We start from the raw sequence: 55,811 nt of genomic DNA, 5'->3' as shown, positions 1-55,811 counted from the left end.
ATGAAGAAACTCTGCGCAATAGACACGAAGGCAACTATCGAAGACAAGGATGGAAACCCAAAGATCTCACGGTAGTAAGTTAGCGCGCTCAGCTAGCACTGAGCGCTTACAGTGAAGGAGTGGTACGACGGCTATCACTTCGGAAATGCAGATGTTTACTGTCCGTGGGATGTTGTAAACTTTGTGGACCGCGCGAAGGATGATCGAGAGGCAAGGCCGGAAGCGTACTGGATCAATACGAGCGGAAACGACCTCGTGAAGCGCTTTATCGATAAAGCGAATAAAACAACGAAGAGTGAGATCGAACGTCTGATCAACGGGGAAGCCATCGAAAAGGAGCTTCGCCTGGAACTCACGTATGAAGAGATCGATCAGAGCATCGAGAACCTTTGGAGCGTACTTTTTACGACGGGGTACTTAACACAAACTGGAAGACCGAAGGACGGCGCTTATCGCCTGATTATTCCGAATCGGGAAGTGCGCGAAGTCTTCAGACTTCAAATCAACGAATGGTTTAAGAAATCCATCTTCAGTAACACAGAGCGCCTGACTGCATTCTGGAAAGCTTTTGAAGAAGGAGATACCGAAGGTGTCGAGCAGTACCTGAACCGGATACTCAGTAATTCCATCAGTGTTTTCGATACGAAAGCAAGAAAGGAAGAAAAGGAAAGCTCCTATCATAACCTTCTCGTCGGGATCCTTACCGGAAATGCAGACTGGCTTGTGAAGTCAAACGTCGAAACTGGAGAAGGATTTGCAGATATCATCGTGGAAACGGATGATCCGGATGCGGGGATCGTCGTGGAACTAAAGTATACGAAGAACTTTGACGAGTTGAAGGCGGCGTCTCAGAAGGCCCTTGACCAGATTCGGGACCGTCGTTATCAGGAGTATCTTCTGAATGATGATCGGAAGAGTATCCGGCTGTATGGGATCGCCTTCTGTAAGAAACGGTGCTGTGCAATCAGTGAAAAACTGTGAGATGATGAGACGAAAGGATGGGACGGACTCCCTCAATATATTTATAAGCCGGGGTGATGATCACTCCGGCTTTTTACAAAACGGGGCGGATCTCTAGATTTGCCATTCGAAAAACGGGGCATTACAAGATGAACAATTTGCAAAAAACGGGGCAATCAATTTGAAATTCTATTGTAAAAACGGGGCAGTTTCTATATTCTGAAGGAAGAGAAGATCGGGAAGATGATCGTCGATCTCGACATGAGCGGATTATAGAGCCAGAGGTGATGCGGAGCTGCCAGGTAAACGTGCAGTAAGAGAGAAGCTTCGCGAAAAGGAACTGGAACAGAAGATCCCGCGTTGCTCGAAAGCAGCAGGGCATCTGTGATAGAAAGGATTTGACATGAATCAGAGTGATCAGCGGAATATTTCCATGATGATGGATCTCTATGAGATGACGATGGCGAATGGTTATTTCCAGGATCCGGGGGCAGAGGACCTGGTGACCTTCGACGTGTTCTACCGGAAGAATCCGGATGGTGCGGGTTTCGCAATCTTCGCGGGGCTTGAGCAGGTGCTGGACTACCTCGAGGGGATGCACTTCGATGATGCGGACATCGCGTACCTTCGCTCGCTTCATATCTATGCGGAGGATTTCCTCGACTGGCTGCGGGATTTTCGCTTCCGTGGCACCGTGCGGGCGCTGCCGGAGGGCAGCATCATGTATCCGAATGAGCCGATCCTCACGGTGGAGGCGCCGCTCATCGACGCGCAGCTGGTGGAGACAGCGATTCTCGCGCAGGTGAATCACCAGTCCCTCATCGCGACGAAGACGAACCGGATCGTCCGCTCGGCAGAGGGCCGGCTGGTGGCGGACTTCGGCGCGCGTCGGGCGCACAATGTTGACGCCGCGGTGTATGGTGCCCGGGCCGCCTACATTGGCGGTGCCGCAAGTACGGCGACGATGCTGGCCGGGGAGATGTTCGGCATCCCGGTGAGCGGGACGATGGCGCACAGCTGGGTGATGTACCACGATGACGAGTACACGGCGTTTAAGCACTTCGCGGAGATCTATCCGGATAATTCGGTGCTGCTCGTCGACACCTACGATGTGCTGGCGTCCGGTGTGCCGAATGCGATTCGCGTGGCGAAGGAGGTGCTGATGCCGATGGGGAAGCGGCTGAAGGGCATCCGGCTCGATTCCGGTGACCTCGCGTATCTGTCGAAGAAGGCGCGGAAGATGCTCGACGCAGCGGGGCTCGAGGACTGCATCATCGTGGCGTCGAACAGCCTCGATGAGTTTACGATCCACTCGCTGCTCGAGCAGGGCGCGTGCATCGATTCCTTCGGTGTCGGCGAGCGGCTGATCACAGCGAAGAGCGATCCGGTGTTCGGCGCGGTGTATAAGCTGGTGGCGGTGAACAGGGATAAGGTCTGCTTACCGAAGATCAAGGTGTCCGAGACCTTCGAGAAGATCACGAATCCGGGGCAGAAGCGCGTATGGCGTGTCTATAATCCAGATGGCTACGCGGTCGCGGACCTGATCACGATGGCGGACGAGGTGCCGGATCCATCGCAGCCGATCCCGTATGTGGATCCGGAGAAGCCGTGGAAGTCGATGGCCTTCACGGACTGCACGGTGCGTGAGCTGCAGGAGACCGTCATGGTCGACGGACGGCGGACGAAGCCGTCTCCATCCATCGAGCAGGTGCGGAGCTACGTGAAGCAGCAGCTCGAGCGGGAGATCTGGCCGGAGGAGCAGCGACTCGAGAATCCGCACACGCACTACCTCGACATGAGCCCGGCGTACTACCAGATGAAGATGGAGCTGCTGAAGGCAGCGCAGGCGACGAAGTGAGCTGAGTTTATAAAAATTTAATGGGGTCTGACCCCATTAAGAAATCATTACGAAAGTCTTAAGGCGATCGTAAGGGGGTCAGACCCCATAAAGTTCAGGGCCGGAGGGAACGCCGGTCCTCATTTTTTTCTTGACATGTGTAGCTTCGTTTTATATCATCTCACTATGGCACTTTACCATGCTACTATAATAAAGCATAGTAACAACTCCTATCATCAATTGTTATATCGGGATTTTGGGCCATGTTGTATACTTATAGAAAACCATCGGGAGGTTCGAGATGTCCAGATTTTTAAGCAGTGCATACCGTACGCTGACGCCGTACACGCCGGGCGAGCAGCCACAGGATAAGAAGTACATCAAGTTAAACACGAACGAGTCGCCGTTTCCGCCGGCGCCGGGGGTGATCGCGGCGGTCAATGCCTCCGAGGCGATGGACCTCCGGCTCTACTCGGACCCGGAGCTGAAGCCGCTGAAGGCACAGCTCAGCGAAAGCTTCCAGGTGGACGTGTCTGATGTATTCATTGGCAACGGCTCGGATGAGTGTCTGAACTACGCGTTCATGGCCTTCGGCGAGGACGGCTTCGCATTTCCGGACATCACCTACAGCTTCTATAAGGTGATCGCGCAGCTGAATCAGGTGACGACGGAGGTGAAGCCGCTGCGGGCGGATTTCAAGATCGACCTCGCGGATTATCTCGGGCCGGAGACGCCGGACGGGGGTCATGCAGGCATCGGGAAAAACATCGTGATCCCGAACCCGAACGCACCGACCGGGATTCCGATTTCGCTCGACGCGATCGCAGAGCTCTGTGAGGCCAATGCAGACCACGTCGTGATGATCGACGAGGCCTATGTGGATTTCGCGGACCAGGCGATCAGTGCGGTACCGCTCACAAAGAAGTATAAGAACCTGCTCGTGACGCAGACCTTTTCGAAGTCCCGCAGCATGGCGGGGGCTCGAGTCGGCTTCGCGATCGGTGATGCGGCACTGATTCAGGACATGGAGACGCTCCGGAACTCGAACAACCCGTACAACGTGAACCGCATCTCGATGAAGTGTGCGGTGGAGGCGCTCCGGGATACGGCCTACTTCGAGGCGAACTGTGCGAAGATCCGTGCGAATCGTGCATGGACGCGGACAGAGCTGGAGAAGCTTGGCTTCCATGTGCTGGACAGCCAGACGAATTTCCTCTTCGCAGAGAGCCCGGCGATCTCCGGTAAGGAGCTCTATCTCCGCCTGAAGGATAACGGCGTGCTGGTGCGCCACTTCGATGATCCGAAGATCACGAATTTCAACCGCATCAGCATCGGCTCCGAGGAGGAGATGGCGCAGTTTATCGAGACCGTGCGGGACATCCTCACGTTCTGAGTTTATAAAAATTTAATGGGGTCTGACCCTATTAAGAAAATTTAATGAGGTCTGACCCCATTACGAAATTCTTAAGATGAGATTCAGGGAGTAGATATGAGAGTAGCAGAGATCAATCGGGTGACGAATGAGACGGATGTGCAGCTGTGGCTGGACCTCGATGGGGATGGCAAGGAGTCGGAGATCAAGACGGGGATCGGTTTCTTCGATCATATGATGACGCTGTTCAGCCGGCACTCGGGGATTCAGATGAATCTCACCTGCGAGGGGGATACCTGGGTCGACGATCATCATAGTGTGGAGGATATCGGCATCACGCTCGGGCAGGCGATGTCGGAGGCGCTCGGTGACCGGAAGGGGATTCGGCGCTATGCGAGCATGACGCTGCCGATGGATGAGGCGCTCATCCTCGTGGCGGTGGACATCAGCGGCCGTGGCGGCTTCTATGGTGAAATTCCGTTTAAGACGGAGAAGATCGGCAGCTTCGATACGGAGCTCGTGGTGGAGTTCTTCCAGGCCTTCGCGCTGAACGCCGGTATCACACTGCATATTCGAGAGCTCGCGGGCGAGAACAGCCATCACATCGCGGAGGGCTGCTTCAAGGGACTCGCGCATGTGCTGCGGGAGGCGGTCGAGATCGACACGCGCTTCGCAAACGATATCCCGAGTACGAAGGGCGTACTCGCGAGCCCGACCGGGGAGTGATGTGTGTTGGCGGACAGCCCGCATTGGGCGATGACTACGCAGCGGGCGAGGCATTGGCCACACGATACAACTGCACAGGGGATGCATGGGTGCGGTGCAGGAAGGATGAACATGATGACGGAACAGAAACTGAATGAGCTTTACGAGCGCTTCGGCTACCGGAAGTTCAAGATGACGAAATTTGAGCCTTATGATCTCTACGCGGACAACCGGGATTTTCTGAAGTCCAGTCAGCTGATCACCTTCACGGACCTCGATGGTTCGTTGCTGGCGCTGAAGCCGGATGTGACGCTCAGCATCATCAAGTCGAACCTCGGCGGGGAGGAAAAGGTCTACTACAACGAGACGGTCTACCGTCCGAAGGACAGTCACTACCGCGAGATCCTGCAGTCGGGCATCGAGTGCATCGGACGGATCGACGCGTATTCGGAGGCCGAGGTGATCGCGCTCGCGGCGGAGTCGCTGAAGCTGATCGGGGAGCGCTTCGTGATCCGCGTGTCGGATGCGGCCTTCCTGCAGGAGATGTTCGCGACGATGGGCCTCACGGACAGCACCATCGCGGAGGCGCTGCGTCTCTTCTCGATGAAGAACACGGCGGGCTTCGATGCGCTGGTGCGCGAGGGGAAGCTCACGGAGGCGAGTGCGCGGACGCTGAAGTCGCTCGCGGATCTGTACCGGCCGTTCCGGGAGGGGGCTGCCGAGCTTCACTCCTTTGCGATTTCCAATGCTTCTGCCCAGATGGCAGATCACCTCGCGAAGCTCTGTGATATCCTCGAGGCCTTCGGTGTGCTCCAGTACGTCTATCTCGATTTCTCCCTGGTGAACTCCATGGATTATTACAACGGACTGATCTTCCAGGGTGCGGTCGAGGAGATCCCATTCACCGTGCTGTCGGGTGGACGCTATGATCGTCTCCCGGAGAAGATGGGGAAGAAGGTCGGCGCGATCGGCTTCGCCCTCGACCTTGATACCGTCGCAAACTATAGTCCAAAGCGCCGGGATGCCGACGTCGATGTGCTCGTGCTCTATGCGGCGGGCGACGAAGCGACGCGGGTGGCGGCGGTCATGCGGGCGCTCAGTGCGCGCGGCCTCCGGGTGCGGAGTCTCCGGATAGAGGAGCAGGCGCGCGTCGAGCATAAGATCACCGCGCGGCAGACACTGCGCCTCAGTGACGCGGAGGCGCTGGCGACGCGCGAGGATACAGTTTCGGATGGCGCGGTCTTAGGCGCAGCATGTGATGCTGTGCCGGGCGTGGAAGCATCGACCATGCGGACCGGTGAAATGAAAAACCACATCGGAGAAGGGAGCGGCTTAAAATGATCAATGTAGCACTGGCGAAAGGCCGCCTCGGCGATAAGACTTACTCGATGATGGCGAAGGCCGGCTTCGACTGTCCGGCGATCCTCGAGAAGAACCGGAAGCTCACCTTCGAGAATCCGGAGAAGGGCATCCGCTACTTCTGGGTGAAGCCGTCGGATGTCGAGATCTACGTCGAGCGTGGCGCGGCAGACATCGGCGTCTGCGGTGCGGACATCCTCCTCGAGTACGAGCCGGATGTGTACGAGCTGCTGGACCTCGGCTTCGGCAAGTGCCGCATGTGCGTGGCGGGCCCGAAGGATTTCTATGATAACGAGGAGCGGACGCTCCGGGTCGCGACGAAGTTTGCGCATGTGGCGAGCCGCTACTACGAGTCCATCGGTCGCGACATCGACATCATCAAGCTGAACGGTTCGATCGAGATCGCGCCGATCCTGGGCCTCAGCGATGTCATCTTCGATATCGTCGAGACGGGCAACACACTTCGGGAGAACGACCTCGAGGTGCTGACGGAGGTCGTGCCGATCAGTGCGCGCCTCATCTGTAATAAGGTAAGCTACCAGTTCAAGCATGACGAGATCATGCGCTTACGGGACGGTCTCGCGGAGATCGTCGCGAGCGGCGAGAAGGTAGACGCCGTGAAGCTGGAGCATTAGGAGAAGAGACATGATTAAGATTTTCGAGATGGGAAAGATCAGAGACGAGGAGATTTTCGCGCGCTTCGAGCCGACCTCCAGCGTCGAGGATAGCGTAAAGGGCATCATCGCGCGCGTGCGTGCGGAGGGGGATGCGGCGCTGCGGGCGTACAGCGCGGAGTTCGACCACGTCGACGTCGAGGATTTCCTCGTGAGTACGGCGGAGATCGAGGCGGCGCTCGCGAAGGTGGAGCCGGGCTTCATCGCGGTGCTCGAGGAGGCGGCGGCCAATATCCGTGCCTTCCACAGTAAACAGGTGCGGAACAGCTTCATCATGGCGGACAAGCCGGGCGTGATCCTCGGGCAGCGGGTGATCCCACTCGAGAAGGTCGGCCTCTATGTGCCGGGCGGCACGGCGGCGTATCCGTCGACGGTGCTGATGGATGCGATTCCGGCGAAGATCGCGGGCGTCGAGGAGATCGTCATGGTGACCCCACCGAACAAGGAGGGTTCGGTCAATCCGTACATCCTGGCGGCGGCGCATGTCGCAGGCGTGGGCCGGATCTTCAAGGTCGGTGGCGCGCAGGCGGTGGCGGCGCTTGCATATGGCACGGCGTCGATTCCACGCGTCGATAAGATCGTGGGTCCGGGCAATGCCTTCGTCGCCGAGGCGAAGAAGCAGGTGTTCGGACAGGTCGGGATCGATATGATCGCCGGTCCGTCGGAGGTGTTGGTGCTCGCGGACGGCAAGTCGGATCCGCGCTTCGTGGCGGCGGATCTGCTGAGCCAGGCAGAGCACGATAAGAATGCGTCGGCGGTGCTCATCACGGATTCCATGGCGCTCGCCGAGGCGGTGCAGCAGGAACTCGAAGTACAGCTCGCGCAGCTGAAGCGGGAGGAGATCGCGCGGGCGTCCATCGATCACAACGGAAAGATCATCGTCGCCCATGACCTCCGTGAGGGTATCGACGCGGCGAACCGCATCGCTCCGGAGCACATGGAGGTGTGCGTAGACCAGCCGTTTGACTACCTGCCGCTCATCAAGAACGCCGGCTCCGTCTTCCTCGGCCGTTACAATGCCGAGCCAACCGGTGACTACTTCGCTGGCCCGAACCACACGCTGCCGACCTCCGGGACGGCACGCTTCTACAGCCCGCTCGGTGTCGACGACTTCGTGAAGAAGATGCAGTACAGCTACTACACGAAGGACGCCCTCGAACAGGACTACGATAAGATCTCCATGTTCGCGAATAAGGAAGGGCTCACCGCCCACGCCCGTGCTGTGGACATCCGCTTCGGGAAAGAAGACCGGGATTGAGTCGGATTTTTCATAAGGCAGACCGGGATTCAGGCAGGTTCTGCTCCAATCCTGCAGATTTTTCGCAAAACAGCATTAAATAGATGAGATGACATTATCTATTTTGAAATTTGACACAATAAGGTACTTTTAAAAATTTCGACATTACCTGGTTTGACGCAATAAAGGTTCTAAAGAAATATTGACATTATATTTGACGCAATAGAGCTTGTTTAAAAATAATGACATTAGCTATATCCTTAAATATTTTGCATATGTGTAAGAATTTAACGATAGAGGTAATGTCGAATTTTTCAAAAGGCATGTATTGCGTAAAACTTGAAATTACATAATGTCATTCATTCTATAATATGCAGTATTGCGAAAAAGGAAGTACCAGAAAAACCGATTGGGAAAATCAGATTGAAAGGACGACTATGATTGCAATCATCGAATATGGCGTGGGAAATCTCTTCTCGCTGCAGAGCTCTCTCAGAGCGATCGGCGAGGAGGTGGTGGTGACGGCGGATCAGGAGGTCATCCGGCAGGCGGATCATGTGATCCTGCCGGGGGTCGGTGCGTTCGGTGACGCCGTGCAGAAGCTGCGCGACTGCGGGCTCTTCGATTTCGTGAAGGCGCAGGCGGCGACGGGGAAGCCGTTTCTCGGGATCTGTCTCGGTATGCAGCTGCTGTTCGACCGCTCCCTCGAGTATGGGGAGCATGAGGGCCTCGGGCTGATTCCGGGTGAGGTGCGTCCGATCGAGGGTGTGATCCCGGCGCATCTCGACATCCCGCACATGGGCTGGAATGCGTTGCACTTCGTGGATGACTGCCCGCTCTTCCGCGATCTCACGGAGGGCGACTGTGTGTACTTCGTGCACAGCTTCGCAGCCTTCGACTGTGACGCGCATCTGACGGCGACCGCGGAGTACGGTGTGCCGCTGACCGCCGCAGTTCAGAAGGGCAATGTCTATGGCACGCAGTTTCACCCGGAGAAGAGCGGGGCTGTCGGCCTGAAGATCCTGAAGGCGTTTGCTGCACTGTGAGGAGGAACTATGCTGCTGTTTCCAGCGATTGATTTATATGACCATAAGGTAGTACGGCTTCTGAAGGGCGACTACCAGAAGATGACAGTGTATAGCGAGGACCCGGTGGCGACAGCCCGGGGCATCGAGGCGGACGGCGGACGCTGGCTGCATCTCGTGGACCTCGAGGGCGCGAAGGACGGCACGACGCCGAACTTCGATGTGGTGGCGGCAATCTGCAATGAGACGAAGCTCCAGGTGGAGATCGGCGGTGGGATCCGCAGTCTCGAGATGATCGAGCGCTATCTGAATGCCGGTGTCGCGCGGGTCATCCTCGGCACGAAGGCCGTGACGGATGAGGATTTCCTGCGGGATGCGGTGGGGCGCTGGGGCGAGCGGATCGCCGTGGGCGTCGATGCGAAGGATGGCCGGGTGGCCGTCAAGGGCTGGGTCGAGGTCCTCGATGTCGATATGTTCGACTTCCTGTGGAAGCTGCGAAGCCTCGGTGTGAAGACCGCGATCGTCACGGATATCTCGAAGGACGGCGCGATGAAGGGCACGAATCTGCCGTTGTATGAGCGCCTGAGCCGGCTTGACGGCATCGACATCACCGCGTCCGGCGGCGTGTCGACGCTCGAGGACATCCGGGCACTCCGCGACATGGGGCTCTATGGCGCGATTCTCGGCAAGGCGATGTACAACGGCGCCATCAAGCTGAAGGATGCGCTGGACGTCGCACGCGGATGATGTGTCGGGCAGTAGGGATGCTTTGGCAGGCGACATCGGGAGATCGGTGAAGTCTTGCTGACAGAACGCAGCGGACGGTGCCTGTGAAAGTGCATTGGCCGAAGGCAGATGATGAGGTAACAGAGATGATTACGAAACGAATTATTCCGTGCCTGGATGTGCGCGACGGGCGCGTGGTGAAGGGCGTCAATTTCGAGGGACTGCGCGATGTGAGCAGCCCGGTGGAGCTCGGGAAATACTACAGTGATGCGGGCGCGGATGAGCTCGTGTTTTATGACATCACCGCGAGCTTCGAGGGGCGGAAGCTCTTCACGGACATCCTGACCGAGGTCGCGCGGCAGATTTTTATCCCGCTCACCGTCGGTGGCGGCATCAACACGGTCGATGATTTCGATCGCGTGCTGAAGTGCGGTGCCGATAAGGTGTCAGTGAATTCGGGCGCGATCAGGAATCCGGATCTCATCAACGCAGCGGCCGAGAAGTACGGCAATCAGTGCGTGGTGCTCTCGGTGGATGCGAAGCGCGTGGACGGAAGCTATCATGTCTTCCTGAACGGCGGCCGCATCGATACTGGCATGGATGCACTCGAGTGGATCCGGGATGGCGTGAAACGTGGTGCGGGTGAGGTCGTGCTGAACTCGATCGACACCGACGGGGTGAAGCAGGGCTTCGACCTCGAGATGCTCGCGGCGGTGAATCAGCTCGTGAAGGTGCCGGTCATCGCATCCGGCGGTGCCGGCTCCATCGAGGATTTCGTGACACTGTTTCACGAGATTCCGGACATCTCTGCCGGCCTCGCCGCCTCGATCTTCCACTTCGGTGAGGTGAAAATCGAAGACCTGAAGGCGAGACTCCAGGCGGAAGGCATCCCGGTCAGACGTTGATTCACAGTAAAGATGGGGGCACATTTTGAAGTGTACATTCAGAGTGTTGCTTCCATTTTTTACGTTCTATAGTACAATGTTGACAGCGTATCACAGATGAGGAGAGGGCAGGAATGGCAGTCGAAACATTTGATATTGAGAAGGTGAAGTTTGACGAGAAGGGGCTGGTGCCGTGCATCGTGCAGGATGTCGAGACAAAGCGCGTGCTGACGCTGGCGTACATGAACCGGGAGTCGCTGGGCATCACGCTGGAGAAGGGGCTTACCTGTTTCTGGTCCCGCTCGCGGCAGGAGCTCTGGCTGAAGGGCGCGACGAGCGGAAACTACCAGCACATCGTGACGATGGAAGCGGACTGTGACCGTGACGCGATTCTCGTGCAGGTCCGGAAGGATGGCCCGGCGTGCCACCGCGGGAATGACAGCTGTTTCGATGATTCTTTATATAAAGAATGGGCGGAGAACCGGTCGAAAGATAAGCCGCTCGGGAAGTGAAGAGCTGACGCCAGAGGCATTGGCCGAAGAACATGAGATGTGGGGAAGAAGAGATGGATTCAAAAGACGAGCGAATGGATATATATGACAGCGAGAAGCGCCGGACGGGCCGTGTCGTGCCGCGTAGCAGCTTCCTGCAGGCGGGCGAGTTCATGCTCTACGTGCTGGCGCTGATCGAGCGGCCGTCGGACGGGCGTTTTCTCATCACGCAGCGTGCGCGCACGAAGAAGTGGGCGGCGGGGGCCTGGGAGATTTCCGGTGGCGGGGCGCTGGCAGGCGAGGACAGCTTCACCGCGGTGACGCGCGAGGTGCGCGAGGAGACCGGACTCGATATTTCAGCGGTGCCGGCGGTGATGCGGACGCCGATCTACGGGTACCGCAACGAGGACCTGAAGCGCGGCGACAACTATTTCGTCGATATCTATCACGTGAAGCTGGAGTTCGCGGAAGCGGACGTGACGATCGAGCAGTCGGAGGCCATCGACTTCCGCATGGCGACGATGGACGAGATCCGCGCGCTGCACGAGGCGGATGAATTCCTGCATTATAAGCGGATTCAGGAAGCACTCGCGGCGGAGAAGAAGGTGACGCAGGCATGATGCCTGGTTTTTGAAGGAAACGTGCCTGCGGTTCATGATGGTGAATTTCGGGAGTGTAGGCATGTTCTGCGGTATTTTCAGGTATCATGCCTGCCAGGCGAGTACCAAGGGGCAAAATCTGTGGGAGAACGAAGAGCTGTACATGGAAGAGTTTATCAAGGAAAAGAAAACAGTTTATAAAACGCGGGACCCGCTCGGGCAGTCGATCGAGGTCTGTGAGGGGCTCTACAACGAGGAACACATGCGGCTGCTGCTCGTCGATGGGGCGATGCAGTCGGCGCAGTACCTGGATCCGCTGCGTCCGGATGAGCTCGCGTTCGAGTATATGCGCGAGTTCGAGTGGGCGTTCCGCCTGCATCCGTCGGCGCAGCGGGTACTGCTGATCGGGGGCGGCGGCTTTGCCTACCCTCGGTTTTTTCTGAAGCAGTATCCGGAGAAGTCGATCGACGTGGTGGAGCTTAGCCCGACGATCGTCGAGGTCGCGCGGGATTATTTCGGTCTGCGCGCGCTGGAGGCACAGTATTCGGACCGACTCCGCGTCATCGTCGGCGACGGCCACCGATATCTGGAAAAACTGTCCGCAACCTTTGCCGCTACGGATGCGTCTGTGAGGGTGGCCAATGCAGGCGACCGCGAGGCTCATACCGCTGCGGAGGAAGATTCACTCCGCTACGACGCCATCCTGAACGATGCATATATCGGCTATAAGTCGAGCGCATCCATGCAGGCGTCGGCGCAGCTGTTCCACCAGTGCCTCACGGATGGTGGCCTCTACGCCGCCAATATGGTGACGGCGCTTCGTGGCCTCCACTCGATTCAGATGCGCCGTGAGCGGAAGAATTTTCAGAAGGTGTTCGCATACACCTTTCTCATGCAGTGCGACGACGAGATCAGTCTATTCGTGCCGCAGAACAACATTTTCTTCGCTTCGGATACGGCATTTGAGATGTGACAGGAGTTCTCATGGGAAACTTAAAAGCAAATTATCATACGCATACCACCTTCTGTGATGGCTCCGACGCGGCGGAGGCCGTGGTGCAGGAGGCGCTTCGAAAGGGATTCACGCATCTCGGCTTCAGCGGGCATATGGACCCGGGCGTCTCGATGGACTACGCGGCCTACGCACAGGAAATCTGCCGTCTGCAGGTGGCGTACCGCGACCGAATCGATATCCTCCGAGGTGCGGAGCTGGACAATGTCTACGACCCGTCCTGTGTGACCGGTGCGGAGGTGCCCGACAGCGCGGGGGCGCTGCCCGACGCCCTGGGGACTTCTGCGGGTGAAGCTTTCGGTGCGGAATACACCATCGGCTCGACGCATTTCGTGCCGGTGCCGGGCTCTTCTGTGTGGTCGACACCGGCTGCCTTCGGGACGCACCGTGAGGGCTCCGAAAACTGGGATCTGATCGGCGTGGATGGAGACATTGGCATGCTCCATGACCAGTGCAGGCAGTACTATGGCGGCGACTTCTACGCCCTGTCCGCGGACTACTACCGCTTCGAGGCGATGGTGGCGACACGGCTGCACCCGACGTTTATCGGGCACTTCGATCTGATCACGCGCTTCAATGATCTCTCGCGCGCAGATGGTGGCCACTTCCTCGATGAGATGAGTGAGCGTTACCTTCTGCCGGCGCGGCGAGCCATGGAGGCGCTCGTGCCGTACGGGCTGCCGTTTGAAATCAACTGCGGCGCAGTGAACCGCGGGCGGAAGAGGGAACTGTATCCACGACCGGAGCTGCTTCGGCATCTCCATGCGCTCGGCGGAGAGATCCTGATCTCCGCGGATGCGCATCAGAAGGAGCTGCTCGACGGCGGCTTCGAGGAGGCGATGGAGCTCGCACGCTGGGCAGGGTTCACGCACACAAACCTCCTCGTGCGTGCGGTGGGCGCCGATGATGCTTCTCGACCTGCGAAGAATACGAAGCCGGATGCGGGAGGAACACTGTACTGGCGGACGGCAGCATTTTGTCCAAAATTCATTTAGTTTCTGCTTGATATATTTATATCAAGGATGTAGACTTGTATACAACTCAACAAGATGAATAACTTTGATAGGGTAAAAGTTGATTCAAGGAGGATGTTACATGGAACTGGTGAATCGGACAATCGCAGACTGTCTGAGAACGATGGCGGAGAAATATCCGGATCATATTGCACTCGAGCAGGCAGAATGGACCTGTACGTTTCGTGAACTCGATGAAATTACAGATGCCTATGCCGGACGCTTGATGAATCAGTATGGTGTGAAAAAGGGACAGCACATCGGTATCTGGAGTGTGAATACCCCTAGCTTCGTGTTCACGGCGCTTGCACTTGCAAAAATCGGTGCGGTGGTCTGCACATATAATACCTATTATCGTGTAGAAGAGATGAGCAGTATTCTTCACCAGTCCGATGTTGAACTCCTGTTTTATGGTAGTGGCTGTAAGGATACAGTATATGATGACCTGATCCCGGACATTAAGCGCCGTACACCGTCAGTGAAACACTTTTATCATATTGACGAAAAGGAAGGCGGCATCTGGATGTCGCTCGACAGCTTTTCGGAGAACGAGAAGAGTGCGGAGACGATCCAGCAGGTGCGGGATGCAGAAAAGCAGGTAGATACACAGGATCCTGTGTTTATCATTTTTACATCCGGAACCACCGAAATGCCGAAGGGCGTCGTGCTGACACACTATAGCGTCATCAACGATGCACTGCATACGAAGCATTATATGCGCTGGACAGAAGAAGATAAGATGTGTGTTTCGGCTCCGATGTTCCACTGCTTCGGCCTGATCACGGCACTTGTCGGCTGTGTAACCACCGGCTTTACGATGCATCTGCTTCCGTATTTCCGTACAGCGACCGTATGGAGAGCGATTACAGAGTATCACTGTACCATTATGATCGGTGTACCGAGTATGTATCTGGCACTGATTCATAAGAGTGAATATGCTGATCTGAACGGAGAGAGTCTGAAGTCTGGTGTCGTTGGAGGATCGCCGCTGCCACCGGATGAGTATGAAGAAATCAGTGCACGTTTTTCGAATATGCATTTGCAGCCTTCGTTTGGTATGACGGAGATGTCAGCTGCGGTATCGTTCGCCGGATGGGATGACCCGATTGAAAAGAAGGCGGTGACCGTCGGACGACTTATGGAGGATGTAGAAGGACGAATCGTTGATCCGGAATCCGGAAAAGTTCTGGGACCGAACCAGCGTGGCGAGATCCAGTTCCGTGGCTTCAATGTCATGAAGGAATACTATAAGCGTCCGGATAAAACCGCGGAAGCGTTTACCGCTGATGGGTGGTTCCGCTCGGGAGATATCGGCTATTTCAATGATGAAGAGGAGCTGTGTATCACCGGTCGCCTGAAAGATATGATCATTCGTGGTGGTGAAAATATTTCGCCGATGGAAATCGAAGAAGTGATTTTACGTTCCGGTATGGTAGAGAACGTAAAGGTCGTTGGTGTGCCATCGAAATTCCGTCAGGAAGAAGTGGCCGCCTGCGTGATTCCGAAAAACGGAAATATACTGAATATGGAAAGCTTTTATGCCTTCCTGAAGCCACGTATTGCGTCCTATAAAGTTCCGAAGTTTGTGCTTAGCTTTCATGAATTTCCGATGACCGCGTCTGGGAAGATCGATATCGCTGAAATCAAGCATCAGGCCATCGAACTGACGAAGACGCCGAATGAGCGGTGCTATGTCAATGCATAAGGCGAAGCATCATCACTCCGCGGGCGCGGTTTAAGATCGTCTGGCGATGATGAAAAGGCAGAAGCATTGGCCGCAGGCAGAAGATGATTCATTTTAAAACAGGCGATGTGAGGTTGATATATGAAGAAAATGGATGAAGCATTTTATAAAAAGGTGATGGATTATCGAAATTCCGAGAATAATCCTTATGGTCAGCTGCTGCAGCTGCGTGTCGTTGATATCAAAGAAGGATATGGTCGGGTAGAAATCGATCTTCATCATGAGCTCATGAATTCTGTTGGTATCGTGCATGGGGGACTTCTGTTCTCCATCGCGGATTCTGCAAGCGGTGCCGCTGCAGCTTCCAGGGGAACGAAGAGCGTGACGCTGAGTGGCGGCTTGAATATTATTCGTAAGAGCGTAGGCTTTCAAAAGCTGATTGCGGAAGCCTATGTGGTACAGAATGGCGGAACGATTTCCGTGTACGACACGAAGATTCATAACGAGAATGGTGATCTGATTGCAGAAGGCATGTATACCTACTTCGATCTGCATCGCCCACTGTTTGAAGATGAGGAAAGTACATCCGAATCTCCGGAAGGTTCTGAGAAGAAATAAAACGATAGAACCGTATGGATACATCCGAGAGGGAGGACAGACGCTTTACTTATCCTACTAATTTGGTATACTATAAAACGGGTTTACCAGCAATGAAGGATATCAAATGAATAATAAAATAAATCTGAATCAGATAGCAGCGATAAAAACCATGAATAGTGACGAGATCTATGAAGAAATCCGAAAGCAGATCATCGATCTGAGCTATGAGCCCGGGCAAATGCTGAGCGAGAACCAGATGGTAGAGCAGTATAAAGTCTCCCGTACGGTGATACGTGCTGCTTTTTCCAGACTTCAGCAGACAGGATTTCTGGAAGTATATCCGCAGCGAGGTACCTTCGTTTCACTGATTAATCTGAATTATATTGCGGATCTTCTGATGCTGCGAACGGCCATCGAAAAAGAAGTCATCTTCGAGCTGATATCCTATTTGTCAGACGAGAGACTGAATGCATTGATTGAGAAGCTTGAAGAGAATATGATGAAGCAGGAATTATGCTCTCATGAAATCGACTACCATGGTAACTTCCCGAGGTTGGACAATGAATTTCATGAGGCGATGATCCAGTCTGTACGAAGAGAGTCGCTGGTTGCACTACTTGGCCCGTACATGGGGCACATCGCGCGGTGGAGAAACTTTGACGTTTCCTTCGATAATCGTATTCCTGAACTTATAAAGGAACATCGACATATTCTGGAGGCAGTAAAAAGTAAAGATATTTTTCTGGCACAGAAAGCACTGGCAGAGCATCTGGAAACCATCACGACGATCGCAGATCGTGCGATGAAGGAGTATCCATCCTACTTTATACGACAGTAATATTTAAAGCGTACTGACATGAATCCCCAAACGGATGAATTTACGTAATGTAAACCATCTCTTTGGGATTTTTTTTATATTGAAGCGTAGAATCGTTATGAAGTTGATCAATAGTCATCATTGAAACTTGAAAAAGAAACGTTGGGTAAAAATACAAGTTTAAAAATTAACAAATTTTCGAAATATTATCAGTTAAATGCACAAAACAGGAAACACCATGCAGATTACTATTTACATAATGCACAAGCCTTGATAGAATAATAACAATGTATTTTGTCCTTTTGATATTCACTAGTATACAAGTAGACAAAAGAACAAGATTACATAAGGAGGGACAATGTTTACATTAGGCGTTGATATAGGATCAACAACTGCGAAAGCGGTTATCCTTCAGGATGGAAAAGATATCGTAGCATCTTCGATTATCGTAGCGACGGTTGGTACCAGTGGTGTCCAGCGAGCAGTAGAGGATGTTCTGAAACAGACAAATTTAACATTATCGGATATAGAAGCAACGGTTGCCACCGGATACGGACGGCAGACCTATGACGATGCGGATTATCAGGTCAGCGAGTTGAGCTGCCATGCCATCGGAGCACACTTTGTATTTCCTTCTGTTCGAACCGTGATTGACATCGGTGGTCAGGATGCGAAGGTGCTCGCACTGAATGAGCAGGGACAGCTCGATAACTTTGTTATGAACGATAAGTGCGCAGCAGGCACCGGTCGTTTCCTGGATGTCATGGCGAACATCCTGAACCTGAAGATCGATGATCTCGAGGTGGAAGCGGCGAAGGCGCAGCATCCGGCACAGATTTCCAGTACCTGTACCGTATTTGCAGAATCTGAGGTGATCTCACAGCTTGCAAACGGAACAGATATTGCGGATGTGGTGGCAGGTATCTGTAACTCCGTTGCCACCAGAGTGGCGTCTCTTGCAAGACGCGTCGGCATCCGCGAAGAGGTCTGTATGACCGGCGGCGTGGCCAATAACGGCGGCGTACGACATGCACTCGAGCATGAGCTTGGTGTCACGATCGCATATGACGAGAAAGCACAGCTTATGGGAGCTTTAGGCGCTTCTATTTATGCTTTTAAAAATCTTTAAATAAATAAAGGAGGTTTTATCTATGGGAGAGGAAATCAAGAAACAGAGACCGGCACCAGATCCAAATTCTGCGAAGGTACTGCTGAGAAACATCGCAGCAGCTGCATATGATAATGCAGTCGAAGCGAAAAAGCGTGGCGAGTTAGTCGGCTGGTGCTCGAGTAACTTCCCGGTAGAAATTCCGGAGACGTTAGGGCTTACCGTTTGCTACCCGGAGAACCAGGCAGCTGGTATAGCAGCCAGAGGCGGCGGAGAGAGAATGTGCTCCGAGGCAGAGAGCGAAGGCTACAGCAACGATATCTGCGCATATGCCCGTATCTCGCTGGCATACATGAAACTGAAGAGTGCACCTGAGCAGGATATGCCGCTTCCGGATTATGTACTCTGCGCAAACAATATCTGTAACTGTATGATCAAGTGGTATGAGAATATCGCGAAGGAACTCAATATTCCGATGATCATGATTGATATTCCGTTCAACCCGGATTATGAAGTATCCGAGGCTGAGATCGATTACATCGAGGGACAGATGTGGGATGCCATTCATCAGCTTGAGGGAATCACCGGTCATAAGTGGAGCGATGAGAAGTTCAAGCAGGTACAGGAGATTTCTGGAAAAGCAAGTAAGGCATGGCTCGATGCCACCGCAACAGCAAAGTATGTTCCATCACCATTTAATGGCTTCGATCTCTTAAATCACATGGCGGTTATGGTTACCGCAAGAGGTAAGGAAGAAGCAGCCAAGGCGATGGCAACTCTGAACAGAGAGTATGAGGAGAACCACGTAAACGGAACTTCTACTTTCCGTGCAGAAGAGAAGTACAGAATCATGTTTGAGGGTATCGCCTGCTGGCCATGGCTGAGAGCAACCTCCAGCGGTCTGAAGAACCGTGGCATCAACATGGTTACCACCATTTATGCAGATGCCTTCGGATTCATCTATAAGGACTTCAGAGATATGTGCAGAGCATACGCAGAGGTACCGAACTGCATGAATCTTGAGCATGCAAGAGATAAGAGAATCCGTCTCTGCAAGGCAGATTCAGTAGAAGGCTTACTGGTACACACCAACCGTTCATGTAAGCTCTGGTCCGGATTCATGCCGGAGATGTCACGTCAGATCGGTGAAGCATGCGGTATTCCGGTTGTTTCCTTCGATGGTGATCAGGCCGATCCGAGAAACTTCTCTGAGGCACAGTACGATACGAGAGTTCAGGGACTGATGGAAATCATGGATACAAATAAGGAGGCGAAGTAATTATGACATCAAGTGAAATTTTTGCGAAGCTTCATGAAGTGGCTTCCAATCCGAGAAAGCAGCTCGATCAGTATCTTGCAGAAGGTAAGAAGGTGGTCGCGGTTACCTACTATACACCGAATGAAATCATCCATTCGATGGGCCTCGTTCCGATGGGTGTATGGGGCGCAGACGTTCAGATCAATCAGGCGAAGAAGTACTTCCCTGCATTTATCTGCTCTATCATGCAGTCGATCCTCGAGCTTGGAATCAACGGTGAGTACAAGGGCATTTCTGCGATCGTCATTCCTTCGCTCTGCGATTCACTGAAGTGCATCGGTCAGAACTGGAAGTACGCCGTAAAGGATATTCCGTTTATCCCGATGACCTATCCGCAGAACAGAAAGCCGGAGTATGGCAAGCGCTTTACGAAGGCCGGCTATGAGCGAGTGGTTTCTGACCTCGAAGCTATCACAGGTGCGCATTTCTCAACCGCAAGCCTGGCAAACTCAAATCATATCTACAACGAGCATAATGCAGTGATGCGTGAGTTCGCGGAAGTAGCATCTGAGTATAAGATGACGGCACAGGAGAGATCCGATGTATTTAAGAGTGCATGGTTCATGCTTCCGGAAGAGCATACCGCTCTTGTAAAGGAGCTGATTGCAGAGCTTAAGCAGGGTCCGAAGGATGAGCGTAAGGTAAGAGTTCTTGTAAGTGGAATTCTTGCAGATGCGCCACAGCTCCTCGAGATCTTCGAGAAGTACGGCATCAAGATTGCATTTGATGATGTATGTAACGAGTCCAGACAGTATAAGGTAGACGTTCCTGAGACAGTTCAGAATGCGATGGACGGTCTCGTTGAGAAGTACTGTGCGATGGATGATGACACACTTCTTTATGATTCGAAGAAGTCCAGAGTCGATTACATCGTGGATCAGGCGAAGAAGCATAACGCAGACGGTGTCATCGTACTGATGACAAAGTTCTGTGATCCGGAAGAGTTTGACTATGTTCCGATCAAGAGAGCCTGCGAGGCTGCCGGACTTCATCAGGTAAATATCGAGGTTGACCGTCAGATGGTGAACTACGAGCAGGCTGCAACACAGTTAGAGGCGTTCAGCGAGTTATTCTGATGTAAGCAAGTACTCGTCGGGTGCATGTCCATGCACCCGCATGAGTGCCGTGCATAGCATAAGAAATTCGAAAGGCGGTTTCTTATGTTTATAAAGTTTTATAAAGCACTTTTTAGGAGGAAGTAGTAATGGGAAGCAGTAAAAAAGAGAGTCGCCTGGCCATCGAAATCGGCGTAGCATTCGTATGGTTCACGACACAGTTTGGTGGTGGTTTCGCATCAGGTAACCAGCTAAGACAGTATTTCGTACAGTTTGGTAACTGGGCATTCTTAACCTGCCTGATTTCACAGTTAATCGGTGCATTCTATCAGTGGTATGCACTTCGTTATGCGAAGAGACACAATGTATATGACTACAGAAGCTACAACAACAGCTTTTATGGCAAGTATTCACCGATTTTCTCAAACCTGTACGAGCTTGTATATGTCGTAACCCTTTGCGTAGCACCTGCAGCAGCATTCGCAACCGGTGTTGAGACCATGAAGGCATCCTTCGGTGTGAATCACTGGGTTGGTACCGCATTCGTAGGTATCTTCATTTTCATCGTTGCTGTTTATGGAACAAACGTTGTTCGTAAGGTTGCATCGGTTCTTTCCATCGCCATCGTAGCAGGTCTGTTCCTGGTTTATATTCCGAACATCGCTGTACAGTGGGGTGACATCCAGGCAAACATCGCAGCAAGCGCAGCTGCACCGGCACCGATGAGCAAGGCTTTATGGCTGAGTATTGTTTACTCTGCATTCCAGCTTGCATCTCTGGGCCTTCTTGTTCAGCATGCAGCACCGTTTGAGGAGCCGGATGATGCGAAGGCTTCGATGACCATCGGTTTCTTCGTCAATGGTCTGATCTGCATCATGGCCGTTCTCGGTCTTACCGCTATTACAAACGATCCGAACTTCGCTAAGGAGTCCATCCCTCTGATGATCCTCGTGAACAAGGGACCGGCACCAGACGTTCTTCGTCCGATCATTTCGATCCTGATCATCCTCGGCTCTGTATCCACTGCCGTAAACATGATCGCTGGTATGTCCAACCGTGTATGTAAGGGCCTCAACCCGAACTTCGATCCGACTGCAAAGCCTGGTAAGGATGTTATCATCGTAACCCTGATCTGTACCGTGGTTGCATTTGCAATCGCACAGCTTGGTCTTAATAAGATTGTAGCCGTAGGTTACAAGTACCTCGGATACCTCACCATCCCTGTAATCATCATCCCATATGTAATCCATATGATCGTTACAAAGTTCGATTCTCTTCCACTGGAGAATGAAAATAAGTAATTGAATAAAAACTATAATTTTAAAAGGAGAATATGACTATGAGCAAGTTACTTGAAGGCGTAAGAGTTGTAGAGCTTGCGAACTTTATCGCAGCAGCTACAGCAGGAAGATTCCTCGCCGATTGTGGCGCCGATGTCATCAAGATCGAAGCTCCAAATGGAGATCCGCTTCGTTACACAGCACCATCCGAGGGTAGACCTCTCGACTGGCTGGAGAATACAACCTGGGAGCTGGAGAATGCAAACAAGAGAGAGGCATCCATCAACCTGAAGTCCCCGGAAGGTATGGAAGCATTCTATAAGCTGCTTGGAACAGCTGATGTACTGATCACAAACTGGAGAATTCAGGCTCTTGAGAAGCTTGGCCTCGACTATGACCACCTGAAGGAGAAGTTCCCGAAGCTGGTTTATGCGATCTGCACAGGCTATGGTGAAAAGGGTCCGGACAAGGATCTTCCAGGATTTGACTTCACCGCATTCTTCGCACGTGGTGGATATCTTCACTCCTTACATCAGGGCAGTGACCGTCCGATGAATGTTGTTCCTGGCCTCGGCGATCATAACGTAGGTATGAACCTTGCGGCTGGTATCCTCGCTGCACTTTATCATGCAAAGGTTACCGGACAGGGTGAGAAGGTAGAGACCTCCCTTTTCGAGACCTCCGTTTACAACATGGGTATGATGGTACAGGCTGCAAACTATGATGGCATCGCAAGAAAGTATCCGATCGATGCACGTAATGCAGCAAACCCGGTAAACAACTGCTTCAAGACCAGTGATGGCCGTTATATTCAGCTCTGCACACCGGATTACAATACCTACTATGAGAGAGTTATGCGCTCCATCGGTCGTGAGGACCTGATCGGCAATGCTGACTTCTTCCCGATTCTTGATTGCCAGAAGAACGGAAAGACCCAGGAGGTATACGACATCGTGACCACTGAGTTTGCGAAGTATACGAAGGACGAGATGGCACACAATCTTACTGAGAATGATGTTCCGTTCGGCCTCGCACAGAGCTGGGAGGAAATCCTTCAGGATAAGCAGGCAGAGGCAAATAATTGCTTCTATGATATGACCTTCCGTACAGGTAACACCAGAAGACTCGTACGTCTCCCGGTTAAGTTCACCAACATGGGCACACCGGATTACAACAGAGCTCCTGATCTCGGTGAGCAGGGCCCAGAGGTTCTGAAGGAGTTAGGTTATACCGACGAAGATATCAAGAGAATGCTTGAGAGCAAGGCTCTGTATATTCGCGATAACAAATAACAATTATATAAGGGCAATGATGCTTAGACCTAGACGCCTAACCGGTCATTGCCCGACTTTTTATGAAGGAGGAATACGAATGGTTCTTTCAGAAAAATACGAGATGCTGAGAAAAAATTTCCGTAATTTTGCTGAGACGGAATTCACGAAGGAAATTCAGGATCGACTGGATGCTACAGGTGAGTTCGATTTTGAGCTCTATGCGAAGATGGCGAAGTATGGATTCACTGGTGTCAAGATTCCTAGAGAGTATGGCGGACAGGGTGGTGATACCCTTACCTATATGCTGATGGGTGAGGAGTTCGCAAGAGTAATGCCAGTTGCAACCATCTATGTAAACACACCGAACTCTCTTGGTGCTGGTCCTGTTCTTATGTGTGGAACAGAGGAGCAGAAGCAGGCGATTCTTCCAGACGTTGCGGCTGGTAAGAAGAATATCGTTTTCGCTTTAACTGAGCCGGGTGCAGGTTCTGATGCAGGAAGCCTTCAGACCTACGCAGTTGAGGATGGCGATGATTTTATCATCAACGGACGTAAGTGCTTCATTTCCGGTGCACCGTTTGCAGATTATGCTGTTGTATATGCAAAGACTGATCGTACACAGAAGGGAAGCAAGGGCATCTCTATGTTTATCGTCGATATGAAGCTTCCGGGTATCAGCACCGGTAAGCCAGAGGCGAAGATGGGTATCGGCGGTTATCCGACCTCAGATATCAGCTTTGATAATGTTCGCGTAAACAAGAAGTGGTTACTTGGACCGAAGGATAAGGGATTCCAGACCGCGATGAAGACCTTAAATGGTGGACGTCTCGGTGTTGCTGCTCAGTCACTGGGTCTCGCTCAGGGCTGTCTCGAGGAAGCGATTAAGTATTCGAAGGAAAGAGTACAGTTTGGACGTCCGATCGCAAAGAATCAGGCCATCAGCTTCATGCTCGCTGATATGGCAACCGAGATCGAGGCTGCAAGATGCATGATCTATACTGCTGCACAGGAGATGGACGCGAATGATCCTAACACCCCTATGAAGTGTGCGATGTGTAAGTTATATGCTGCTGAGATGGCAAACAGAGTGGCTTATAAGGCACTGCAGATCTTCGGCGGATATGGCTACATCAAGGAGTACAAGATCGAGAGAATGTACCGTGATGCCAGAATCTTCAGTATCTATGAGGGAACCAGCCAGGTACAGCAGATGGTTATTTCTGGTGCACTTTTACATTGATGGGAGGAATCGAACATGAGAATTTTTGTTTGCGTTAAGCAGGTTCCGGATACATCGGGAAAGGTTGCAGTAAATGCAAATGGTACATTGGATCGTGCATCTATGGCAACTATCACCAATCCGGATGATATGAATGCAGTTGAGGCAGCTCTCCAGTTAAAGGATGCTACCGGTTGTCAGGTAACCGTTGTTACCATGGGACCACCTCCAGCAGCGAAGATGTTACGTGAGCTGATCGCAATGGGCGCAGATGATGGCGTACTGATTTCTGCAAGAGAGTTCGGTGGTTCCGATACTTTCGCAACATCCCAGATCATCGCCGGCGCACTCCATCATATGGGTATCGGTAAGGATGACCTGATTTTCTGTGGAAGACAGGCAATCGACGGTGATACCGCACAGGTTGGCCCACAGATCGCAGAGAAGCTCCACCTTCCGCAGGTTACCTACGCAGCCGACATCAAGAAGGATGGCGATGTCCTCGTTGTCAAGAGAATGCTCGAGGATGGCTATATGCAGGTTGAGGTACAGACACCATGTCTCATCACCTGCATCAAGGAGCTGAACACACCGAGATATATGACCGTAAAGGGCATCTTCGACTGCTTCGATAAGCCGATCACGGTTCTCGATTACAATGCACTGAAGGATGAGCCGCTCATCGAGCCGGATACCATCGGCTTAAAGGGCTCCCCGACCAACATCTTCAAGTCATTCACACCGCCTCAGAAGGGGCAGGTTGAGATGATCGAAGGCAGTGCAGAAGAAGCGGCTGCAGCGCTTGCGTCGAAGCTTGCGAAGCAGCATGTAATCTGATGTCGTACACGAGTCGTACAGAAAGGAATAGATATGGCTTACAATAGTGCAAATATTGAAGAATTTCATGATATCTGGGTCTTCTGTGAGCAGCGTGACGGCAAGCTTCAGAACACAGATTTCGAGTTGATCAGCGAAGCAAGAAAGCTCGCAGATCAGAGAGGCTCAAAGCTCATCGGCGTATTACTCGGCCACAACGTAGAGGGTATCGCAAAGGAGCTCGGTGGCTATGGTGCAGATAAGGTGATCGTCTGTGATGATCCTTCCCTCGCCGTCTATACCACCGACGCCTACGCAAAGGTTCTCTGTGATGTCGTGATGGATAAGAAGCCGGAGGTTCTCCTCATCGGTGCTACGACCATCGGTCGTGATCTCGGACCTCGTTGCGCAGGTAGATTACATACCGGTTTAACCGCAGACTGTACACACCTTGATATCGATATGAACAACTATGTACAGTTCTTAAGAGATGCTTCGACGATCGACGTTGATTCTCAGAAGTTTGATATGGAAGATACCAACCTCAAGATGACACGTCCGGCATTCGGTGGTCACCTTATGGCAACCATCATCTGCCCGAGATTCAGACCTTGCATGTCTACAGTACGTCCAGGCGTTATGAAGAAGGCAGCGTTTGATCAGGCAAAGGCTGATCAGTGTGAGATCGAGATGTATCCGGTACAGATTTCCGAGGCTGATCTCAGAACCAAGGTTCTCGAGGTTGTGAAGTCTGCAAAGAAGACCGTTGATCTCGTAGGCGCGGATATCATCGTCGCTGTCGGTATGGGTATCAGTAAGGACGTCGAGAAGGGTAAGCAGCTCGCAGAGGAGCTTGCAGAGGCGCTCGGTGGCGGTGTCGTCGCTGGTTCCAGACCGACCGTTGAGAACGGCTGGCTGACAGAGGATCGTCAGGTTGGACAGACCGGTAAGACCGTTCATCCTAGAATTTATGTTGCACTTGGTATCTCCGGTGCAATTCAGCACAAGGCTGGTATGCAGGACTCCGATATGATTATCGCAGTCAACGCAAACGCCAATGCGCCGATCTTCGAAGTTGCAAACTACGGTATCGTCGGTGATCTTTACGAGGTCGTTCCGAAGATGATCGCAGCCATCAATGACGAAAAGGCAAAGAAGTAATTCGTAGAATACGTCGTTATCTTTTAGATCAATCTAGCGAAAGAGGGGCAGGTCGTTGGACCTGTCCCTCTTGCTTATTAAGACGGAATAAATAGGAAAAGCGCTGATCTGCGGGGTTGCAGGTCAGCGCTTGATTGCGATGATGTACAATTTATGAAACGAAGAATCTTCGTGATATCCGTACCGTTCGATAAAAAATCTGGCAAAATAGACACGGACTGCCTGGAGCGTGGGGAATCTTTCTGTGTATCAGGATGTGATAAATCGGTTCCGATACTGAGGCGACGTCTCCCGTAGGTGGGCGATGATCGGCTTCATGAGATCCACTACTTCATCGACATCCTCTAACGTCGTCTCCGGTCCGATCGTGAGGCGAAGGCTTCCGTAGGCGTCCTCATGGGCGATGCCGATGGCGGTCAGTACATGACTCGGCTCGAGGGAGCCGCTGGCGCAGGCGGAGCCGGCGCTGGCATAGATGTGCTTCTCGTTCAGGAGCAGCAGGAGCGTCTCGCCTTCGATATATTTGAAGCAGACGTTTACGTTATTCGGGAGACGATGCGTCGGATCCCCGTTCAGGCTGGTGTACGGAATCTCGTCAAGCAGGCGCTTTATGAGGTGGTCGCGGACGGCGCTTTCCTGCGTATTCACACCGCAGGCGAGCTCTGCAGCGCGTGCGAAGCCGACGATGCCGGCGACATTTTCCGTGCCGGCGCGACGCCCCCGCTCCTGTTCACCGCCATGCAGGAAGCTCGGAAGCTTCACGCCACGGCGCACATAGAGGAAGCCGACGCCCTTCGGGCCGTTCAGCTTGTGACTGCTCGCTGACATGAGGTCGACCTTCAGTTCATCGACATCGAGTGGGATATGGGCGTACGCCTGGACGGCATCCGTATGGAAGAGGATGCGCTGGCCGGTTTCCGCTGCATGCTTCTGAAGGCGCGCACCGATCTCTGCGATCGGCTCGAGGGTGCCGATTTCGTTGTTCGCCACCATGATGCTGACGAGCAGCGTATCCGGACGGATCGCCGCCATCACCGCATCCGGATCGACATGGCCCTCATGGTCGACCGGAAGATAGGTCACATCGAAGCCCCGCTTCTCGAGATACGCGCAGGTATGGAGGATCGCGTGATGCTCGATCTGGTCGGTGATGATATGACCGCACTTCATCGATGCTTTACTGCTGCACCGGTATTTCTGGTCGACTGCGGCTGCAGTAGCCTGCGGCTGCAGAGTTTTCGAAAGCTGTTCACGTCCAGCCTCGCATGTGCTGATCAGCGCCCAGTTGTCCGACTCGGTGCCGCCGCTCGTGAAGTAAATTTCAGATGGTTTCGCGCCGATGGTGGTCGCGATGGTACGACGACTGCGCTCGATCGCCGCCTTCGCGCGCTGGCCATAGGTGTAGACGGTGGAAGCATTGCCATACTCCGTGGTGAGGTAGGGCATCATCGCCTCCAGTGCTTCTTTCGAAAGCGGCGTGGTCGCCGCATGATCCATGTAATAATCCTTCATTCTGGCCTCTTCTAATCTAAGCCCTCGAGCGACAATGCATGTCGGAGGGTGATGTGGTTTTTATCTGCTTCGGATATATGCCCTCGGATGACATATGCAAATCGGAGGGCGATGCGTATGCTGATTTTCTTTAGAGAAATCCGTCTTCTGCCAGCTCATTATAAATCAAATCGAAGTCGATTTCACACTTTCCTTCGCTGATGCCGACTGGAATCTGATCGTGAAAACCATAGATGAAGATGTCGTCCTCTGCGAGATCCTTGAAATAATAGAGGATGATTTTCTGCCGTTCCGGGTCGATCAGCCAGTACTCGCGTACACCGGCGCTTTCGTACTTCAGTTTCTTGATTTCCTGGTCGTACTTCCGGTTCGATGGCGAGAGGATTTCCATGACGAGGTCCGGGGCACCATCGATGTAGCGGTACTGCAGCATTGACCTGTCACAGAAGAGGATGATGTCCGGGGAAATCAACGTCTGGTCGTCGCGGTCGAGGCGCACGCCGACATCCGAAACCATGACCTTACAGGGCGCTTTATGGCGATCGATGCAGGACCAGAGCTGACGGTAGATGCCCTGCATGATCAATACATGCGGAATCGACGGTTGCGACATCTCATAGATGTACCCATCGATGAGCTCAAAGCGCTTATCCTTCGGCAGTGATTCGAGATCTGAAATCGTAAAATTTCCCTGCAGTTTCTCTGCAGCGCTCTGATCACCATACCCGCCGGCGTACTCGCGCAGTGCCTGATCCGGAACGAGATTCGTATAGTGCACGGTGTTCCTGTGCGTCCGGTGGAACTGGGACGGGGCGAGCACCAGTGTCAGTCGCTCGATCGTCTCCAGCCGTGGAGCCTTCGTGTAGCCACCGAAAATCTTTCGTATCGTTCCGACCGGTACCCCGCTCAGCTCGGACAGCTTCTCGTAGCTGAAGCCCAGCTCGCGTCGTCGCGCACACATCTCTTCAAGCGTCATAGTGATGATCTCCCTTCGTTCGGATATTCGGGTATTCATAAATCTGGATAAACATATAATTCAGCTTCAGATATTCATATTATACTATGGAACGGATAAAATGGGTACTATAAGAATAATATACGAGCGGTATACGGATAGTTAATTACGGATTGTGAGCGGATACGGAGAAGAAACGGTAGGGGAAATGATACAGCATGACAGGAGAAGTCGGGACGCCCTGTAAGCCCCCCTTGACTTTTCTGTGGTCAGGAAATAAACTATAGAAAGTTTGATTTTCTTCCATATAATGTGGTGGAGGGTCAGACAGCCTATAGTGAATAAATACATGGAAGGTGTTCAGTAGTTCAGAATCGTTTCTCCTGAGAGAGTGACCGTGACACGCTGCGAGCGGTCTGAGAAATCTCTGATACGAATTTTCGCACTGGAGTTGTCCGGGGGAAGGCCTGCGTAAAGGCGCGGTGCTGGTAGTTCGGAACGTGGATGCGCGTTAAGCATAGTGAGTGCCTGTGGGTGAAGCTTCGTGACGATGTCGTGACGGAAGCATTGGCTACGGGAACAAGGGTGGTACCGCGATGATTCGTCCCTGTGTGTCGTAAGACATGCAGGGTTTTTTTTATCATGAAGGAGAGAAGAATGGATAATTCAAAGCTTGAAGAGTTGAAAAAGCTTGCGCAGGAGAGTATCCGCGAAGCGCAGGACACGAATGCACTGAATGATGTGCGTGTTCGTTTCCTTGGTAAGAAGGGTGAGATCACCTCGCTGCTGAAGTCCATGAAGGATCTGAGCGCAGAGGAGAAGCCGAAGTTCGGTCAGCTGGTCAATGCACTTCGCCAGCAGGTCGAGGAGGAGCTTCAGGAGCATATGACGGAGCTTCAGAAGAAGGCACGTGAGGCGAAGATGGCGGCCGAGACGATCGATGTGACGCTGCCGGCGAAGAAGATGCAGTATGGTCACGCGCATCCGAATACGAAGGCCCTTGAGGAGGTCGAGCGTATCTTCATCGGCATGGGCTATGAGGTCGTCGAGGGTCCGGAGGTTGAGTACGATGAGTACAACTTCGAGAAGCTGAACATCCCGAAGGGCCACCCGGCGAGAGACGAGCAGGATACCTTCTATATCGGAAACAATATCCTGCTTCGTACACAGACGTCGTCCGTACAGGCGCGTGTGATGGAGAAGGGCAAGCTTCCGATCCGTATGATCTGTCCGGGCCGTGTATTCCGTTCGGACGCCGTGGATGCTACCCACTCCCCGTCCTTCCATCAGATCGAGGGTCTCGTCATCGATAAGCACGTGACCTTCGCAGATCTGAAGGGCACCCTCGATACCTTCGCGAAGGAGATGTTCGGACCGGAGACGAAGACCAAGCTTCGTCCGCACCACTTCCCGTTCACGGAGCCGTCGGCAGAGGTCGATGTGAGTTGCTTCAAGTGCGGTGGCAAGGGCTGCCGTTTCTGTAAGGGTGAGGGCTGGATCGAGATCCTCGGCTGCGGTATGGTACACCCGCACGTACTCGAGATGTGCGGTATCGATCCGAACGAGTACCAGGGCTTCGCCTTCGGTGTGGGCCTCGAGCGTATCGCGCTGCTCAAGTATGAAATCGATGACATGCGTCTTCTCTATGAGAATGATACACGTTTTCTGAATCAGTTCTAAGAAGGGGAGGAAATAGCATGAATACATCCATGAACTGGATCAAGGAGTATGTTCCGGAGCTCGACTGTACACCGAAGGAGTGGACAGATGCCATGACGCTGACCGGTACGAAGGTCGAGACCTGCACCATTTTAAATAAGAACCTCGATAAGATCGTGACCGGACAGATCAAGTCCATCGAGCCGCATCCAGATGCGACGAAGCTTGTCATCTGCCAGGTCGATGTCGGTGCGTCCGAGCTCATTCAGATCGTGACTGGCGCGTCGAACATGAAAGTCGGCGATGTGGTGCCGGTCGTGCTCGACGGTGGTAAGGTCGCCGGCGGACATGACGGCGGTGCGCTTCCGGAGGATGGCATCGAGATCCATGCTGGTAAGCTGCGTGGCGTAGAATCCTACGGTATGATGTGCTCCATCGAGGAGCTCGGCTCCAGCCGTGAGTTCTATCCGGAGGCACCGGAGTCTGGTCTCTACATCTTCCCGGAGGGTACCGCGGTCGGCCAGGATGCGCCGACGCTGCTCGGACTGAACGATGCGATCCACGAGTATGAGATCACCTCGAACCGTGTGGACTGCTACAGTGTGATCGGTATCGCGCGTGAGGCAGCCGCAACCTTCGGCAAGCGCTTCCATATGCCGGCAGAGGAGAAGTCGGGCAATGCTGAGGATATCCACGATTACCTCAAGGTGTCCGTCGAGGATACGGATCTCTGTCCGCGTTATACCGCACGCATGGTGAAGAATATCCAGCTCGCACCATCACCGAAGTGGATGCAGATCCGCCTCGCGAGTGCCGGTATCCGTCCGATCAACAACATCGTCGACATCACGAACTATGTGATGCTCGAGTACGGTCAGCCGATGCACAGCTATGACTACGATAAGATCCGTGGCCACGAGATCATCGTGAAGCGTGCACAGGACGGTGACGAGTTCGAGACCCTCGACGGTCAGATGAGAACCCTCGATCACAGCATCCTGACGATCTGCGATGCAGAGGGCGCGATCGGCCTCGCCGGTATCATGGGCGGGGAGAACTCGAAGATCACCGACGATGTGAAGGCCATGGTCTTCGAGGCTGCGACCTTCGACGGTACCAACATCCGCTTAAGTGCTCGTAAGGTCGGCAACCGTACGGATGCGTCCGGCTACTTCGAGAAGGGCCTCGACCCGAACCTCGCAGAGTCTGCCATCAATCGTGCATGTGCCCTGATCGAGCAGCTCGGCGCCGGTGAGGTGGTCGGTGGTATCATCGACGTCTATCCGGTGAAGCGGGAGCCGTCGGTCGTAGTCTGCAAGGCGTCTGAGATCAATCACCTGATCGGCTTCGATCTCACGGCAGAGGAGATGAAGGCCTACCTCGAGAAGATCGAGCTCTCGACCGAGATCGGTGCGGATGGCGACACCCTGACCGTGACCGCGCCGACCTTCCGTCAGGATATCCACCGCATGTGTGACGTCGCGGAGGAGGTTCTCCGTTTCTACGGTTATGCGAATGTCTCCATGACCCTTCCATCGGGTGGCGATGTCGCCGGCGGACTGGCTCCGGACCTCGCGGTCAATGAGCGTGTACGTCACTACGCACAGGCGCTCGGCTATTCCCAGGCCTTCATGTACAGCTTCGAGTCTCCGAAGGTATATGATAAGCTCCTGTTCCCGGCCGATGCGATGGAGCGTCAGCAGGTGAAGATTCTGAACCCGCTCGGTGAGGACTTCTCGGTGATGCGTACGTCCAGCATGAACGGTATGCTGAGCTCACTCAGCACGAACTATAACCGTCGTAATCGTGATGCACGTCTCTATGAGATGGCGTCCATCTACATCCCGAAGTCTCTGCCGCTGACGGAGCTTCCGGATGAGCGTATGACGCTGACCCTCGGTGAGATCGGAGAGGGCGACTTCTTCACGATGAAGGGCGATGTCGAGGTGATCCTGAACCAGCTCGGCCTCACGGGCCGCTACCACTATGACGCAGCCGGCTGTGCGAAGCCGTTCCTGCACCCGGGCAGACGCGCAAATATCATTTACGGTGGTCATGTGATCGGTTACCTCGGTGAGGTTCACCCGGAGGTTCTCGAGAACTACGCGATCGGCGAGGCGGCGTATGTCGCGGTCGTCGATATGCCGGAGGTGTATCCGCTGGTCAATGATGACACCAAGTACGTTCCGCTGGCGAAGTTCCCGTCGGTAAGCCGTGACTTCTCGATGCTCGTGCCGCACGCCGTAACAGCTGGTCAGATCGAGGATATCCTCGTACAGCGCGCCGGTAAGCTCTGTGAGCGCGTCGAGCTCTTCGACGTATACGAGGGCGCACAGGTGCTCGCGGGCTTCAAGTCGATGGCCTACAAGGTGACCCTTCGTGCACAGGATCACACGCTCACCGACGATGAGATCGGAAGTGTCGTAAAGAAGATTCTGAACGGACTCGAGCGCCTCGGCGTAAGCCTTCGTTCGTAAAACATTTGAACACTAAAAAAGACTTCGGAGAAATCCGAAGTCTTTTTTGTTAAGATCAGATGCGAAGGTTTGCGCCCTTGAAGTCGCGCTCGAGTTCGCGCTTCTGCTGCTTCTTTGCGAGGTCTGCGCGCTTGTCGTAGAGCTTCTTGCCTCGGCAGAGGCCGATTTCGACCTTCACGAGGGAGCGGCGGAAGTAGACGCGGAGCGGGACGAGGGCGTAGCCGTCCTCCTTCAGCTTGCCGAGGATTTTATTGATCTCGGACTTATGGAGGAGGAGCTTGCGGTCGCGCAGCGGGTCCTTGTTAAAGATGTTGCCCTTCTCGTACGGATTCACATGCATGCCGTAGATGAAGACCTCTCCGTTTTTTATGTTGCAGAAGGATTCCTTGATAGAGCACTGGCCGAGGCGGAGGGACTTGACCTCTGTGCCCGCGAGCTCGATGCCGCACTCGAAGGTCTCATCCACGAAGTAGTCGTGGTAGGCCTTCTTGTTGTTTGCGATGAGCTTGGTGCCTTCTTCTTTTCCGTGATTTGCCATGATAGTACCTCTCTGCTTACTGATGAACAGTCCTAGTATGACAGGATTTTTACAGAATTTCAATCAACCTGTGGTTTCTCATGCCTCACTGTCTTCCGGGCCCAGGAGCTGGAAGTCGATGGTACGTGTGAGTTTGTCTGCATTGAGCACCCGTACACGGACGTGGTCACCGAGACGATAGGTACGGCCGGTACGTTCACCGACCAGCTCGTACTTGTCTTCGCGGAAGATGTAGTAGTCGGAGTCCATGAGGCGGACAGCGCACATGCCTTCGACGGTGTTCGGGAGCTGGACATAGATGCCGTAGTTTGTGACGCCGGAGATGACGCCGTCGAACTCCTCATCGATGTGGTGACGCATCCACTCGCATTCCTTCAGCTTGTCGGTCTCACGCTCCGCTTCGTCAGCGCGGCGCTCGAGGGTAGAAGAGCGGTCGGCGACGGCCGGGAGCAGGTTCTTATAGTGCTCGAGGCGGCGCTTGTCGAGCTCACCGCGGAGGTCCTCCTTGATGATCCGGTGGATCTGGAGGTCCGGATAGCGTCGGATCGGAGAGGTGAAGTGACAGTAGTACTTCGCCGCGAGGCCGAAGTGACCGGAGCACTCGGTGGAGTAGCGGGCCTGCTTGAGGGAGCGGAGGGTCATCGTCTTGATGATCGGCTCCTCCGGGGTGCCGACGATGGCATCGAGGAGCTTCTGCACCTCCTTCGGGCGGATGCTCTCGTCATCGCGGATGCGGATGAAGTGGCCGAAGCTCTCGATGGCGAGGCTGAGCTGCTGGAACTTCTCGGCATCCGGCTTCTCGTGTACACGGAAGACGAACGGAACCTGCTGCCAGAAGAAGTCCTCGGCGACGGTTTCGTTGGCCGCGAGCATGAAGTCCTCGATCAGCATGTGGGCTTCGTTACGCTCGTACGGGTGAATGTCGGTGACGTGGCCCTGTGCATCGAGGATGATCTTCGTCTCCGGGAAGTCGAAGTCGATGCCACCACGCTCGTAGCGGCGCTTGCGGAGGAGCTGAGACAGCTCGTACATGCGCTCGAGCAGTGGCTTATACGGCAGGTAGGAGGCGATGTCCTCGCCGTTCGTGAGCTCCGTGTTCGTGAGGATCGCGTGCACGCCGCTGTAGCTCATGCGCTTGTCGGAGCGGATGACGGACTCACAGATCTCGTGGTTCAGAATCCTGCCGCTGGCGTCGATGTCCATGACGCAGGAGAGGGTCAGGCGATCCTCCTCCGGGTTCAGGGAGCAGATGCCGTTGCAGAGCACACGTGGCAGCATCGGGATCACGCGGTCCGTGAGGTAGACGGAGGTGCCGCGGTTCAGGGCTTCCTGATCGATCAGCGAGTGCTCCTTCACATATTCCGTGACATCCGCGATGTGGACATAGAGGCGGTACTGCTTCGTCGTCTCGTCGTACTCGAGGGAAACGGCGTCGTCGAGGTCCTTCGCGTCCTCACCGTCGATGGTGATGGTGGTGAGCGGACGGAAGTCGTGCTGCCGGCGACGCGCGATGGTGTCCTCCGGCACGGTCTCCGGGATCGCCTGGGCAGCGCGCATGATGTCCTTCGGAAAGGCTTCCGGGAGCCCGTAGGCCCGGACGATGGAGAGAATGTCGACGCCCGGATCATTGACATGGCCGAGGATCTCGGTGATGACACCCTCCGGACTGTGCTTCTCATCCCCGTAGTTCATGATTTTCACGACGACCTTGTGTCCGTTTACGGCGTGCATATCCTTCCCCTGCGGGATGTAGATGTCCTTCAGGATCCGCTGGTTGTCCGGCTCGACGAAGCCGACGGATTTATTCTTATGATAGAAGCCGACGATTTCCTTATGGGCATGCTCGAGGATCTGGGTGATGTGTCCCTCGGAGCGATGGTTCGCGTCTGCACTGCGGGTGATGATGATGCGCACGCGATCACCGTCGAGCGCCTCACCGACATAATCGGCCGGGATAAAGATGTCCGGCTCATTTTCGTGGCCCTCCATCGACACGAAGCCGAAGCCACGTGGATGCGCATGGAAGGTGCCGACATGTGTGAAATTTTCTGTGCGGCCATACTTTCCCTTCTGGGAGATGCCGATGCGGCCCTCCGATACGAGACGGTCCAGCACCTCCTGGAGGGCGGCACGCTCCGGCTTCGGAATACCGATCAGCATGGCCATTTCCTTCGCTTTCATCGGCTGATAGATCGGATCCTTCACGAGATCCACGATCAGCTTCGCGAGTTTTTCCTTTTGATAATCCTGCATAAGTTTCCTCATTAAAAAATAAAACCTGCATACAAAACGTATGCAGGTACATCGTATCAAATCTTATTCGTCATTACCAGATAACGTCGAGAACAAGCGCTACGACGAAGAAGAGCACAGCTGCGATCTTCGTGAACTTCTCCAGTCCGCCCTCGATGGAACGGCCTTTGTTCTTGCCCCAGTAGGTGTCGGCCATACCGGAGATGGCACCGAGACCCTGGCTCTTACCTTCCTGCATCAGAATGATAGCGGAAAGAGCAACGCCTAAAATACAGAATATAATGACAAGTGCGATTTTCATAAATCTTCACCACCTCATACATAGTTTTACAAATACCTATGGACTATAACACACTCGTCCGGAATGTGCAAGTGGAAGTTCTACGCATTTCAGCCGCATTTCACGGTGACCGAAGCCGGGCCGTGGTGGAACGGAGGGCCGATCACGCATTTCGGGTCTGTCAACCAGGCTTTCTGCAAGTGGCGTCAGACCATCGCCCGATACTCGGCCTGTTTTCCTGATGGAAAACAGACCTCAGACAATTCGGGCGTACATAGGACATTGGGACGCCCCTAGCAGAAAGCCTGGGACAGACATCGAAATGCTCTACGGTCCCTCCGTCCTCACCACGGCCCGGCTTCGGATGCTACGTTTCAGTTTTCCGGTGCGTATGTAAATGGCAGGTCGAGGAGTTTCTGCTGAAGCGCGACGGCTTCCTGTCCGGGAACGCTGGAGTAGAGGGTGATCGTGCCTGCAGCGTCGGAAGCATTGACGAGATGCGCTTCCTGAAGGCGACGCTTCGTTTCGCGGGCGGTTCCATAGGCACCGTCATAGAAGGTGAAGTCGTAGCCGAGGGCGTTTCGGATGGCATCCATCGCGAACGGGAAATGGGTGCACCCGAGGACGACGCTGTCGACGAGGAGACCGTCACCGCCGTCTTCTTTTTTGCGGAACGGGCGGAGAAGGTCCTGAAGATAGCGCAGGAGCTCGTCTGAGTTTTCCTTTCCGGCTTCCACGAGCGGCACGATGCCTGGCGCGGCGACCGGATGGATCTCGGCGGCGTCGCTGAAGCGACCGATCAGGTGGTGCAGTCGCTCGCCGTGAATCGTGGATGCGGTCGCAAGCACGAGTACGCGCGGATGTTTCGTTTCGGCGTGATCCACCGCAGACTTCACCGCCGGCTCCATGCCGATGATGATGAGCTCCGGATACTTCGCGCGGAGCCAGTCAGCCGCGGCAGAGGTCGCTGTGTTGCAGGCGATGACGATGGCCTTGCAGCCATGTGCCAGAAGGAACTCTACATTGGCATCCGACATCTCACGGATACGCGCCTCCGGCTGATCGCCGTAGGGCGCGTGGATGCTGTCCCCAAAGAATATATAATTTTCGTTCGGCATATCGTGACGGAGGATCCGAAGAACGGAGATCCCACCGACACCAGAATCGAAAACGCCGATCGGAGAGTTTGAATTCATATGATTTACTTCCTGTTATATCGATGTATATCGATGTTATATTGCATTCGTACTAATATTCGTATCTTAGTTCATTTGGTGTGGTTCCGCAACTCACAGGGGTTCGGAACTGTTACTTCGGTCATAGCATAGTGTGCTGTGTGTGCCCCTCGCAGTTGATTTTTACCCTTCAACAAAATATACTAACTTTAGTATGTCGACAGGCAGAACCTGGTTCGGATGAAATCGGCCAGAGGAAGAGACATGAAGGAGAGACGAAGATGCAGACAGTAGATAAGGTGAGTGTTACAGAGCTGATCGAGAAGGAAGGACTCAAAAATCTGACACCAGATATCGATACAGACCATAAATATATCACGATTCCAGATGTGAACCGTCCGGCGTTACAGCTTGCGGGCTTTTTCGACCAGTTTGATTCTGAGCGTGTGCAGATCATCGGTAATGTAGAGACGGCGTACCTGATGACCTTTGATGCACCGGAGCGCCGTGCGAAGTATGCAGCGCTGTCGAAGTATCCGATTCCGGTCATTATCTATGCACGTGGGATCGAGCCGGACAGCTGCATGATCGATGCGTGCCGCAATGCGGGGATCCCGCTGCTGCAGTCGACGCGTATGACGACGGAGCTGGAGGCGACGATCATCAGCTGGCTGAAGGTCCGGATGGCACCGATGATTTCCGTGCACGGCGTGCTTGTCGATGTATATGGTGAGGGCGTGCTGATCATGGGCGATTCCGGTATCGGTAAGTCTGAGGCCGCGCTCGAGCTCATAAAGCGTGGACATCGTCTCGTGGCGGATGACGTCGTCGAGCTCCGCAAGGTCTCCGATGATACCCTCGTCGGCAGTGCGCCGGATATCACACGTCACTTCATCGAGCTGCGCGGCATCGGGATCATCGACGTCAAGCAGATGTTCGGTGTCGAGTGCGTGAAGGATACCCAGAGCATCAACATGGTCATCAAGCTCGCTGACTGGTCGAAGGATAAGGATTACGACCGTCTCGGCCTCAAGGATAATTACACCGAGTTCCTCGGCAACAAGGTGATCTGCTACGATATTCCGGTTCGCCCGGGGCGCAATGTCGCCATCATCGTCGAGTGTGCTGCGGTCAACAACCGTGCGAAGAAGATGGGCTACAACGCGGCGCAGGTGCTCTACGAGCGTGTCACCGCAAACATGAAGAACGGAAACTGATTTATGAAAATACTGAAAAATGAACCTCTGAAGCAGCATACGAGCTTCCGGGTCGGTGGCCCGGCAAAGGTCTATGTGATTCCGGAGGATATCGAGGAGCTTCAGAAGCTGATTCGCTTCCTCCACGAAGAGAAGCTCCCGTATGACATCATCGGAAACGGCACGAATCTGCTGGTAAGCGATGCCGGCGTCGATCATGTCGTCGTAGAGATCGGCCGTGCGCTGGAGGGCATCGAGCTTCTTCCAGAGGCCAATGCTTCCGACGCGGCATCACCGCTTCGCGGGTTGTCGTCCTCGATCGGAACAGCTGCGCGCGTGGCGTCGGACGCTGCGGAATCTGAGAACAGTGCTGCAGTGAACGAAGCAGCCGAAGAGAAAATCTACTATCTCCGTGTGCTGGCCGGCACCCTGCTCAGTAAGGCGGCGCAGTTTGCAGCGACGCAGGAGCTCAGCGGTATGGAGGCACTCCGCGGCATCCCGGGCACCCTCGGCGGTGCGGTGACGATGAATGCGGGTGCGTATGGCACGGAGATGAAGGATGTGCTGTACTCCGTGGACGTCCTGACACCGGAAGGGGAGCTTCGGACCCTGACGCCGGCGGAGCTTGCGCTCGGCTACCGGCATAGCGTGATCCCCGAGAGAGGGTATATCGTCGTGGCGGCGACATTGGCACTGCGAAAGGGAGACCCGGCGGAGATAAAGGCGCGGATGGCCGATTTCCAGAACCGGCGGAAGGAGAAGCAGCCGCTCGACAAGGCTTCGGCGGGATCGACCTTCAAGCGGCCGGAGGGTTACTTCGCCGGCAAGCTGATCGAGGACACAGGACTCCGTGGCTTCCGGCACGGCGGTGCGCAGGTGAGCGAGAAGCACTGCGGCTTCGTCATCAACGACGGAACCGCGCGGGCAGCAGACATCTACTGGCTGATCGGAGAGGTTCGGAAGCGGGTCCTCCTGGAGCAGCACGTAGAGCTGACACCGGAGGTGAAGCTATGGGGAAACTTTTAATCGTGACGGGGATGAGTGGCGCCGGCAAGACGATCGCACTGAAGTCCCTCGAGGATATGGGGTACTACTGTGTCGACAATCTGCCGATTCCGCTGATCGATAAATTCGCGGAGCTGATCGTCGACGGTCATGAGCAGATCACGAAGGCGGCACTCGGGATCGATGTGCGCTCCGGCAGGGATCTGCCGCTGCTGAAGGAGGTGCTCGACACCTGGGACATCCGGGGACGCATCGACTACGAAATCGTATTTCTCGATGCCTCCGACGAAACCCTCCTCAAGCGCTTCAAGGAGACCCGGCGTGCGCACCCGCTCAGTAAGGATGGCCGTGTCGAAACCGGCATCGAGGCGGAGCGGAAGGAGATGAGCTGGCTCAAGGAAAAGGCCGACTACATCATCGATACCTCGCATCTGCTCACGAAGGAGCTGCGCGGACAGCTCGCGGATATCTTCGAGGGTCAGAAGGCATATGAGAATCTGCAGGTGACGATCCTCAGCTTCGGCTTTAAGAATGGGATTCCGGAGGATGCAGATCTGCTGTTCGATGTACGTTTCCTGCCGAATCCCTACTACGATCCGGAGCTTCGGAGCCATACCGGCCTCGAGCAGAGTGTGCGCGATTACGTCTGTCAGGACGGCGTCGCAGAAGAATTTCTCCAGAAGCTCTATGATATGATCTGCTTTCTGATCCCGCATTATATCGAGGAGGGAAAGAATCAGCTCGTGATCGGCGTCGGCTGTACGGGCGGGCATCACCGCTCCGTCACCATCGCAGAGCTCCTCTATGAGCGCCTGAAGAAAACGGCGGATTACGGACTGCGCATCGACCACCGGGATATCGAACGCTGAGCGGTGCGGAGCAGCACAGTCCAGGCCGGTGCGCGCAGGACCTGGAACAGAAGCCGTTCGGAGAGGACGAGTAAAATATACCAGAACGAACAGTGTATGGAGGCAGAGTTGGGCGCAAAAGCGAAGACGAGAACATCTTTTTCAGCCAGAGTGAAACAGGAGCTACGCAAAAAAGACTTTACAGTCTCTGAAAAAGACATTAATATGGTTAGCAATGGTTCGAAGGATCTCGAGATGCGGGACTTCATTCGGGAGCGCTTCCTGAGTGCGGGGTCGATCACGGATCCGACGAAGGATTATCATCTTGAGCTGGTCTGCGGTGGAGCAGAGGAGGCGGATCGGATCATCGACGTCTTCCGAAGCTTCGGCCTCGAGCCACGTATCATGGAGCGGGGCGGGCATCTGGTTGTGTATCTGAAGGATGCTGCGCAGATTTCGGATGTACTGAAGCTGATGGGTGCTGTGGATGGCCTCATGGAGCTTGAGAATGTCAGAATACTCAAGGAGGTCAGTGAGAAGATCAACCGCCAGGTGAACTGTGAAACAGCCAACCTGCAGCGGACGGTATCCGCCGGCATTCGCCAGGTGGAGGATATCGAACTGATCGACCGGGAGATCGGGCTTCAGAACCTGGAGCTGGGACTGCGTGAGATCGCGGAGAAGCGTCTGGAGAATCCGGATGCCACCCTCACCGAGCTTGCAGCCTGCCTCTCGGAACCGATTGGAAAGAGCGGTGCCAATCATCGACTTCGGAAGCTTTCCAGGATCGCGTCGGAGTTAAGGGGAAAAACCGCGGGTATATAGTGTAAAGATAGCGAAGAGCGTTCGGTGAAGTGATGCTTGCATCCAGGGAGGAGCGTTTAACGCGAGTTCTATCTTCGAGGAAGGATTATATGAAGGATACAAATGTAGTAGTTCAGTTACCGAAAAAACCGGATGAGCATCCGATCGCGATGCTTGTTCAAATTGCCAGCCGCTTTGAATCACGCATTTATATGGCTGATGGTCCACGTAAGGTCAACGCCAAGTCGATCATGGGGATGATGGCACTGGGACTTGACAACGGACAGGAGCTGGTAGTCAGCGCAGACGGTGAAGATGAGGATGCTGCACTGAAGAGCATCACAGAGTATCTCTGCGGAGCGGAGGCTTAAGAGCTGAATATTACGGAGGGAGACGCCGAAAGGCGTCTCCCTTAATTTTTGTACAAAAAAGAACAAGCATTCGCGTATATTCTATGCTACAATAGAGGCATCTGTTTTTACTGGAGGGTATGATGGCCTTTACGCATTTACATGTTCATACAAGCTACAGCCTTCTCGATGGCGCCGGTCGGATCCCGGAGATGATCGCGCGCTGCCGGGAGCTCGGGATGGATTCGATGGCCATCACCGATCACGGTGTGATGTACGGTGTCATCGACTTCTATAAGGAGGCGCAGAAGCAGGGAATCAAGCCGATCCTCGGCTGTGAGGTCTATCTCACGGGCGGCTCCCGCTTCGATCGGGAGGTCGGAAAGGGCGAGGACCGCTACTACCATCTCGTGCTGCTCGCCGAGAATAACCAGGGCTACGCGAACCTCATGAAGATCGTGTCGACGGGCTTCATCGACGGCTTCTACTATAAGCCACGTGTCGACTTCGAGACGCTCGAGCGCTACCACGAGGGCATCATCGCCCTGTCCGCCTGCCTCGCCGGCGAGGTGTCACGAAACCTCACCCGGAATATGTATCCGGAGGCGAAGAAGGCGGCGCTGCGCTACCTCTCCATCTTCGGGCCGGAGCACTTCTACCTCGAGCTTCAGGATCATGGCTATCCGGAGCAGCGGAAGGTCAATGCAGGCTTACTTCAGTTACATGAAGAAACCGGGATTCCGCTGGTCGCCACAAACGATATCCACTACACCCGGAAGGAGGATGCAGAGCCGCACGATATCCTGCTCTGTCTCCAGACCGGAAAGAAAATCACAGACCAGGATCGTCTGCGCTATCCGGGTGGGCAGTTCTATATCAAGTCCGAGGAGGAGATGCGGGCTTTATTTCCGTATGCGGAGGAAGCCCTCGACAACACCCATAAAATCGCAGAGCGCTGTAATGTAAGCATTGAATTCGGACACTACCATGTGCCTGGCTATCAGGTGCCGGCGGGCTATGACACGACGGGCTATCTCCGAAAGCTCTGTGAGGATGGCCTCCGGGCGCGCTACGGCGCGGATGGCGAGCAGTACCGGGCACGTCTCGACTATGAGCTCGATACGATCGCGAGCATGGGCTTCGTCGAGTACTTCCTGATCGTCTGGGATTATGTGCACTATGCAAAGACGCACGATATCGCGGTGGGGCCGGGCAGAGGCTCGGCGGCGGGCTCCCTCGTCGCGTACTGCATCGGCATCACGGATATCGACCCGATGCGTTACAATCTCGTCTTCGAGCGTTTCCTGAACCCGGAGCGTGTCACCATGCCGGATGTCGATATGGACTTCGAGTATGAGCGCCGGCAGGAGGTGATCGAGTACGTGACCCGGAAGTATGGTAAGGACTGTGTGTCGCAGATCATCACCTTCGGTACGCTCGCCGCGCGCGGTGTCATCCGTGATGTCGGGCGTGTACTGGATATTCCATATGCGAAGTGTGATATGATCGCGAAGCAGGTGCCGAATGAGCTGAACATCACGCTCGATAAGGCACTTCAGTCGAATCCGGAGCTTCGAAAGATGTATGAGGAGGATCCGGAGACGCATCGCCTCATCGATATGAGTAAGCGTCTCGAGGGACTGCCGCGCCACAGCTCCATGCATGCGGCCGGCGTCGTGATCTCCGGAAAGCCGCTGGTGGAGTACGTGCCGGTATCGCGGGCGGCAGATGGCACCCTCACCACGCAGTTTACGATGACGACGATCGAGGAGCTGGGGCTTCTCAAGATGGATTTCCTAGGACTTCGGAATCTGACGGTCATCAAGGATGCTATCCGGGATGTGAATAAGCTGCATCATGCAGACCTGAGTGTCGAGAACATGAACTATGCCGATCCGAAGGTGTACCAGATGATTTCGGGCGGGCACTGTGAGGGTGTGTTCCAGCTCGAGTCAGCCGGCATGAAGAATTTCATGAAGCGGCTGAAGCCGGAGGGCATCGAGGACATCATCGCCGGTGTCGCACTCTACCGACCGGGTCCGATGGACTTCATCCCGAAGTACATAAAGGGCAAGGAGCACCCGGAATCGATCAGCTACGACTGCCCGGAGATCCGTCCGATCCTCGAGACGACCTATGGCTGTATCGTCTACCAGGAGCAGGTCATGCAGATCGTGCGTGATCTCGCCGGCTACTCGATGGGACGCTCGGACCTCGTGCGCCGTGCCATGAGCAAGAAAAAAACGAAGGTCATGGAGGAGGAGCGGAAGAACTTCGTCTATGGTAATCCGGAGCAGCACATCCCGGGCTGCATCGCGCGGGGCATCGATGAGGCGACGGCGAACCACATCTATGACGAGATGATCGACTTCGCGAAGTATGCCTTCAACAAGTCGCATGCGGCCTGCTATGCCGTCGTTTCCTACCAGACGGCTTACCTTCGCTGCTACTATCCGGCCGAGTTTTTCGCGGCGCTCATGACCTCCTATATGGATAACATGGGGAAGACCGCCGAGTACTTCGATGTGGCACGCACGCTCGGCATCGCGATCCTGCCGCCGGATGTGAATCAGGCGGAGATCGGATTCTCGGTCTCCACAGAAGGGGCGATCCGCTATGGTCTGAGTGCCGTAAAGGGCGTCGGTCGGAGCGCTGCGCAGGCTATCGTGAAGGAGCGGCAGCAGCACGGATCGTATAAGGACTTCGAGGATTTCGTCGTCCGTGTCTCGGAGAAGGGGATCAACCGCCGCGCCATCGAGTATTTCATCCAGGCGGGCGGGCTCGATCCGTTCCCGGGCAACCGCCGGGAGAAGATCGCGATCCTTCCGACCATCATCGAAGGCCGTGTGAAGGAAAAGCAGAATTCGATGGCGGGTCAGATGACCCTCGCGGATCTCCTCGGGGAGGATAATCAGGAGGCGGGCGAGTTCCGTATCCGCATGCCGAAGCTGCCGGAGTATTCGAAGGAGGAGCTGCTGCAGTACGAGAAGGAGGCGCTCGGTTTCTATCTGAGCGGCCATCCGCTGGATGCCTATCGCGCCGTGATGGATGCCAATGTCTCTGCCACGAGTGCGGACTTCCGCCGGGACGATGAGACAGGCACCGTGCCGCTTCGTGATCAGCAGAAGGTGACGATCGGCGGGATCCTCACGGAGCTGCAGATGAAGACCACCCGGAAACAGCAGCAGATGGCCTTCCTGCAGCTCGAGGACCGGATGGGTACCGTGGAGGTCGTCGTCTTCCCGAAGACCTACCAGACGATGCGTGCACTGCTCGCGCCGGATGCGAAGCTCTTTATCGAGGGACATGTCGACGGCTCCGGCGAGAAGGACAGTAAGCTGATCGCCGATCGGATCTATACCTTCGCGGAGGCACCGAAGGAGCTCTGGCTGCAGCTCCAGGATAAAAACCAGTACTTTGCTGAGCAGCAGGCGCTGGAACAGCTCCTGAGAGCACACCCCGGGGAAGATGGCGTGGCGATCTATCTCCGTCAGGAAAAGGCCGTGAAACGCCTCGACCGTCAGCATGCGGTGCAGCTCGATCCGGTGTTGATGGAAAGCCTCGATCAGCTTCTCGGCGAAAAAAACGTTCGAGTTTCATATAAGGTATTGAAAAAAGTACAAAACTAAACTATTATAAGTGCGAGTTTGTGAAAGCTATCACAATCTCGCTTGCTAGTGTGTTTAGGGAGAATGTAAATATATCTGGAGGATAGGATTATGGCGACGAAAGCTGTGAAGACGATTGGTGTACTGACATCCGGTGGTGATGCGCCAGGTATGAATGCCTGTGTACGTAGTGTTGTTCGTACGGCGATTCACGAGGGCATCAAGGTAAAGGGTATCATGAGAGGATATGCGGGTCTTCTGCAGGAGGAGATCGTCGATATGGATACGACCTCTGTATCCGATATCATCAGCCGTGGTGGTACCATCCTCTATACGGCGAGATGTCAGGAGTTTACAACGCCGGAGGGTCAGGCACGTGGTGCCGAGATCTGCCGTAAGCATGGCATCGATGGCATGGTCGTCATCGGTGGTGACGGCTCCTTCCGTGGCGCGGGTAAGCTGAGTGCACTCGGCATCAACACCATCGGTGTGCCGGGCACGATCGACCTCGATATCGCATGTACGGATTATACGATTGGTTTCGATACCGCCATCAATACCGCGATGGAGGCCATCGATAAGCTGCGTGATACCTCGACCTCACATGAGCGCTGCTCGATCATCGAGGTCATGGGTCGTCGTGCCGGTTACATCGCACTCTGGTGTGGTGTGGCGAACGGCGCGGAGGAGATCCTGCTTCCGGAGCGCTACGATGGCGATGAGCAGGCGATCATCAACCGTATCATCGAGGCACGTAAGAGAGGCAAGAAGCACTATATCATCATCAACGCCGAGGGAATCGGCCACAGCACATCGATGGCGAAGCGCATCGAGGCAGCGACGGGTATCGAGACGAGAGCAACCATTCTCGGACATATCCAGCGTGGTGGCTCACCGACCTGTAAGGATCGTTACTATGCATCGATGATGGGTGCACGTGCCGTAGAGCTTCTGCATGAGGGTAAGTCGAATCGCCTTGTGGCTTATAAGCATGGCGAGTTCGTCGATTATGATATCCAGGAAGCACTTCAGATGAAGAAGGATATCAACGAGGAGCAGTATCGTATCGCGAAGCTGCTGGTTAGATAAGTCATAAGTACAGGGGGGCGACTGCATCTGCAGTCGCCCTTTTCGATTTTCTTAACTTTGCAGAACGGTGAATGGATGTTATAATGCGGATGATTTTTAGAACAGTGAGGTGCGATGATGAGAGAAGATGTGGTGCTGTGTGCGGCGAATGCCTATCATCAGAAGTATTATCTGAATCCGGAGTATGGGAATCTGCCGGAGGATGTGCAGAAGGAGCTGAAGCTGATCGCGGTGGATTATGTCGAGGAGATCGGTGGGGTCTTTCTGATGTCGTTTAATGCGGAGCAGAAGCTGGTACTGAAGTCGATGCACGAGGAGGATGATCTTCGTTTCGATGATGCGAAGGCACAGAAGAAGATCGGGGAGCTGGCGACGCGCTATGAGGCGCTGTTTACGAAGCTGGAGACCTACTACCAGGCGCTGGAGATGCTGCATGGGAGAGGACGGTCTTCCGAGGAGCTGACAGAGGCGGACATGCAGGCGGAGCCGGGTGCGAATAATCCGGAGGGCCATGCGGAGGTGCGTCGAGCGACTTCGGAAGAGGTGAGGACGTCCGCGGCGGAGACATCGAACCAGGATGTCGTCGCGGAGTCGGAGCAGGGCGGGATCCGGATGACGGGTTCCTGGGACATGCCGGTGATGCCGGATGACCCGAATGCGGAGCAGACCGCGTACCATACGCTTTTTGGGGATGATTAATATATGAAAATTGGAAATGTGGAGCTCCCAAGCAATGTGGCGATGGCACCGATGGCGGGGGTGACGGATCTTCCGTACCGGACGATCCTGCGGGAGATGGGGGTCGGTCTTACGACGACGGAGATGATCAGTGCGAAGGCGATCCTCTACCATAATAAGAATACCGAGGAGCTGATGCGGACCGGGGCGGATGAGCATCCGGTGGCGGTGCAGCTCTTCGGCTCCGATCCGGAGATTATGGCGGAGATTGCGTCCCGGATCGAGGATCGTTTCGATATCCTCGACGTAAATATGGGCTGTCCGGTGGCGAAGATCGTGAACAATCATGAGGGAAGTGATCTGATGAACCATCCGGAGCTGGCGTATGAGATTCTGCATGCGATGGTAGAGCGTTGCCATAAGCCGGTGACGGTGAAGTTCCGAAAGGGCTTTCAGAAAACGGACGATACGGCGGTCGAGTTCGCGAAGATGGCGGAGCAGGCCGGCGTGTCGGCAGTGACGGTGCATGGCCGGACGCGGGCGCAGCTCTACAGTGGGGCAGCGGACTGGGAAGTGATCCGGCGGGTGAAGGAGGCGGTGAAGATTCCGGTGTTCGGAAACGGCGACATCTTCACACCAGAGGACGCGAAGCGCATGATGGACGAGACGGGCTGTGACGGCGTGGCGATCGCGCGCGGGGCCCAGGGAAATCCGTGGCTCATCCGACGGACGGTCGAGTATCTCCGGACGGGCGAGCTTCTGCCGGCACCTTCCATCGAGGAGGTGATCGCGATGATCCACCATCATACGGAGCTGATGCTTCAGTATAAGGGTGAATTCACGACGGTCCGGGAGATGCGGAAGCACATCGCCTGGTATACGGAGGGCTACCCGGACTCGTCGAAGCTCCGTGGGAAGGTGAATACCGCCGGCAGCATCGAGGAGCTGTATGCGCTGGTGGACGCGATGAAATGTTGACAAGTGGAGCTGATTTGCTTTACAATATGCAATCGTGAAAATGGATGATGGGCGGTTTCCGGCCATTCGGAAGCGGCCTGTTTTATAATGCTGATTCATCGCGGATGGATGAGCAGAAGGAAGTCTTGAAAGGAGCTATGGGAAACATGGCAGAAGAGCAGGTAAAGAAGAATTTACTGACACGTGCAGGTCTTAACAAGTATGAGGCGGAGCTTCATGATCTGAAGGTCAACAAGAGACAGATGATCGCAGAGAAGATCAAGGAAGCGAGAGAGCAGGGCGATCTTTCCGAGAACGCAGAGTACGATGCAGCGAAGGATGAGCAGAGAGACATCGAGGCGAGAATCGTCGAGCTCGAGGCACTGCTGAAGAACGTTGAGGTCGTGGATGACTCTGTCGAGGGTGAGATCAATGTCGGCTGCCGTGTAAAGCTCTATGATGAGGAGTTCGATGAGGAAGTGACCTACTTCATCGTGGGTTCCTCGGAAGCGAACAGCCTGACCGGAAAGATTTCCAACGAGGCACCGGTCGGTAAGGCCCTTCTGCACCACAAGGCAGGCGATGAGGTGACCGTTGAGACCGAGGCGGGTGATCTCAAGTTCCGCGTACTTGAGGTGGAGCGCGTCAACGATCACGAGGCGTAAGCATAAAAAGCAAGGAGAAGCTATGGCAGAGAATCAGGAAAACCAGAAGAACCAGGCGCCGGTAGAGGATACGAACCATATCGTTCGTACGCGCCGGGAGAAGCTTGCAGAGCTGCAGGCTGCCGGACAGGATCCTTTCGAGATTACGAAATTCGATCAGGAGCAGCACAGCCAGGAGATCCGGGATGATTTCGAGAAGTTCGAGAATCAGCAGGTATCGATCGCTGGCCGTATCATGCAGAAGCGTGTGATGGGTAAGGCGTCCTTCATCCATATTCAGGATAAGCAGGGCCGTATCCAGGCATATATCACCCGTGACGAGCTGGGTGAGGATGAGTACAAGAAGTTTAAGAAGATGGATATCGGTGATATCGTCGGTGTAAAGGGCTTCGTATTTAAGACGAAGATGGGCGAGGTTTCTGTCCATGCACAGTCACTTACACTTCTGTCGAAGTCGCTTTATCCGCTTCCTGAGAAGTTCCATGGTCTGCAGGATACCGATACGAGATATCGTCAGCGCTATGTTGACCTCATCATGAACGAGGATTCGAAGAATGTCTTCATCAAGCGTTCGCAGATCATCCGTGAGATTCGTAACTTCCTCGATGGACGTGGCTTCATGGAGGTGGAGACACCGATGCTGGTGGAGAATGCCGGTGGTGCCGCTGCCCGTCCTTTCGAGACCCACTATAACGCATTGAACGAGGACGTAAAGCTTCGTATTTCCCTCGAGCTTTATCTCAAGCGTCTCATCGTCGGTGGTCTCGAGCGTGTGTTCGAGATCGGCCGTGTATTCCGTAATGAGGGTGTCGATACCCGTCATAATCCGGAGTTCACACTGATGGAGCTGTATCAGGCCTATACCGATTACAACGGTATGATGGAGCTCACGGAGAGCATGTTCCGCTACCTCGCAGAGAAGGTATGTGGGAAGACCCTCATCAGCTACCAGGGCACCGAGATCGATCTCGGCAAGCCGTTCCGCCGTCTGTCGATGACGGATGCCATCAAGGAGGAGTGCGGTGTTGATTTTAACACGGTAAAGACCCTCGAGGAGGCACGTGCACTGGCGGATCAGCATAACGTTCCGTACGAGGCACACCATAAGATCGGTGACATCGAGAACGGTTTCTTCGAGACATTCTGTGAGGAGAAGATGATTCAGCCGACCTTCATCATGGATCATCCGGTAGAGATTTCGCCGCTGACGAAGAAGAAGCCTTCCGATCCGACAAAGGTAGAGCGTTTTGAGCTCTATATCTACGGACGTGAGATGTGTAACGCATACTCCGAGCTGAACGACCCGATCGATCAGCGTGAGCGCTTCAAGGCACAGGATGCACTGGCGGCTGCCGGTGATGAAGAGGCAAACCACACCGATGAGGACTTCCTTCATGCGATGGAGATCGGTCTGCCGCCAACTGGTGGTATCGGCTATGGTATCGATCGTCTCGTGATGCTGCTGACCGATACGCCGGCGATCCGTGATGTTCTCCTCTTCCCGACTATGAAGACCCTCAAGGCGGATAACAAAGAAGCACATGCGGGTGAAAAGGTCGGGGAAGAGGGCGGATCTGAAACCACCGAAGAGGCTGTTTCCGATCAGACCGGGTTCTTCACCCCGAACGAAAAGATCGATTTTACCGGTGTGAAGATCGAGCCGCTGTTTGCGGATCAGGTCGATTTCGACACCTTCAGCAAGTCCGATTTCCGGGCTGTGAAGGTAAAAGAATGCTCGGCTGTTCCGAAGAGTAAGAAGCTCTTAAAGTTCGTTTTGGATGACGGAACGGGCACGGATCGCGTGATTTTAAGCGGTATTCACGCCTATTACGAGCCGGAAGAGCTGGTCGGAAAGACCCTGATCGCCATCACCAATCTTCCGCCGAGAGCGATGATGGGGATCGACTCCTGCGGCATGCTCCTGTCCGCGGTGAACGAGAAAAACGGCGAGGAAGAGCTTCATCTTCTGATGGTGGACAACCACATCCCGGCCGGCGCGAAGCTGTATTGATCCAGGGATAATGACGGGCGGAAAACCTTCAAGGCACTCCTTTTCAGAATCAATCTGAGAGGGGGTGCCTTTTTGCGTGCAGACAGCAGGAAAAGAGGCTGAAAAGCCTTTCATCCCTGTTTGAATGGAAACCAGATGACGCAGATGCCTGTTATCCGGGCATCTGTCCACAAATCCATAAGGAGGAAACGTATGGAACAGGAGTATCAGGACATCACAAGACCAAGAGAAGTCCGGGAAGAGGTGAAGAAGCTGCGGAAAAAGTTTCTTCGCTATCAGGAAGCGGAGGTCGTGTACAGCATCTCGCACCGCAAGCTCATCGAGCTCGCGGATCGGGCGGGCGCGTTGTACCGGATGGAAGGGACGGTGCTGATCAACCGCGATATTTTCGATGCCTATCTCGAGAACTTTCATGAGAAGACCAGGGGAATTGGTAAGCGCGGTTTGAGCAAAGAAGAGAGGCGGCGGAAGGAGGAGAAGCAGTGAGCGGGAAACTCTGGATGTTTTCGGATCAGCTGGACGAGTTGTTTTAAGAAGTGCGGGAAGCCAACCGGATAGAGATTATAAGAGGAGCGTGTGAAAGAACTTTCGTTTTTCATACGCTCTTTCTATTGCTGATACACTGAAATATGTGATGGCTCAGAGGCACAGTGACATTGTACTTTATTCGGGCAATCAGATGGTAGTGTTCTATGGCTCCAACAGCTGGTCATACACAAGGCTCGGTCATATATCTGATAAGGATGAGGCAGAGATGGCAGATCTTCTTTCACAAGGAGATGTTACGATAACCATCAGCACGGAATAGGTTCCTTTTCCCCCTTCAGAACCTCAAGGACGAGATCAGATTTGAACTTGGCACTAAAGTTTCTTCTTGTACGAGACATGTGCAACTTTCGTGACAGGTTCACACGCTGCCGCTGCTCTTTCAGTGTGATGGTTCGCATCATTTTTCCTTGATCAGCTCCTCACAGATCCTCCGGTATTGACCGGCATAGATACTGCCTTTTTCCCAGATAAAGTCGAGATCATGCTGCATGGAAAAATCCCGGAGCTTTATTTCACGCAGCCTGCCGTTTTGGAGCTCTTCCTTAACGGCAATTTTATACAGGAATGAAATCCCGCAGTCCTCTTTCAGCAGGGCTGTGATCGTATGCATATTCTCCACTTCGATGAAATGAGAGAAGTCATGCAGCCGGATGCCCCGGGCGGACAGGCTGCGCTCCATGATTTCTCTGGTACCGGAACCCTTTTCCCGGATCAGTAGCCTCTCCCCCTGAAGATCTCTCAGACAGGCCGGCGTCCCATTCCTGAAAACATGCTCGGCTGCACATACCGCGATGTAATCCTCTGTGTTGTAAGTCAGATTCTCATACTGATCCCCGGGATAATATCCTTCTACAAGTGCTAGGTGAATCTTGCCATCTTCGAGCAGATGGATCAACTGCTCGGTATTTCCGAATTTCAGGTGTATATTCATATCCGGATGCCGTTTCAGAAACCCGGCCAGCGGATTTACAACCGCATATTCACCGACAGTCATGGTAACGCCGAAGGACAGACATTTTATCCCGGTGTCCTCCGGACGAAGTTCCTGCTTGAGCTGTACCTCGTCATTCTGCATGGTCTGCAGGCGTTCCTTAAGAATTTCTCCCTGCCGGGTCAGATACAGTTTTTTATTCCGGTATAGAAAAAGCGATGTGCCGTAATAATCCTCCAGATAATGGATATGGGAAGATACCGCCGGCTGCGTAATGTTCAGCTGCGCAGCGGCTTTGGTGTAATTCATGGTCTGGCAGACGCACAGAAACGTATTGATTCGAAAGTCCAGCATAAGACACACTTATCAATAAAAAAATAATATCGTATACAAGAAATTAATAATTTTACATTTTGAATTTACCATTCTATGATGATCCCTGTCAATGAAATTAAACAGAGGGAGGACATATCTATCATGTCATTTATAAGAAAAAACGGCGCGGGAATTCTTCTGTGTCTTGCAATTGCCATTCCGTCATGGATCATCGGACAGCGCTTCCCGGTTGTCGGCGGAGCCGTCATCGGTATTCTGGCGGGAATGGCCGTAACTGTGTTCTGGAAAAACAAAGGACCTGCGGAAGGCGGGATCCGATGGACTTCTAAATATATCCTGCAGACAGCCGTGGTTCTGCTTGGATTCGGGATGGACCTCGGGGTGATCGCCGAAACCGGAAAGCAGTCCCTGCCGATCATCATTTGTACAATCAGCACTTCGCTGATCATCGCATGGCTGCTGCACCAGCTGATGCATGTCCCGGGGAACATCTCCACACTGGTAGGTGTGGGTTCCTCGATTTGCGGAGGTTCTGCGATTGCAGCGACCGCTCCGGTCATTGGTGCGGATGACGATGAGGTGGCGCAGGCAATCTCTGTAATCTTCTTTTTCAACGTCCTTGCGGCGGTTTTATTCCCGATCCTGGGGCATGCCATCGGCTTTGATACTACCAGCGGAGACGCCTTCGGAATCTTTGCCGGGACGGCCGTTAATGATACTTCCTCGGTGACCGCAGCGGCATCCACTTGGGACAGCATGTGGGGCCTCGGGAACCAGACGCTGGATAAAGCGGTCACGGTTAAGCTGACACGTACTCTGGCCATCATCCCGATTACGCTGGTTCTTTCGATCGTTCGTGCAAAACAGTCGGAGAAAAACAGCACTGCCCCGAATAGTGAAGCTTTCAGCCTGCGCAGGGCGTTTCCCGTGTTTATCCTGTATTTTGTTTTGGCTTCGGTGATCACGACGGTCTGTGTACAGGCAGGCGTCAGCACGGAGGTGTTCGTACCACTCAAGAACCTGTCGAAGTTTTTCATCGTCATGGCGATGGCTGCGATCGGTTTGAACAGCGACATCGTGAAACTGATCCGGACCGGCGGGAAGCCGATCGTCATCGGCGCGGCCTGCTGGGCGGGAATTACGCTTGTCAGCCTTGGCATGCAGCATGTTATGCGGATCTGGTGATATATCGAATTTAATACGCCAGTTTGACTATAAAAGAGGGCAGGTACTTTTGTCGGAGTACCTGCCTTCTTTATTTACGCGAACAGTGAGCCGCAGCCGAATGCGAAGTATTCGTGTGCGGCGAGCGTCGCGATAGCGAGATAAAACTCGCGCAGCGTGTTTTATCTCGTTTTTCAGAACCGCTTCGGTACCCTGCCGAATCCTGCCAGTGTCAACCGCACGATTAAGCGGATTGTGAACAGCTATAACGCTGATGAGCGTCTCAATGTTGCACGGGAAGGCCGCGAGCCAATGCTGCTTCCGGAATTTTCCTGCCATCATCTCCGGCATACCTTTGCGACCTGGCTCTGCGAGGTGGAGAACAATCTCAAAGTGATCCAATCCATCACGGGACACAAGAACATCGAGACTACGATGGACGTATATGCGGAAGTGACGGATCGGAAGAAGGAAGAAACTTTTGAAAATCTCGCGGCGAAACTTCTGCGCGAAGATCCGAAAGGAACGTGATAAATATGGTTTATTTTACGGCAGATATGCACTTTGGCCACAGAGCCATTATAAATATGCAGAGCCGCCCATTTGAATCTGTAGAAGAGATACGTATTCCAAGATATAAATCAGAATTGACCTATGTGAAAAGGGAGGCGGAGGAGAGTCTGCCGAGGAAGAAAACAGCGCGGTCGAACTGGCCGTGAAATCGAAATTTACCTATTAAGAAATATAAATTGTTGACAATAAAGCTCCTATATAGTAGGCTTTTAATAAACTACTATATAGGAGCTTTTGTATGGACATGAATGGAGGATTTCTTGTCACCAAAATAAAACAGCTTGGAGACCGGATTTTCGAGAAGATTCTCAGTGAAAAGAATATTGATGCGTTTAATGGAGCCCAAGGACGTATTCTTTATGTTCTGTGGCAGGAGGATGGTATCTCAATCAGGGCACTCTCGACTAAATGCGGATTAGCGATAACATCTCTTACTACGATGCTGGAAAGAATGGAAAATCAAGGGCTGATAAGCCGTGTTCAGTCTGAAACAGACAAAAGAAAAACACTCCTGTTTCTGACTGAGAAAGCACATGCCTTAAAGGGTGAGTACGATTCTGTATCTGATGAGATGGGCAGTATTTACTACAAAGGTTTTTCGAAGGAAGAAATTACCCAGTTTGAGGAATACCTCGACCGCATCAGAAAGAATCTTGAGGAGTGGCAGAAGTCATGAGTATTTGTATCAAAGATCAGATTCAGAACATGAATATCGTCATTGGCTGCAAAGTGGGATGTACATATTGCTATGCCCGCAACAATGTGAAACGCTGGCATATGATTGATGACTTCTCTGATCCTGAGTTCTTTCCAGGCAAGCTCAGGATGATGGAAAAGAAACGTCCGCAGAACTTTCTTCTCACCGGCATGAGCGATCTCTCTGGATGGAAGCCGAAATGGAGAGACGAGGTGTTTGCAAAGATCCGTGAAAATCCACAACATCAGTTCCTGTTCCCTTACATTGATGGAATAGGACAGATTTCCTTCTTCGGCGCGGGACTTCATAATCAGTTCCTTTGCCAGGGCAGTGAACTTTTCCAGCTGATCTTTTTGATATGATTGGAAGCTATAAGTTTTAACATAATCATCCCCACTGAATTTCTCCAAGGAGAACCTTGGCTCCAAGATCGATAACTCCGGTGTTGATGTAATCCGGATAGGCTGTTTTCAGAGAAGTAGCAAGCTCCTCTGACCTGGATGGGGCCTGTTCCTGCAGCACGGAAGACCAGACAGCAAGTTTTCCGATGACACTCTCCGCGATATGCTGCTTGTATATTGTCAATAGTTAATCCTCAAAATTGTCATCAAAATTCCCTGTTTTTGGAAAGGGAATTCCTTGTTTTTGTCAGGACACGATTTCTTCATTCTGAGGTACTGTCTGGCGCATCAATGCATGCTGCATCCGATAACTTTTCCCGTCGAACATGATTAAGTGTCCATGATGGACGAGACGGTCGATCATCGCGGCAGCCATCTGTTCATCCGTAAAGATGCCACCCCATTTTGAAAATTCAATATTTGTGGTCAGGATCAGACTTCTGCTTTCGTAGCTGTCCGATATGACCTGAAAAAGCAGCTCGGATCCGTCCCGGTCTACCGGCACATAACCCCACTCATCGAGGATCAGCAGGTCCTGTTGGTTAAGAGTTGTTCTCAGGCGTTCCAGCGTACCGTTTTTTCGCGCCTCGGCGAGTTTCAGGACCAATTCAGTCACCGTATAGAAACGCACCTTATAGCCTTTTTTGCAGGCCAGTACGCCTGCGGCGATTGCCATGTGTGTCTTCCCAAGCCCCACTGGTCCATAGAGAACCAGATTCTGCTTCTTTTCGATGAAAGAGACATTTAACAGATCCTCTTTTGCCAGAGCTGGAGGCAGTTTGGTCTGGCAAAAGTCATAGCCATCAAAGGTTTTATAAACGGGGAAGCGGGCTCGTTTGATCAGCCGGTGGATGTGATTGATCTCCCGATTTTC

50 protein-coding genes and 3 pseudogenes are annotated in these 55,811 nt (G+C 53.7%); 44 read left to right on the top strand and 9 right to left on the bottom strand.

What is annotated here, in order from left to right; genetic code table 11:
* Positions 1 to 111: 111 nt before the first annotated feature.
* The 25 genes from ACTNC3_RS09800 (at position 112) to acrA (ending at position 26,226) form a co-directional block, all read left to right on the top strand.
* Complete coding sequence (locus ACTNC3_RS09800; protein WP_441227307.1) at positions 112 to 981, top strand: PD-(D/E)XK nuclease domain-containing protein; 870 nt, start codon at positions 112 to 114, stop codon at positions 979 to 981.
* Between the two features lie 382 nt (positions 982 to 1,363).
* The gene (locus tag ACTNC3_RS09795; protein WP_441227306.1) at positions 1,364 to 2,818 is read left to right on the top strand and encodes a nicotinate phosphoribosyltransferase; all 1,455 of its coding nucleotides are present in this window, start codon (positions 1,364 to 1,366) and stop codon (positions 2,816 to 2,818) included.
* Positions 2,819 to 3,098: 280 nt separating this feature from the next.
* A complete protein-coding gene (gene hisC / locus ACTNC3_RS09790) occupies positions 3,099 to 4,190 on the top strand; it encodes a histidinol-phosphate transaminase (RefSeq protein ID WP_441227305.1) in 1,092 nt (363 codons plus the stop codon).
* A 96-nt stretch (positions 4,191 to 4,286) separates the two neighbouring features.
* On the top strand, positions 4,287 to 4,895 hold the full coding sequence (gene hisB / locus ACTNC3_RS09785) for an imidazoleglycerol-phosphate dehydratase HisB (protein ID WP_410043815.1): 609 nt from the start codon (positions 4,287 to 4,289) through the stop codon (positions 4,893 to 4,895).
* A gap of 111 nt (positions 4,896 to 5,006) precedes the next feature.
* The gene (locus ACTNC3_RS09780) at positions 5,007 to 6,215 is read left to right on the top strand and encodes an ATP phosphoribosyltransferase regulatory subunit (RefSeq protein WP_441227304.1); all 1,209 of its coding nucleotides are present in this window, start codon (positions 5,007 to 5,009) and stop codon (positions 6,213 to 6,215) included.
* The gene (gene hisG / locus ACTNC3_RS09775; protein WP_441227303.1) at positions 6,212 to 6,868 is read left to right on the top strand and encodes an ATP phosphoribosyltransferase; all 657 of its coding nucleotides are present in this window, start codon (positions 6,212 to 6,214) and stop codon (positions 6,866 to 6,868) included. The genes ACTNC3_RS09780 and hisG overlap by 4 nt, the downstream gene beginning before the upstream one ends.
* A 10-nt stretch (positions 6,869 to 6,878) precedes the next feature.
* A complete protein-coding gene (gene hisD, locus ACTNC3_RS09770; protein WP_441227302.1) occupies positions 6,879 to 8,165 on the top strand; it encodes a histidinol dehydrogenase in 1,287 nt (428 codons plus the stop codon).
* Positions 8,166 to 8,581: 416 nt separating this feature from the next.
* Positions 8,582 to 9,190, top strand: coding sequence for an imidazole glycerol phosphate synthase subunit HisH (hisH, locus tag ACTNC3_RS09765; RefSeq protein ID WP_410043375.1), 609 nt, complete (start codon positions 8,582 to 8,584; stop codon positions 9,188 to 9,190).
* A gap of 9 nt (positions 9,191 to 9,199) precedes the next feature.
* Positions 9,200 to 9,916 (top strand): 1-(5-phosphoribosyl)-5-[(5-phosphoribosylamino)methylideneamino]imidazole-4-carboxamide isomerase, encoded by a 717-nt coding sequence (gene hisA / locus ACTNC3_RS09760; RefSeq protein WP_441227301.1) that lies wholly within the window; start codon positions 9,200 to 9,202, stop codon positions 9,914 to 9,916.
* Between the two features lie 125 nt (positions 9,917 to 10,041).
* Positions 10,042 to 10,800 carry an imidazole glycerol phosphate synthase subunit HisF gene (hisF, locus tag ACTNC3_RS09755; RefSeq protein WP_441227300.1) on the top strand — a complete coding sequence of 253 codons (759 nt, stop codon included), beginning with the start codon at positions 10,042 to 10,044 and terminating at the stop codon, positions 10,798 to 10,800.
* Positions 10,801 to 10,913: 113 nt separating this feature from the next.
* Positions 10,914 to 11,291, top strand: a complete 378-nt coding sequence (hisI, locus tag ACTNC3_RS09750; RefSeq protein ID WP_441227299.1) for a phosphoribosyl-AMP cyclohydrolase — start codon at positions 10,914 to 10,916, stop codon at positions 11,289 to 11,291.
* Between the two features lie 53 nt (positions 11,292 to 11,344).
* On the top strand, positions 11,345 to 11,890 hold the full coding sequence (locus ACTNC3_RS09745; protein WP_441227298.1) for an NUDIX hydrolase: 546 nt from the start codon (positions 11,345 to 11,347) through the stop codon (positions 11,888 to 11,890).
* 142 nt (positions 11,891 to 12,032) lie between these two features.
* A complete protein-coding gene (locus ACTNC3_RS09740) occupies positions 12,033 to 12,842 on the top strand; it encodes a spermidine synthase (RefSeq protein WP_441227297.1) in 810 nt (269 codons plus the stop codon).
* A gap of 11 nt (positions 12,843 to 12,853) precedes the next feature.
* Entirely contained in the window at positions 12,854 to 13,876 is a 1,023-nt protein-coding gene (locus ACTNC3_RS09735; RefSeq protein WP_441227296.1) for a PHP domain-containing protein, read from the top strand.
* Positions 13,877 to 13,976: 100 nt separating this feature from the next.
* The gene (locus ACTNC3_RS09730) at positions 13,977 to 15,599 is read left to right on the top strand and encodes an AMP-binding protein (protein WP_410043382.1); all 1,623 of its coding nucleotides are present in this window, start codon (positions 13,977 to 13,979) and stop codon (positions 15,597 to 15,599) included.
* 120 nt (positions 15,600 to 15,719) lie between these two features.
* A complete protein-coding gene (locus tag ACTNC3_RS09725; RefSeq protein WP_410043383.1) occupies positions 15,720 to 16,196 on the top strand; it encodes a PaaI family thioesterase in 477 nt (158 codons plus the stop codon).
* Between the two features lie 106 nt (positions 16,197 to 16,302).
* The gene (locus tag ACTNC3_RS09720; RefSeq protein ID WP_441227295.1) at positions 16,303 to 17,016 is read left to right on the top strand and encodes a GntR family transcriptional regulator; all 714 of its coding nucleotides are present in this window, start codon (positions 16,303 to 16,305) and stop codon (positions 17,014 to 17,016) included.
* Positions 17,017 to 17,353: 337 nt separating this feature from the next.
* Positions 17,354 to 18,124 carry an acyl-CoA dehydratase activase gene (locus tag ACTNC3_RS09715; protein ID WP_441227294.1) on the top strand — a complete coding sequence of 257 codons (771 nt, stop codon included), beginning with the start codon at positions 17,354 to 17,356 and terminating at the stop codon, positions 18,122 to 18,124.
* Positions 18,125 to 18,146: 22 nt separating this feature from the next.
* On the top strand, positions 18,147 to 19,382 hold the full coding sequence (locus ACTNC3_RS09710; protein ID WP_410043386.1) for a 2-hydroxyacyl-CoA dehydratase subunit D: 1,236 nt from the start codon (positions 18,147 to 18,149) through the stop codon (positions 19,380 to 19,382).
* Between the two features lie 2 nt (positions 19,383 to 19,384).
* On the top strand, positions 19,385 to 20,497 hold the full coding sequence (locus ACTNC3_RS09705) for a 2-hydroxyacyl-CoA dehydratase subunit D (RefSeq protein ID WP_410043387.1): 1,113 nt from the start codon (positions 19,385 to 19,387) through the stop codon (positions 20,495 to 20,497).
* A gap of 128 nt (positions 20,498 to 20,625) precedes the next feature.
* A complete protein-coding gene (locus ACTNC3_RS09700) occupies positions 20,626 to 21,777 on the top strand; it encodes a YkvI family membrane protein (RefSeq protein WP_441227293.1) in 1,152 nt (383 codons plus the stop codon).
* A gap of 38 nt (positions 21,778 to 21,815) precedes the next feature.
* Complete coding sequence (locus ACTNC3_RS09695) at positions 21,816 to 23,048, top strand: CaiB/BaiF CoA transferase family protein (protein WP_410043389.1); 1,233 nt, start codon at positions 21,816 to 21,818, stop codon at positions 23,046 to 23,048.
* Positions 23,049 to 23,127: 79 nt separating this feature from the next.
* Positions 23,128 to 24,270: an acyl-CoA dehydrogenase family protein gene (locus ACTNC3_RS09690; RefSeq protein WP_410043390.1), complete on the top strand. Its 1,143-nt coding sequence runs from the start codon at positions 23,128 to 23,130 to the stop codon at positions 24,268 to 24,270.
* Positions 24,271 to 24,285: 15 nt separating this feature from the next.
* Positions 24,286 to 25,086: an acryloyl-CoA reductase electron transfer subunit gamma gene (acrB, locus tag ACTNC3_RS09685; RefSeq protein WP_410043391.1), complete on the top strand. Its 801-nt coding sequence runs from the start codon at positions 24,286 to 24,288 to the stop codon at positions 25,084 to 25,086.
* A gap of 33 nt (positions 25,087 to 25,119) precedes the next feature.
* Positions 25,120 to 26,226 carry an acryloyl-CoA reductase electron transfer subunit beta gene (gene acrA / locus ACTNC3_RS09680; RefSeq protein WP_410043392.1) on the top strand — a complete coding sequence of 369 codons (1,107 nt, stop codon included), beginning with the start codon at positions 25,120 to 25,122 and terminating at the stop codon, positions 26,224 to 26,226.
* A gap of 249 nt (positions 26,227 to 26,475) precedes the next feature.
* On the opposite strand, the gene ACTNC3_RS09675 is transcribed toward acrA, so the two are convergent.
* Both ACTNC3_RS09675 and ACTNC3_RS09670 read right to left on the bottom strand, forming a co-directional pair.
* Positions 26,476 to 27,738, bottom strand: a complete 1,263-nt coding sequence (locus tag ACTNC3_RS09675; RefSeq protein WP_441227292.1) for a cysteine desulfurase family protein — start codon at positions 27,736 to 27,738, stop codon at positions 26,476 to 26,478.
* A 130-nt stretch (positions 27,739 to 27,868) separates the two neighbouring features.
* Positions 27,869 to 28,714, bottom strand: coding sequence for a Uma2 family endonuclease (locus ACTNC3_RS09670; protein ID WP_441227291.1), 846 nt, complete (start codon positions 28,712 to 28,714; stop codon positions 27,869 to 27,871).
* Between the two features lie 636 nt (positions 28,715 to 29,350).
* Between ACTNC3_RS09670 and pheS the strand changes: the two genes are divergently transcribed.
* The gene (gene pheS / locus ACTNC3_RS09665; protein WP_441227290.1) at positions 29,351 to 30,373 is read left to right on the top strand and encodes a phenylalanine--tRNA ligase subunit alpha; all 1,023 of its coding nucleotides are present in this window, start codon (positions 29,351 to 29,353) and stop codon (positions 30,371 to 30,373) included.
* Between the two features lie 17 nt (positions 30,374 to 30,390).
* Positions 30,391 to 32,829, top strand: coding sequence for a phenylalanine--tRNA ligase subunit beta (gene pheT / locus ACTNC3_RS09660; protein ID WP_441227289.1), 2,439 nt, complete (start codon positions 30,391 to 30,393; stop codon positions 32,827 to 32,829).
* A 55-nt stretch (positions 32,830 to 32,884) separates the two neighbouring features.
* Here the strand turns inward: pheT and smpB are convergent, their stop codons facing one another.
* From smpB to murI, 4 genes are all read right to left on the bottom strand, one after another.
* Positions 32,885 to 33,367 carry an SsrA-binding protein SmpB gene (smpB, locus tag ACTNC3_RS09655; RefSeq protein WP_410043397.1) on the bottom strand — a complete coding sequence of 161 codons (483 nt, stop codon included), beginning with the start codon at positions 33,365 to 33,367 and terminating at the stop codon, positions 32,885 to 32,887.
* Positions 33,368 to 33,445: 78 nt separating this feature from the next.
* Complete coding sequence (rnr, locus tag ACTNC3_RS09650) at positions 33,446 to 35,620, bottom strand: ribonuclease R (RefSeq protein ID WP_441227288.1); 2,175 nt, start codon at positions 35,618 to 35,620, stop codon at positions 33,446 to 33,448.
* 73 nt (positions 35,621 to 35,693) lie between these two features.
* The gene (secG, locus tag ACTNC3_RS09645) at positions 35,694 to 35,921 is read right to left on the bottom strand and encodes a preprotein translocase subunit SecG (protein ID WP_410043399.1); all 228 of its coding nucleotides are present in this window, start codon (positions 35,919 to 35,921) and stop codon (positions 35,694 to 35,696) included.
* 353 nt (positions 35,922 to 36,274) lie between these two features.
* Complete coding sequence (gene murI, locus ACTNC3_RS09640; RefSeq protein ID WP_441227287.1) at positions 36,275 to 37,096, bottom strand: glutamate racemase; 822 nt, start codon at positions 37,094 to 37,096, stop codon at positions 36,275 to 36,277.
* A 260-nt stretch (positions 37,097 to 37,356) separates the two neighbouring features.
* On the opposite strand from murI, the gene hprK reads away from it, so the two are divergent.
* The 13 genes and pseudogenes from hprK to ACTNC3_RS09575 form a co-directional block, all read left to right on the top strand.
* Positions 37,357 to 38,292, top strand: coding sequence for an HPr(Ser) kinase/phosphatase (hprK, locus tag ACTNC3_RS09635; protein ID WP_410043401.1), 936 nt, complete (start codon positions 37,357 to 37,359; stop codon positions 38,290 to 38,292).
* Between the two features lie 3 nt (positions 38,293 to 38,295).
* Positions 38,296 to 39,297: a UDP-N-acetylmuramate dehydrogenase gene (gene murB, locus ACTNC3_RS09630; RefSeq protein WP_441227286.1), complete on the top strand. Its 1,002-nt coding sequence runs from the start codon at positions 38,296 to 38,298 to the stop codon at positions 39,295 to 39,297.
* Entirely contained in the window at positions 39,282 to 40,145 is an 864-nt protein-coding gene (rapZ, locus tag ACTNC3_RS09625; protein ID WP_410043403.1) for an RNase adapter RapZ, read from the top strand. The genes murB and rapZ overlap by 16 nt, the downstream gene beginning before the upstream one ends.
* Before the next feature lie 204 nt (positions 40,146 to 40,349).
* Positions 40,350 to 40,949 (top strand): DNA-binding protein WhiA, encoded by a 600-nt coding sequence (gene whiA, locus ACTNC3_RS09620; RefSeq protein WP_441227285.1) that lies wholly within the window; start codon positions 40,350 to 40,352, stop codon positions 40,947 to 40,949.
* Positions 40,950 to 41,038: 89 nt separating this feature from the next.
* Positions 41,039 to 41,299, top strand: coding sequence for an HPr family phosphocarrier protein (locus ACTNC3_RS09615; RefSeq protein WP_410043405.1), 261 nt, complete (start codon positions 41,039 to 41,041; stop codon positions 41,297 to 41,299).
* Between the two features lie 122 nt (positions 41,300 to 41,421).
* Positions 41,422 to 44,907 carry a DNA polymerase III subunit alpha gene (locus ACTNC3_RS09610; protein WP_441227284.1) on the top strand — a complete coding sequence of 1,162 codons (3,486 nt, stop codon included), beginning with the start codon at positions 41,422 to 41,424 and terminating at the stop codon, positions 44,905 to 44,907.
* Positions 44,908 to 44,997: 90 nt separating this feature from the next.
* Positions 44,998 to 45,975, top strand: a complete 978-nt coding sequence (gene pfkA, locus ACTNC3_RS09605; RefSeq protein WP_441227283.1) for a 6-phosphofructokinase — start codon at positions 44,998 to 45,000, stop codon at positions 45,973 to 45,975.
* Between the two features lie 114 nt (positions 45,976 to 46,089).
* On the top strand, positions 46,090 to 46,674 hold the full coding sequence (locus ACTNC3_RS09600) for a DUF6145 family protein (protein ID WP_410043408.1): 585 nt from the start codon (positions 46,090 to 46,092) through the stop codon (positions 46,672 to 46,674).
* Positions 46,675 to 46,677: 3 nt separating this feature from the next.
* On the top strand, positions 46,678 to 47,631 hold the full coding sequence (dusB, locus tag ACTNC3_RS09595) for a tRNA dihydrouridine synthase DusB (protein ID WP_410043409.1): 954 nt from the start codon (positions 46,678 to 46,680) through the stop codon (positions 47,629 to 47,631).
* A 146-nt stretch (positions 47,632 to 47,777) separates the two neighbouring features.
* A complete protein-coding gene (greA, locus tag ACTNC3_RS09590) occupies positions 47,778 to 48,275 on the top strand; it encodes a transcription elongation factor GreA (protein WP_410043410.1) in 498 nt (165 codons plus the stop codon).
* A 22-nt stretch (positions 48,276 to 48,297) separates the two neighbouring features.
* Positions 48,298 to 50,286: a lysine--tRNA ligase gene (lysS, locus tag ACTNC3_RS09585; RefSeq protein ID WP_441227282.1), complete on the top strand. Its 1,989-nt coding sequence runs from the start codon at positions 48,298 to 48,300 to the stop codon at positions 50,284 to 50,286.
* A 192-nt stretch (positions 50,287 to 50,478) separates the two neighbouring features.
* The gene (locus ACTNC3_RS09580) at positions 50,479 to 50,772 is read left to right on the top strand and encodes a DUF6462 family protein (RefSeq protein ID WP_270441751.1); all 294 of its coding nucleotides are present in this window, start codon (positions 50,479 to 50,481) and stop codon (positions 50,770 to 50,772) included.
* Between the two features lie 112 nt (positions 50,773 to 50,884).
* Positions 50,885 to 51,094: pseudogene (locus tag ACTNC3_RS09575) on the top strand (cyclophilin-like fold protein); the annotation flags it as partial.
* Between the two features lie 138 nt (positions 51,095 to 51,232).
* Here ACTNC3_RS09575 and ACTNC3_RS09570 read toward each other — a convergent pair.
* The gene (locus ACTNC3_RS09570; RefSeq protein ID WP_277648097.1) at positions 51,233 to 52,120 is read right to left on the bottom strand and encodes a LysR family transcriptional regulator; all 888 of its coding nucleotides are present in this window, start codon (positions 52,118 to 52,120) and stop codon (positions 51,233 to 51,235) included.
* A 123-nt stretch (positions 52,121 to 52,243) separates the two neighbouring features.
* On the opposite strand from ACTNC3_RS09570, the gene ACTNC3_RS09565 reads away from it, so the two are divergent.
* From ACTNC3_RS09565 to ACTNC3_RS09550, 4 genes and pseudogenes are all read left to right on the top strand, one after another.
* Positions 52,244 to 53,287 carry a YeiH family protein gene (locus tag ACTNC3_RS09565; protein ID WP_277648096.1) on the top strand — a complete coding sequence of 348 codons (1,044 nt, stop codon included), beginning with the start codon at positions 52,244 to 52,246 and terminating at the stop codon, positions 53,285 to 53,287.
* 168 nt (positions 53,288 to 53,455) lie between these two features.
* Positions 53,456 to 53,797, top strand: a pseudogene (locus tag ACTNC3_RS09560) (tyrosine-type recombinase/integrase); the annotation flags it as partial.
* 280 nt (positions 53,798 to 54,077) lie between these two features.
* Positions 54,078 to 54,515 carry a radical SAM mobile pair system MarR family transcriptional regulator gene (locus ACTNC3_RS09555; protein ID WP_441206768.1) on the top strand — a complete coding sequence of 146 codons (438 nt, stop codon included), beginning with the start codon at positions 54,078 to 54,080 and terminating at the stop codon, positions 54,513 to 54,515.
* Positions 54,512 to 54,793, top strand: a pseudogene (locus ACTNC3_RS09550) (radical SAM mobile pair protein A); the annotation flags it as partial. The gene ACTNC3_RS09555 and the pseudogene ACTNC3_RS09550, both read left to right, overlap by 4 nt.
* 130 nt (positions 54,794 to 54,923) lie before the next feature.
* Here the strand turns inward: ACTNC3_RS09550 and ACTNC3_RS09545 are convergent.
* Together ACTNC3_RS09545 and istB are read right to left on the bottom strand one after the other, a co-directional pair.
* Positions 54,924 to 55,121, bottom strand: a complete 198-nt coding sequence (locus tag ACTNC3_RS09545) for a hypothetical protein (RefSeq protein WP_441227281.1) — start codon at positions 55,119 to 55,121, stop codon at positions 54,924 to 54,926.
* 63 nt (positions 55,122 to 55,184) lie between these two features.
* On the bottom strand, positions 55,185 to 55,811 hold a 627-nt coding region (gene istB / locus ACTNC3_RS09540), incomplete at its 5' end, for an IS21-like element helper ATPase IstB (protein ID WP_441227280.1).

Origin of the sequence: Oribacterium sp. HCP3S3_B9 (genome assembly GCF_052064255.1) — a bacterium.
Taxonomy (GTDB): domain Bacteria; phylum Bacillota; class Clostridia; order Lachnospirales; family Lachnospiraceae; genus Oribacterium.
Note: the sequence above shows the minus strand (reverse complement) of the source record. Positions and strands in the feature narration are given on the sequence as shown.

Excerpts from the sequence above, each read along its gene's own strand:
- hisC (WP_441227305.1), top strand. The coding sequence starts at position 3,099 with ATGTCCAGATTTTTAAGCAGTGCATACCGTACGCTGACGCCGTACACG.
- ACTNC3_RS09705 (WP_410043387.1), top strand. The coding sequence starts at position 19,385 with ATGACATCAAGTGAAATTTTTGCGAAGCTTCATGAAGTGGCTTCCAAT.
- hisF (WP_441227300.1), top strand. The coding sequence starts at position 10,042 with ATGATTACGAAACGAATTATTCCGTGCCTGGATGTGCGCGACGGGCGC.
- smpB (WP_410043397.1), bottom strand. The coding sequence starts at position 33,367 with ATGGCAAATCACGGAAAAGAAGAAGGCACCAAGCTCATCGCAAACAAC.
- ACTNC3_RS09615 (WP_410043405.1), top strand. The coding sequence starts at position 41,039 with ATGAAGGATACAAATGTAGTAGTTCAGTTACCGAAAAAACCGGATGAG.
- hprK (WP_410043401.1), top strand. The coding sequence starts at position 37,357 with ATGCAGACAGTAGATAAGGTGAGTGTTACAGAGCTGATCGAGAAGGAA.
- lysS (WP_441227282.1), top strand. The coding sequence starts at position 48,298 with ATGGCAGAGAATCAGGAAAACCAGAAGAACCAGGCGCCGGTAGAGGAT.
- ACTNC3_RS09690 (WP_410043390.1), top strand. The coding sequence starts at position 23,128 with ATGGTTCTTTCAGAAAAATACGAGATGCTGAGAAAAAATTTCCGTAAT.
- rnr (WP_441227288.1), bottom strand. The coding sequence starts at position 35,620 with ATGCAGGATTATCAAAAGGAAAAACTCGCGAAGCTGATCGTGGATCTC.
- ACTNC3_RS09610 (WP_441227284.1), top strand. The coding sequence starts at position 41,422 with ATGGCCTTTACGCATTTACATGTTCATACAAGCTACAGCCTTCTCGAT.
- acrA (WP_410043392.1), top strand. The coding sequence starts at position 25,120 with ATGGCTTACAATAGTGCAAATATTGAAGAATTTCATGATATCTGGGTC.
- ACTNC3_RS09795 (WP_441227306.1), top strand. The coding sequence starts at position 1,364 with ATGAATCAGAGTGATCAGCGGAATATTTCCATGATGATGGATCTCTAT.
- ACTNC3_RS09730 (WP_410043382.1), top strand. The coding sequence starts at position 13,977 with ATGGAACTGGTGAATCGGACAATCGCAGACTGTCTGAGAACGATGGCG.
- ACTNC3_RS09700 (WP_441227293.1), top strand. The coding sequence starts at position 20,626 with ATGGGAAGCAGTAAAAAAGAGAGTCGCCTGGCCATCGAAATCGGCGTA.
- dusB (WP_410043409.1), top strand. The coding sequence starts at position 46,678 with ATGAAAATTGGAAATGTGGAGCTCCCAAGCAATGTGGCGATGGCACCG.
- pfkA (WP_441227283.1), top strand. The coding sequence starts at position 44,998 with ATGGCGACGAAAGCTGTGAAGACGATTGGTGTACTGACATCCGGTGGT.
- hisD (WP_441227302.1), top strand. The coding sequence starts at position 6,879 with ATGATTAAGATTTTCGAGATGGGAAAGATCAGAGACGAGGAGATTTTC.
- ACTNC3_RS09695 (WP_410043389.1), top strand. The coding sequence starts at position 21,816 with ATGAGCAAGTTACTTGAAGGCGTAAGAGTTGTAGAGCTTGCGAACTTT.
- ACTNC3_RS09780 (WP_441227304.1), top strand. The coding sequence starts at position 5,007 with ATGATGACGGAACAGAAACTGAATGAGCTTTACGAGCGCTTCGGCTAC.
- ACTNC3_RS09715 (WP_441227294.1), top strand. The coding sequence starts at position 17,354 with ATGTTTACATTAGGCGTTGATATAGGATCAACAACTGCGAAAGCGGTT.
- ACTNC3_RS09600 (WP_410043408.1), top strand. The coding sequence starts at position 46,090 with ATGATGAGAGAAGATGTGGTGCTGTGTGCGGCGAATGCCTATCATCAG.
- ACTNC3_RS09740 (WP_441227297.1), top strand. The coding sequence starts at position 12,033 with ATGGAAGAGTTTATCAAGGAAAAGAAAACAGTTTATAAAACGCGGGAC.
- hisG (WP_441227303.1), top strand. The coding sequence starts at position 6,212 with ATGATCAATGTAGCACTGGCGAAAGGCCGCCTCGGCGATAAGACTTAC.
- rapZ (WP_410043403.1), top strand. The coding sequence starts at position 39,282 with ATGGGGAAACTTTTAATCGTGACGGGGATGAGTGGCGCCGGCAAGACG.
- greA (WP_410043410.1), top strand. The coding sequence starts at position 47,778 with ATGGCAGAAGAGCAGGTAAAGAAGAATTTACTGACACGTGCAGGTCTT.
- ACTNC3_RS09570 (WP_277648097.1), bottom strand. The coding sequence starts at position 52,120 with ATGCTGGACTTTCGAATCAATACGTTTCTGTGCGTCTGCCAGACCATG.
- murI (WP_441227287.1), bottom strand. The coding sequence starts at position 37,096 with ATGAATTCAAACTCTCCGATCGGCGTTTTCGATTCTGGTGTCGGTGGG.
- ACTNC3_RS09735 (WP_441227296.1), top strand. The coding sequence starts at position 12,854 with ATGGGAAACTTAAAAGCAAATTATCATACGCATACCACCTTCTGTGAT.
- secG (WP_410043399.1), bottom strand. The coding sequence starts at position 35,921 with ATGAAAATCGCACTTGTCATTATATTCTGTATTTTAGGCGTTGCTCTT.
- ACTNC3_RS09670 (WP_441227291.1), bottom strand. The coding sequence starts at position 28,714 with ATGACGCTTGAAGAGATGTGTGCGCGACGACGCGAGCTGGGCTTCAGC.
- ACTNC3_RS09745 (WP_441227298.1), top strand. The coding sequence starts at position 11,345 with ATGGATTCAAAAGACGAGCGAATGGATATATATGACAGCGAGAAGCGC.
- ACTNC3_RS09580 (WP_270441751.1), top strand. The coding sequence starts at position 50,479 with ATGGAACAGGAGTATCAGGACATCACAAGACCAAGAGAAGTCCGGGAA.
- pheS (WP_441227290.1), top strand. The coding sequence starts at position 29,351 with ATGGATAATTCAAAGCTTGAAGAGTTGAAAAAGCTTGCGCAGGAGAGT.
- pheT (WP_441227289.1), top strand. The coding sequence starts at position 30,391 with ATGAATACATCCATGAACTGGATCAAGGAGTATGTTCCGGAGCTCGAC.
- ACTNC3_RS09555 (WP_441206768.1), top strand. The coding sequence starts at position 54,078 with ATGGACATGAATGGAGGATTTCTTGTCACCAAAATAAAACAGCTTGGA.
- ACTNC3_RS09710 (WP_410043386.1), top strand. The coding sequence starts at position 18,147 with ATGGGAGAGGAAATCAAGAAACAGAGACCGGCACCAGATCCAAATTCT.
- hisA (WP_441227301.1), top strand. The coding sequence starts at position 9,200 with ATGCTGCTGTTTCCAGCGATTGATTTATATGACCATAAGGTAGTACGG.
- ACTNC3_RS09565 (WP_277648096.1), top strand. The coding sequence starts at position 52,244 with ATGTCATTTATAAGAAAAAACGGCGCGGGAATTCTTCTGTGTCTTGCA.
- ACTNC3_RS09720 (WP_441227295.1), top strand. The coding sequence starts at position 16,303 with ATGAATAATAAAATAAATCTGAATCAGATAGCAGCGATAAAAACCATG.
- hisB (WP_410043815.1), top strand. The coding sequence starts at position 4,287 with ATGAGAGTAGCAGAGATCAATCGGGTGACGAATGAGACGGATGTGCAG.
- whiA (WP_441227285.1), top strand. The coding sequence starts at position 40,350 with ATGGTTAGCAATGGTTCGAAGGATCTCGAGATGCGGGACTTCATTCGG.
- ACTNC3_RS09725 (WP_410043383.1), top strand. The coding sequence starts at position 15,720 with ATGAAGAAAATGGATGAAGCATTTTATAAAAAGGTGATGGATTATCGA.
- acrB (WP_410043391.1), top strand. The coding sequence starts at position 24,286 with ATGAGAATTTTTGTTTGCGTTAAGCAGGTTCCGGATACATCGGGAAAG.
- hisI (WP_441227299.1), top strand. The coding sequence starts at position 10,914 with ATGGCAGTCGAAACATTTGATATTGAGAAGGTGAAGTTTGACGAGAAG.
- hisH (WP_410043375.1), top strand. The coding sequence starts at position 8,582 with ATGATTGCAATCATCGAATATGGCGTGGGAAATCTCTTCTCGCTGCAG.
- murB (WP_441227286.1), top strand. The coding sequence starts at position 38,296 with ATGAAAATACTGAAAAATGAACCTCTGAAGCAGCATACGAGCTTCCGG.
- ACTNC3_RS09675 (WP_441227292.1), bottom strand. The coding sequence starts at position 27,738 with ATGAAGGATTATTACATGGATCATGCGGCGACCACGCCGCTTTCGAAA.